The organism is Halorussus salilacus (genome assembly GCF_024138125.1).
Classification (GTDB): domain Archaea; phylum Halobacteriota; class Halobacteria; order Halobacteriales; family Haladaptataceae; genus Halorussus; species Halorussus salilacus.
Map to the genome: position 1 here is coordinate 2,544,355 of NZ_CP099993.1, position 54,450 is coordinate 2,598,804.

58 protein-coding genes, 2 tRNA genes and 2 pseudogenes (2 of these 62 cut by a window edge) are annotated in these 54,450 nt (G+C 67.3%); 38 read left to right on the forward strand and 24 right to left on the reverse strand.

Features of this window, described 5'->3' with window-relative positions; all coding sequences use genetic code 11:
* Positions 1-940, reverse strand: the 5' portion of a protein-coding gene (locus tag NGM10_RS13135; protein ID WP_253479477.1) for a CBS domain-containing protein. It extends 206 nt beyond the left edge of the window; the window shows 940 of its 1,146 coding nt (coding positions 1-940); its start codon is at positions 938-940; the stop codon falls past the left edge of the window.
* An 87-nt stretch (positions 941-1,027) separates the two neighbouring features.
* Between NGM10_RS13135 and NGM10_RS13140 the strand changes: the two genes are divergently transcribed.
* From NGM10_RS13140 to NGM10_RS13150, 3 genes are all read left to right on the forward strand, one after another.
* Complete coding sequence (locus tag NGM10_RS13140) at positions 1,028-1,321, forward strand: lycopene cyclase domain-containing protein (protein WP_253479478.1); 294 nt, start codon at positions 1,028-1,030, stop codon at positions 1,319-1,321.
* 201 nt (positions 1,322-1,522) lie between these two features.
* Positions 1,523-2,188 carry a DUF7344 domain-containing protein gene (locus NGM10_RS13145; RefSeq protein WP_253479480.1) on the forward strand — a complete coding sequence of 222 codons (666 nt, stop codon included), beginning with the start codon at positions 1,523-1,525 and terminating at the stop codon, positions 2,186-2,188.
* A gap of 4 nt (positions 2,189-2,192) precedes the next feature.
* Positions 2,193-2,840 carry a DUF7504 family protein gene (locus NGM10_RS13150; protein ID WP_253479482.1) on the forward strand — a complete coding sequence of 216 codons (648 nt, stop codon included), beginning with the start codon at positions 2,193-2,195 and terminating at the stop codon, positions 2,838-2,840.
* A gap of 106 nt (positions 2,841-2,946) precedes the next feature.
* Here NGM10_RS13150 and NGM10_RS13155 read toward each other — a convergent pair.
* Positions 2,947-3,020 (reverse strand) — tRNA-Val (locus NGM10_RS13155).
* Positions 3,021-3,262: 242 nt separating this feature from the next.
* Between NGM10_RS13155 and trpD the strand changes: the two genes are divergently transcribed.
* Genes trpD through trpG form a run of 4 tightly spaced genes read left to right on the forward strand, consistent with a single transcriptional unit; the run spans position 3,263 to position 7,114 of the window.
* The gene (trpD, locus tag NGM10_RS13160) at positions 3,263-4,267 is read left to right on the forward strand and encodes an anthranilate phosphoribosyltransferase (RefSeq protein WP_253479484.1); all 1,005 of its coding nucleotides are present in this window, start codon (positions 3,263-3,265) and stop codon (positions 4,265-4,267) included.
* A complete protein-coding gene (locus NGM10_RS13165) occupies positions 4,264-4,914 on the forward strand; it encodes a phosphoribosylanthranilate isomerase (RefSeq protein WP_253479486.1) in 651 nt (216 codons plus the stop codon). The genes trpD and NGM10_RS13165 overlap by 4 nt, the downstream gene beginning before the upstream one ends.
* Positions 4,911-6,536 carry an anthranilate synthase component I gene (trpE, locus tag NGM10_RS13170; protein ID WP_438267154.1) on the forward strand — a complete coding sequence of 542 codons (1,626 nt, stop codon included), beginning with the start codon at positions 4,911-4,913 and terminating at the stop codon, positions 6,534-6,536. Before NGM10_RS13165 ends, trpE begins: the two co-directional genes overlap by 4 nt.
* Positions 6,533-7,114, forward strand: a complete 582-nt coding sequence (trpG, locus tag NGM10_RS13175) for an anthranilate synthase component II (RefSeq protein ID WP_253479488.1) — start codon at positions 6,533-6,535, stop codon at positions 7,112-7,114. Before trpE ends, trpG begins: the two co-directional genes overlap by 4 nt.
* A gap of 358 nt (positions 7,115-7,472) precedes the next feature.
* On the opposite strand, the gene NGM10_RS13180 is transcribed toward trpG, so the two are convergent.
* Complete coding sequence (locus NGM10_RS13180) at positions 7,473-7,652, reverse strand: DUF8029 family protein (RefSeq protein ID WP_253479490.1); 180 nt, start codon at positions 7,650-7,652, stop codon at positions 7,473-7,475.
* Positions 7,653-8,059: 407 nt separating this feature from the next.
* On the opposite strand from NGM10_RS13180, the pseudogene NGM10_RS18365 reads away from it, so the two are divergent.
* The 4 genes and pseudogenes from NGM10_RS18365 to NGM10_RS18240 form a co-directional block, all read left to right on the forward strand.
* A pseudogene (locus tag NGM10_RS18365) lies at positions 8,060-8,515 on the forward strand (ribonucleotide reductase N-terminal alpha domain-containing protein); the annotation flags it as partial.
* A gap of 39 nt (positions 8,516-8,554) precedes the next feature.
* Entirely contained in the window at positions 8,555-12,280 is a 3,726-nt protein-coding gene (locus NGM10_RS13185; RefSeq protein WP_438267170.1) for a ribonucleotide reductase barrel domain-containing protein, read from the forward strand.
* A 163-nt stretch (positions 12,281-12,443) separates the two neighbouring features.
* The gene (locus NGM10_RS13190; RefSeq protein WP_253479494.1) at positions 12,444-13,709 is read left to right on the forward strand and encodes an aryl-sulfate sulfotransferase; all 1,266 of its coding nucleotides are present in this window, start codon (positions 12,444-12,446) and stop codon (positions 13,707-13,709) included.
* A 26-nt stretch (positions 13,710-13,735) separates the two neighbouring features.
* Entirely contained in the window at positions 13,736-13,855 is a 120-nt protein-coding gene (locus NGM10_RS18240; protein WP_303656276.1) for an HVO_2523 family zinc finger protein, read from the forward strand.
* A 3-nt stretch (positions 13,856-13,858) separates the two neighbouring features.
* Here the strand turns inward: NGM10_RS18240 and NGM10_RS13195 are convergent, their stop codons facing one another.
* Both NGM10_RS13195 and NGM10_RS13200 read right to left on the reverse strand, forming a co-directional pair.
* Positions 13,859-15,358: a molybdopterin-dependent oxidoreductase gene (locus tag NGM10_RS13195; RefSeq protein ID WP_253479496.1), complete on the reverse strand. Its 1,500-nt coding sequence runs from the start codon at positions 15,356-15,358 to the stop codon at positions 13,859-13,861.
* 64 nt (positions 15,359-15,422) lie between these two features.
* A complete protein-coding gene (locus NGM10_RS13200; RefSeq protein ID WP_253479498.1) occupies positions 15,423-16,067 on the reverse strand; it encodes a TVP38/TMEM64 family protein in 645 nt (214 codons plus the stop codon).
* Between the two features lie 184 nt (positions 16,068-16,251).
* Between NGM10_RS13200 and NGM10_RS13205 the strand changes: the two genes are divergently transcribed.
* Positions 16,252-16,662 carry a DUF5830 family protein gene (locus NGM10_RS13205; RefSeq protein WP_253479499.1) on the forward strand — a complete coding sequence of 137 codons (411 nt, stop codon included), beginning with the start codon at positions 16,252-16,254 and terminating at the stop codon, positions 16,660-16,662.
* Here NGM10_RS13205 and NGM10_RS13210 read toward each other — a convergent pair.
* A complete protein-coding gene (locus tag NGM10_RS13210) occupies positions 16,646-17,824 on the reverse strand; it encodes a DUF7115 domain-containing protein (protein WP_253479501.1) in 1,179 nt (392 codons plus the stop codon). The two genes, NGM10_RS13205 and NGM10_RS13210, sit on opposite strands and share 17 nt — an antisense overlap.
* A 165-nt stretch (positions 17,825-17,989) precedes the next feature.
* On the opposite strand from NGM10_RS13210, the gene NGM10_RS13215 reads away from it, so the two are divergent.
* The 3 genes from NGM10_RS13215 (at position 17,990) to NGM10_RS13225 (ending at position 19,125) form a co-directional block, all read left to right on the forward strand.
* Positions 17,990-18,140 (forward strand) — tRNA-Met (locus tag NGM10_RS13215).
* 302 nt (positions 18,141-18,442) lie between these two features.
* The gene (locus tag NGM10_RS13220; RefSeq protein ID WP_253479503.1) at positions 18,443-18,739 is read left to right on the forward strand and encodes a DUF8028 family protein; all 297 of its coding nucleotides are present in this window, start codon (positions 18,443-18,445) and stop codon (positions 18,737-18,739) included.
* A 188-nt stretch (positions 18,740-18,927) separates the two neighbouring features.
* Complete coding sequence (locus tag NGM10_RS13225) at positions 18,928-19,125, forward strand: hypothetical protein (RefSeq protein ID WP_253479504.1); 198 nt, start codon at positions 18,928-18,930, stop codon at positions 19,123-19,125.
* A 30-nt stretch (positions 19,126-19,155) separates the two neighbouring features.
* Here NGM10_RS13225 and NGM10_RS13230 read toward each other — a convergent pair whose 3' ends face one another.
* The 3 genes from NGM10_RS13230 to NGM10_RS13240 form a co-directional block, all read right to left on the reverse strand.
* Positions 19,156-20,097, reverse strand: coding sequence for a DMT family transporter (locus NGM10_RS13230; RefSeq protein ID WP_253479506.1), 942 nt, complete (start codon positions 20,095-20,097; stop codon positions 19,156-19,158).
* A 170-nt stretch (positions 20,098-20,267) separates the two neighbouring features.
* Positions 20,268-20,774: a CBS domain-containing protein gene (locus NGM10_RS13235; protein WP_368408671.1), complete on the reverse strand. Its 507-nt coding sequence runs from the start codon at positions 20,772-20,774 to the stop codon at positions 20,268-20,270.
* A 230-nt stretch (positions 20,775-21,004) separates the two neighbouring features.
* The gene (locus NGM10_RS13240; protein WP_253479509.1) at positions 21,005-21,640 is read right to left on the reverse strand and encodes a reverse transcriptase-like protein; all 636 of its coding nucleotides are present in this window, start codon (positions 21,638-21,640) and stop codon (positions 21,005-21,007) included.
* 163 nt (positions 21,641-21,803) lie between these two features.
* Between NGM10_RS13240 and NGM10_RS13245 the strand changes: the two genes are divergently transcribed.
* Both NGM10_RS13245 and NGM10_RS13250 read left to right on the forward strand, forming a co-directional pair.
* Entirely contained in the window at positions 21,804-22,202 is a 399-nt protein-coding gene (locus NGM10_RS13245; protein ID WP_253479511.1) for a DUF7344 domain-containing protein, read from the forward strand.
* Positions 22,203-22,402: 200 nt separating this feature from the next.
* Positions 22,403-23,452: a hypothetical protein gene (locus NGM10_RS13250; protein WP_253479513.1), complete on the forward strand. Its 1,050-nt coding sequence runs from the start codon at positions 22,403-22,405 to the stop codon at positions 23,450-23,452.
* Between the two features lie 289 nt (positions 23,453-23,741).
* On the opposite strand, the gene NGM10_RS13255 is transcribed toward NGM10_RS13250, so the two are convergent.
* Both NGM10_RS13255 and NGM10_RS13260 read right to left on the reverse strand, forming a co-directional pair.
* Positions 23,742-26,000, reverse strand: a complete 2,259-nt coding sequence (locus tag NGM10_RS13255; protein WP_253479515.1) for an NADP-dependent malic enzyme — start codon at positions 25,998-26,000, stop codon at positions 23,742-23,744.
* 123 nt (positions 26,001-26,123) lie between these two features.
* Positions 26,124-27,230, reverse strand: a complete 1,107-nt coding sequence (locus tag NGM10_RS13260; protein ID WP_253479517.1) for a M24 family metallopeptidase — start codon at positions 27,228-27,230, stop codon at positions 26,124-26,126.
* A 504-nt stretch (positions 27,231-27,734) separates the two neighbouring features.
* Here NGM10_RS13260 and NGM10_RS13265 point away from each other — a divergent pair.
* The 4 genes from NGM10_RS13265 to NGM10_RS13280 all read left to right on the forward strand — a co-directional run bounded on the left by NGM10_RS13265 (position 27,735) and on the right by NGM10_RS13280 (position 30,846).
* The gene (locus NGM10_RS13265) at positions 27,735-28,211 is read left to right on the forward strand and encodes a COX15/CtaA family protein (RefSeq protein WP_253479519.1); all 477 of its coding nucleotides are present in this window, start codon (positions 27,735-27,737) and stop codon (positions 28,209-28,211) included.
* Between the two features lie 98 nt (positions 28,212-28,309).
* Positions 28,310-29,230 carry a basic amino acid ABC transporter substrate-binding protein gene (locus NGM10_RS13270; protein WP_368408672.1) on the forward strand — a complete coding sequence of 307 codons (921 nt, stop codon included), beginning with the start codon at positions 28,310-28,312 and terminating at the stop codon, positions 29,228-29,230.
* 6 nt (positions 29,231-29,236) lie between these two features.
* Entirely contained in the window at positions 29,237-30,100 is an 864-nt protein-coding gene (locus NGM10_RS13275) for an amino acid ABC transporter permease (protein ID WP_253479523.1), read from the forward strand.
* On the forward strand, positions 30,097-30,846 hold the full coding sequence (locus NGM10_RS13280) for an amino acid ABC transporter ATP-binding protein (protein ID WP_253479525.1): 750 nt from the start codon (positions 30,097-30,099) through the stop codon (positions 30,844-30,846). Before NGM10_RS13275 ends, NGM10_RS13280 begins: the two co-directional genes overlap by 4 nt.
* A gap of 51 nt (positions 30,847-30,897) precedes the next feature.
* Here the strand turns inward: NGM10_RS13280 and NGM10_RS13285 are convergent, their stop codons facing one another.
* Together NGM10_RS13285 and NGM10_RS13290 are read right to left on the reverse strand one after the other, a co-directional pair.
* Positions 30,898-31,560: a DUF7096 domain-containing protein gene (locus NGM10_RS13285; RefSeq protein WP_253479527.1), complete on the reverse strand. Its 663-nt coding sequence runs from the start codon at positions 31,558-31,560 to the stop codon at positions 30,898-30,900.
* 80 nt (positions 31,561-31,640) lie between these two features.
* Positions 31,641-32,654 (reverse strand): DUF7345 domain-containing protein, encoded by a 1,014-nt coding sequence (locus tag NGM10_RS13290; RefSeq protein ID WP_253479529.1) that lies wholly within the window; start codon positions 32,652-32,654, stop codon positions 31,641-31,643.
* 242 nt (positions 32,655-32,896) lie between these two features.
* Here NGM10_RS13290 and NGM10_RS13295 point away from each other — a divergent pair, with 242 nt between their 5' ends.
* The gene (locus NGM10_RS13295; protein WP_253479531.1) at positions 32,897-33,205 is read left to right on the forward strand and encodes a HalOD1 output domain-containing protein; all 309 of its coding nucleotides are present in this window, start codon (positions 32,897-32,899) and stop codon (positions 33,203-33,205) included.
* On the opposite strand, the gene NGM10_RS13300 is transcribed toward NGM10_RS13295, so the two are convergent.
* Positions 33,202-34,689: a replication factor C large subunit gene (locus tag NGM10_RS13300; protein WP_253479533.1), complete on the reverse strand. Its 1,488-nt coding sequence runs from the start codon at positions 34,687-34,689 to the stop codon at positions 33,202-33,204. The genes NGM10_RS13295 and NGM10_RS13300 overlap by 4 nt on opposite strands.
* Positions 34,690-34,756: 67 nt before the next feature.
* Positions 34,757-34,981: pseudogene (locus tag NGM10_RS18310) on the reverse strand (AbrB/MazE/SpoVT family DNA-binding domain-containing protein); the annotation flags it as partial.
* Positions 34,982-35,091: 110 nt separating this feature from the next.
* On the opposite strand from NGM10_RS18310, the gene NGM10_RS13305 reads away from it, so the two are divergent.
* From NGM10_RS13305 to NGM10_RS13320, 4 genes are all read left to right on the forward strand, one after another.
* Positions 35,092-35,808: a PHP-associated domain-containing protein gene (locus tag NGM10_RS13305; protein WP_253479535.1), complete on the forward strand. Its 717-nt coding sequence runs from the start codon at positions 35,092-35,094 to the stop codon at positions 35,806-35,808.
* Positions 35,809-35,870: 62 nt separating this feature from the next.
* On the forward strand, positions 35,871-36,464 hold the full coding sequence (locus tag NGM10_RS13310) for a GNAT family N-acetyltransferase (RefSeq protein ID WP_253479537.1): 594 nt from the start codon (positions 35,871-35,873) through the stop codon (positions 36,462-36,464).
* Positions 36,461-36,688 carry a DUF7385 family protein gene (locus tag NGM10_RS13315; RefSeq protein ID WP_253479539.1) on the forward strand — a complete coding sequence of 76 codons (228 nt, stop codon included), beginning with the start codon at positions 36,461-36,463 and terminating at the stop codon, positions 36,686-36,688. Before NGM10_RS13310 ends, NGM10_RS13315 begins: the two co-directional genes overlap by 4 nt.
* Before the next feature lie 76 nt (positions 36,689-36,764).
* Complete coding sequence (locus tag NGM10_RS13320) at positions 36,765-37,340, forward strand: DUF7978 family protein (protein WP_253479541.1); 576 nt, start codon at positions 36,765-36,767, stop codon at positions 37,338-37,340.
* 230 nt (positions 37,341-37,570) lie between these two features.
* On the opposite strand, the gene NGM10_RS13325 is transcribed toward NGM10_RS13320, so the two are convergent.
* On the reverse strand, positions 37,571-38,146 hold the full coding sequence (locus NGM10_RS13325) for a GNAT family N-acetyltransferase (RefSeq protein ID WP_368408629.1): 576 nt from the start codon (positions 38,144-38,146) through the stop codon (positions 37,571-37,573).
* A gap of 25 nt (positions 38,147-38,171) precedes the next feature.
* Positions 38,172-38,858: a metal-dependent hydrolase gene (locus NGM10_RS13330; RefSeq protein ID WP_253479542.1), complete on the reverse strand. Its 687-nt coding sequence runs from the start codon at positions 38,856-38,858 to the stop codon at positions 38,172-38,174.
* A 106-nt stretch (positions 38,859-38,964) separates the two neighbouring features.
* Between NGM10_RS13330 and NGM10_RS13335 the strand changes: the two genes are divergently transcribed.
* On the forward strand, positions 38,965-39,678 hold the full coding sequence (locus NGM10_RS13335) for a helix-turn-helix domain-containing protein (protein WP_253479544.1): 714 nt from the start codon (positions 38,965-38,967) through the stop codon (positions 39,676-39,678).
* Positions 39,679-39,852: 174 nt separating this feature from the next.
* Positions 39,853-40,404, forward strand: a complete 552-nt coding sequence (locus NGM10_RS13340; RefSeq protein ID WP_256504287.1) for an HD domain-containing protein — start codon at positions 39,853-39,855, stop codon at positions 40,402-40,404.
* Between the two features lie 106 nt (positions 40,405-40,510).
* On the opposite strand, the gene hmgB is transcribed toward NGM10_RS13340, so the two are convergent.
* Positions 40,511-41,848: a hydroxymethylglutaryl-CoA synthase gene (hmgB, locus tag NGM10_RS13345; RefSeq protein WP_253479547.1), complete on the reverse strand. Its 1,338-nt coding sequence runs from the start codon at positions 41,846-41,848 to the stop codon at positions 40,511-40,513.
* Between the two features lie 148 nt (positions 41,849-41,996).
* Positions 41,997-43,982 carry an Ig-like domain-containing protein gene (locus NGM10_RS13350; protein WP_253479549.1) on the reverse strand — a complete coding sequence of 662 codons (1,986 nt, stop codon included), beginning with the start codon at positions 43,980-43,982 and terminating at the stop codon, positions 41,997-41,999.
* Positions 43,983-44,285: 303 nt separating this feature from the next.
* On the opposite strand from NGM10_RS13350, the gene NGM10_RS13355 reads away from it, so the two are divergent.
* The 3 genes from NGM10_RS13355 (at position 44,286) to NGM10_RS13365 (ending at position 45,636) form a co-directional block, all read left to right on the forward strand.
* Positions 44,286-44,993, forward strand: coding sequence for a methyltransferase domain-containing protein (locus NGM10_RS13355; protein WP_253479550.1), 708 nt, complete (start codon positions 44,286-44,288; stop codon positions 44,991-44,993).
* Positions 44,994-45,086: 93 nt separating this feature from the next.
* Positions 45,087-45,251: a hypothetical protein gene (locus NGM10_RS13360; protein ID WP_253479552.1), complete on the forward strand. Its 165-nt coding sequence runs from the start codon at positions 45,087-45,089 to the stop codon at positions 45,249-45,251.
* A 97-nt stretch (positions 45,252-45,348) separates the two neighbouring features.
* Positions 45,349-45,636 (forward strand): type II toxin-antitoxin system VapC family toxin, encoded by a 288-nt coding sequence (locus NGM10_RS13365; protein ID WP_253479553.1) that lies wholly within the window; start codon positions 45,349-45,351, stop codon positions 45,634-45,636.
* A gap of 1 nt (position 45,637) precedes the next feature.
* On the opposite strand, the gene NGM10_RS13370 is transcribed toward NGM10_RS13365, so the two are convergent.
* From NGM10_RS13370 to NGM10_RS13380, 3 genes are all read right to left on the reverse strand, one after another.
* Complete coding sequence (locus NGM10_RS13370; RefSeq protein ID WP_253479554.1) at positions 45,638-46,222, reverse strand: DUF2150 family protein; 585 nt, start codon at positions 46,220-46,222, stop codon at positions 45,638-45,640.
* 49 nt (positions 46,223-46,271) lie between these two features.
* On the reverse strand, positions 46,272-47,123 hold the full coding sequence (locus NGM10_RS13375; RefSeq protein WP_253479555.1) for a TatD family hydrolase: 852 nt from the start codon (positions 47,121-47,123) through the stop codon (positions 46,272-46,274).
* 69 nt (positions 47,124-47,192) lie between these two features.
* On the reverse strand, positions 47,193-48,488 hold the full coding sequence (locus NGM10_RS13380; protein ID WP_253479556.1) for an MFS transporter: 1,296 nt from the start codon (positions 48,486-48,488) through the stop codon (positions 47,193-47,195).
* A gap of 436 nt (positions 48,489-48,924) precedes the next feature.
* Here NGM10_RS13380 and NGM10_RS13385 point away from each other — a divergent pair, with 436 nt between their 5' ends.
* Positions 48,925-49,344: a DUF8009 family protein gene (locus NGM10_RS13385; protein ID WP_253479557.1), complete on the forward strand. Its 420-nt coding sequence runs from the start codon at positions 48,925-48,927 to the stop codon at positions 49,342-49,344.
* Here NGM10_RS13385 and NGM10_RS13390 read toward each other — a convergent pair whose 3' ends face one another.
* The gene (locus NGM10_RS13390; RefSeq protein ID WP_253479558.1) at positions 49,345-49,788 is read right to left on the reverse strand and encodes an NYN domain-containing protein; all 444 of its coding nucleotides are present in this window, start codon (positions 49,786-49,788) and stop codon (positions 49,345-49,347) included. It abuts the gene before it with no gap.
* Between the two features lie 194 nt (positions 49,789-49,982).
* On the opposite strand from NGM10_RS13390, the gene NGM10_RS13395 reads away from it, so the two are divergent.
* Together NGM10_RS13395 and NGM10_RS13400 are read left to right on the forward strand one after the other, a co-directional pair.
* Positions 49,983-51,584, forward strand: a complete 1,602-nt coding sequence (locus tag NGM10_RS13395; RefSeq protein WP_253479559.1) for a S8 family serine peptidase — start codon at positions 49,983-49,985, stop codon at positions 51,582-51,584.
* A 132-nt stretch (positions 51,585-51,716) separates the two neighbouring features.
* The gene (locus NGM10_RS13400) at positions 51,717-51,974 is read left to right on the forward strand and encodes a hypothetical protein (protein WP_253479560.1); all 258 of its coding nucleotides are present in this window, start codon (positions 51,717-51,719) and stop codon (positions 51,972-51,974) included.
* Here the strand turns inward: NGM10_RS13400 and NGM10_RS13405 are convergent.
* On the reverse strand, positions 51,950-52,405 hold the full coding sequence (locus NGM10_RS13405; RefSeq protein ID WP_253479562.1) for a hypothetical protein: 456 nt from the start codon (positions 52,403-52,405) through the stop codon (positions 51,950-51,952). The two genes, NGM10_RS13400 and NGM10_RS13405, sit on opposite strands and share 25 nt — an antisense overlap.
* Before the next feature lie 243 nt (positions 52,406-52,648).
* Here NGM10_RS13405 and NGM10_RS13410 point away from each other — a divergent pair, with 243 nt between their 5' ends.
* From NGM10_RS13410 to NGM10_RS13425, 4 genes are all read left to right on the forward strand, one after another.
* Complete coding sequence (locus tag NGM10_RS13410) at positions 52,649-52,825, forward strand: hypothetical protein (RefSeq protein ID WP_253479563.1); 177 nt, start codon at positions 52,649-52,651, stop codon at positions 52,823-52,825.
* Positions 52,826-52,909: 84 nt separating this feature from the next.
* Positions 52,910-54,007: a glycine cleavage system aminomethyltransferase GcvT gene (gcvT, locus tag NGM10_RS13415; RefSeq protein WP_253479564.1), complete on the forward strand. Its 1,098-nt coding sequence runs from the start codon at positions 52,910-52,912 to the stop codon at positions 54,005-54,007.
* Positions 54,004-54,381, forward strand: coding sequence for a glycine cleavage system protein GcvH (gene gcvH, locus NGM10_RS13420; RefSeq protein WP_253479565.1), 378 nt, complete (start codon positions 54,004-54,006; stop codon positions 54,379-54,381). Before gcvT ends, gcvH begins: the two co-directional genes overlap by 4 nt.
* Positions 54,382-54,439: 58 nt before the next feature.
* Positions 54,440-54,450: the 5' portion of a hypothetical protein gene (locus NGM10_RS13425; RefSeq protein ID WP_253479566.1), read on the forward strand. The gene runs 133 nt beyond the window's last position; 11 of the gene's 144 nt are visible here — the first part of the coding sequence; the start codon lies at positions 54,440-54,442; its stop codon lies off the right edge, out of view.

Genomic DNA, 54,450 nt, shown 5'->3' on the forward strand with positions numbered 1-54,450 from the left:
TCTCCTTGTGCTCCTGGAACCGGACGTGGGCGTGACGGACCTGCATCTTCTGGTACTTGTCCGATATCTCCGAGATGGACTCGCGGATGTCGGCACGGCTGATGGTATCGAGGAGTTTGATGTTGGTTATCTGCACGTCCATCACGTCCTCTTCGGTGTACGACAGCGCGCGCAACACGTCGGTCTTGGTGAGGACGCCGCCGACCACGCGGTCGTCGTCCTCGGGGGTGACGACGAGACCGGCGTAGTCGCTGTCGAGCATGCGCGAGACGGCGTCGCGGACCGACTCGCCGAGCGAGGTGGTCTCGACCGGACTCGACATCACGTCGTAGACGGGGAGGTCGAGCATCCGGTCGAGGTCGCCCGCGCGGTCGCCCTTTCCGGTGATGCGCTGTTCGTTTCGGGTCGCGAAGTCGACCACGTCGTGGGTCGTCACGACGCCGGTGAGGAAGCCGTCGTCGTCGACGACCGGGAGGCGCGAGATGCCGTGTTCGCGGAGTCGGTTGATGGCCTGCCCGAGGGTCGCGTCCTCCCCGACGGTGATGACGTTCTCGGTGAAGATGTCCTCGACGGTCAGGGTGTCGAGGTGTTCGAGGACGCCTTCGAGGATGTTGTCCTCGTCGACCACGCCCCAGAGTTCGCCGCCCTCGAAGACGGGAGCGACCTTGGTGCCGCCCTCGACCAGCGACCGGGCGACGTCCCGGACGTTGTCGGTTCGCTCGACCTTGGGTGCCGACTTGGCGAGCGTCTCGACCTTGGTGTGGTCCTCGATGTGCGAGCGGAGCAGTTGCTTCTGGGTGAGCACGCCCTCGTACTCGCCCGCTCTCATCACGATGATGCCTTTCGGATTCTCTTCCTCGAAGATCGAGCGCGCCTTCCCGAGGTTGGATTCGGCCTCGATTTCGATGTAATCGGTAGTGGCAATGTCGGAGATGTCCATCTTCGTTTGAACCGACACGCGCGACGCTCTTGAAAGTTACCGCATTCGGGCAGAGGGATTTTGACGCTTCCCGCCGTAGCGACCCGCGTGATACCCGACATCGGCGCGGCGTTCGGCGAGTACACCTACCTCGTAACCGAGGTGGTCTGGGGGACGGTCGCGGTAGGGCTCCTTTACCGTGCGGGGGCGCTGACCCGGGCCGCGCGTACCATCGCCGTTCTCTACCCCATCGCGTACGTGTGGGACTGGTACACGCTTCATATCGGCGTGTTCGCCATCGAACTTCGGACCGGGGTCGACGTTCTCGGCATCCCGATAGAGGAACATCTGTTTATGATCGTCGTTCCGGCACTCGTGCTCGGCATCCACGAAAACCTGTGACGTATTAGCACGATTCTGCAGTTCGCTGGACCCTCCGAAAACGGGGAGTAAGTGCCGGTTACCGACAGAAGGCGGCGGGGTGAAACGGACGTGCAACAGTTCGTAAGCAACGGTTTCCGATAGGTAAATGGTGAATAACAAAGGCTAATCCGGGCGATGTGTTCTATCCATGCTGGGTTACGAGCAAGGGGTGGCATATTAATGAGCACCATTGGTGACTCATCCGGAACAGGAAGCACCGAACCGGAGGAGACTCCGGGCCAAGAGGAGGCGACCGTCGCCGACGGTCGGGTCTCCGACGCGGTCGACTCCCGGGAGGAGGAGACGACCGAGGAACTCTCCCGAGACCTCGTCTTCGACGTTCTGAAGAATCGACGGCGGCGGTACGCCCTCCATTACCTGCGTCGAGCCGACGGCTCCGTCCAACTCTCGGAGCTCGCCGAGCAGGTCGCGGCGTGGGAGAACGACACGACCGTCGACGCGATCTCCGCGGCCGAGCGAAAGCGCGTGTACACCGCCCTCTACCAGTCTCACCTGCCGAAGCTGGACGACGCGAGCATCGTCGAGTACAACCAGAACCGCGGCATCGTCGAACTCTCGGACGCATCCGAGCAACTCGACGTGTATCTGGACCTCGACGCCCAGCCCGATATCCCGTGGTGCAACTGGTATCTCGGTCTCGCTGTCGCCGGACTCGGTGTGCTGACGGCGGCGTGGCTCGGCCTTCCGCCCTTCTCGCTGGTCGCCGACGTCCTGCTGGCGACGCTCATCGTGGCCGCCTACGCCGCCGTCGCGCTCGCGCACGTCTACTTCACGCGTCACGCCGCCGCGGCGAACGAAGCGCCGCCGGAGCTACAGGAGGCGTAGAGCCGTGGAGGACGCGGTCGGCTCCGGGGCCGGGTCCCGGATCGGTATCGGGTCTCAGTCCGGACTCGGGTCCGAACCCGAGTCCGAACCCGGGTCGGCTCCGCGGTCGGAGCCGACCCGGGAGGGATTCGGGGGAGCGGGGACCCAGACGCTGGTGTCGACGCCAGCGAACGCGTCCCCGCTGGCGGAGCTACCCGACTGCGCCTACGACAACCTCCTCATCATCGCCGTGCGCGACCATCCGACCAAGATCGAGGCGCGACTCGAACGCGAGGGCCACGACACCGCCACCGTCGGCGTGGTGCCGGTCGTCCCCGCCGCCGGAGACTACGACGGGGACCTCTGGACGACCGACCCCGTCAGACCGAACGACTTGACCGGCCTCGGAATGCGGTTCTCGGACGCCGTCCGCCACATCGAATCGGGGACCGGATGGGTGCTTCTCGACGCGCTCGGCGTCCTGCTCGTGTACTCGGAGGAATCGCGGGTGTGTCGGTTCTTCCAGACGCTGGCGAACCGGGTGCGAGCTCACGGCGCTCGCGGCGTCTACTGCATCGCGCCCGAGGCGGTTTCCGACGGGACCTACGAGCGGTTCCGGAGCATGTGCGACGCCGAACGCGACTCCGCATGCGCGTCGACGGACTCGACGTGAGCGCGAACGTTGGGAGTCGGCGCGGTCAGCGTACTCTGCGAAAATAGCGTCCTCGGGGACGCGACGATCAAGACGAATCTCCGATTCGGAAACGAAGGAAGTGGAGTGGGTTTGGGCAGATTTGAACTGCCGACCTCCTCCATGTCAAGGAGGTGTCATAACCAACTAGACCACAAACCCATTTCGGTGCGGTCTTCGTCGGACGCATTTCTGGGTTTGTCCGGGGTATAATTGAACCTTTCGGATTACGACGCGGTCCAGCGATTTTCCGAGAAGGATACTCGGTAGCGGTGGGAACGCGTCGCGAGCGACGCGTTCCCACCGCTACCGGTCGGCCCCGACCGGACGGACCACCCCGACACCTTTAAGTCGATGTACGGATGTGTTCATCACAAGACGAAGAAGTACATTGGTGATTCCAAATGCAGGACTCCATCGAACGCGTCACCGACGGACGGGACCTCTCGCTCGACGAAGCGCGCGAGGCGGCCGCAGCCGTCTTCGAGGACGCGACCGACGCACAGATCGGCGCACTGCTCGCCGCCCTCCGCGCGAAGGGCGAGACCGAGGACGAAATCGCGGGGTTCGCACAGGGGATGGCCGACGCCGCCCGGACCATCGACCCCGACCGCTCGCCGCTCGTCGACACCTGCGGAACCGGCGGCGACGACTACGACACCATTAACGTCTCGACCACGAGCGCCATCGTCGCCAGCGGCGCTGGCGTCCCCGTGGCCAAGCACGGCAACTACTCGGTGTCCTCCTCGTCGGGGAGCGCCGACGTGCTGGAGGAGGTCGGCGTCGAGATCGACGCCGAACCGCCAGCGGTCGAGGCCGCCATCGAGGACGACGGCATCGGGTTCATGCTCGCGCCCGTCTTCCACCCCGCGATGAAGGCGGTCATCGGCCCGCGGAAGGAACTCGGCATGCGGACCGTGTTCAACGTCCTCGGCCCCCTCACGAACCCCGCGGGTGCCGACGCCCAGATCGTCGGCGTCTACGACCCCGACCTCGTGCCCGTGCTCGCGCGCGCACTCGCCCGGATGGACGTAGAGCGCGCGCTGGTCGTCCACGGCTCTGGCATGGACGAGATAGCAGTCCACGACGAGACGACCGTCGCGGAGGTCCGCGGCGACGACATCGAGGAGTACGGCCTCGCGCCCGCCGACCTCGGACTGGACCGACGCGACGTGACCGACGTGGCAGGCGGCACCCCCGAGGAGAACGCCGCCGACCTTCGGGGCATCGTCGAGGGGGACGTGACCGGCGCGAAGCGCGACATCATCCTCGCCAACGCCGGGGCGGCGGTCTACGTCGCCGGGGAGGCCGACTCGCTCGAAGACGGCGTCGAGCGCGCGGCGAAGGCAATCGACGACGGCGGCGCGGCCGACCAGCTCGAACGGCTCCGAGGGACCGTGACGGCATGACCCGCGTGAAAGTCTGTGGCATCACCTCCCGGGAGGACCTCGACCTCGCGGTCGAGGCTGGTACCGACGCGGTCGGTCTGCTCGTGGACGTTCCGGTCGACTCGCCGCGAGAGATAGACCCGCGGCTGGCCGCCGACCTCGCCGATGCGGCCCCACCGTTCGTGACCACGGTGCTGGTGACGATGTCCGACGCGCCCGACTGCGCCGCCGACCTCGCGCGCGCCGTCGAACCCGACGCGATTCAGGTCCACGGCGAGATGACCGTCGGCGACCTCGCGTACCTCCAGTCGAACGTCGACGCTCACGTCATCAAGGCCGTCGACGCCGCTGACCCCGGGGCGGCCCGCCGATACGACGAGGTCGCCGACGCGTTGCTCGTCGATTCGGTGGACGACGACGGCGCGGGCGGCACCGGCCGGACTCACGACTGGGAGCGCACCGCGTCGGTCGCGGCCGACCTCGACTCGCCGGTCGTGCTCGCTGGCGGCCTGACGCCCGAGAACGTCGGCGACGCGGTCCGCGCGGTCGAACCGTTCGCGGTGGACGTGGCGAGCGGCGTGGAGTCGTCGGGCGGCCGGAAGGACCCCGAAGCCGTCGCCGCGTTCGTCGACGACGCCAAGTGCGCGCTGGAGACATCGACGCCATGACTTCTGACGCCACGAACGCCGACGCCATGACGCCAGAACGCGAGCGATTCGTCGAACTCGCCGAGAGCGACGACCGCACGGTCGTCCGAACCGCCGTCGAGCTCGACGCCGAGACCGCGCCGCTGTCGGCCTACGCCGCGCTCACGGGACGGTCGACCGACCGCGACCCCGCCGACTACGCCTTCCTGCTGGAGAGCGCCGAGAAGACCGCCTCCAGCGACCCCGACGGCGCGTTCTCGCCGGGGTCGTCGGGCGACCGCCACGCCCGCTACTCCTACGTGGGCTACGACCCGGACGCGGTCGTGACGGTCGAACCCGGGGAGGTGTCGGTCGAGTCGCTGGGCGGCCGCGCGGGCGAGTACGTCTCGCCCGACGCCGCGGGCGACACCCTCGACGCGCTCCGAACCGCCCTGCCGGACGCCGAGCGGCGTGGATTCCCGGGTGAGGGCGACGTGGACCGCCAGCACTTCGACGGGGGACTGGTCGGCTTTCTCGCCTACGACGCGGTGTACGACCTCTGGCTCGACGAGGTGGGAGTCGAGCGTCCCGAGTCGCGGTTTCCGGACGCCCGGTTCGTCCTCAACACCAAGACCGTCGCCTTCGACCACCTCGCCGGGACAGTCTCGCTCGTGTTCACGCCCGTGGTGGGACCCGACGACGACCCCGAGACGGTGTACGACGAATTCCGGGCCGAGGCCGACCGCGTGGCCGCCCTGCTCGACGGGACCACCCCGCCCGAGACGGACGGGTTCGTCCGGGAGGACGAAACCGCGGGACCGCGAGACGAGTACGAGGACGCGGTCCGGACCGCCAAGGAGCACGTCCTCGACGGCGACATCTATCAGGGCGTCATCTCGCGCAAGCGCGAACTCCGCGGGGACATCGACCCGCTGGGGTTCTACGAGGCGCTCCGGGACGTGAACCCCTCGCCGTACATGTATCTGTTGGGCTACGACGACCTGACCGTGGTCGGCGCGAGCCCCGAGACGCTGGTGTCGGTCCGGGGCCGCGAGGTGATGGCCAACCCCATCGCGGGCACCTGCTCGCGAGGGTCGAGTCCGGTCGAGGACCGCCGACTCGCGGGCGAGATGCTCGCCGACGGCAAGGAGCGCGCCGAGCACACCATGCTCGTCGACCTCGCGCGAAACGACGTGCGCCGGGTGAGCGAACCCGGAAGCGTCAGCGTCGACGAGTTCATGAACGTCCTCAAGTACAGCCACGTCCAGCACATCGAGAGCACCGTCACGGGGCGACTCGCCGACGACTCGAACCCGTTCGACGCGACGCGCGCGGCGTTCCCCGCCGGGACGCTGTCGGGCGCGCCCAAGATACGGGCGATGGAGATCATCGACGACCTCGAACGCTCGGCCCGCGGGCTGTACGGCGGCGGCGTGGGCTACTACTCGTGGACCGGCGACGCCGACTTCGCCATCGTCATCCGGACCGCGACGGTCGAGCACGAGGGCGGCGACCCCGACCGCATCACGGTGCAGGCGGGCGCTGGCATCGTCGCCGACAGCGACCCGGCCTCCGAGTACGAGGAGACCGAGAAGAAGATGGACGGCGTGCTGACCGCGCTCCGGGAGATAGAGGTCTCCCGCCCGCCGGAGGTGGGACGATGACCGAGGTGCTGTTCGTGGACAACTTCGACTCGTTCACGTACAACCTCGTGGAGTACACCAGCGAACACGCCGACACCGAGGTGGTTCGGAATACCGCCTCGCTGGCCGACGTGCGCGAGACCGACCCCGACGCCGTCGTCATCTCGCCCGGTCCGGGCCACCCCGAGAACGACCGAGACGTGGGCGTCACGCTCGACGTGCTCCGAGAGGTGAGTCCGGAGGTGCCGACGCTCGGGGTGTGTCTCGGCCTCGAAGCCGCGGTCTACGCCTACGGGGGGTCGGTTGGGCGCGCGCCCGAACCGATTCACGGAAAGGCCTTCCCGGTCGCCCACGACGGGCGGGGGGTCTACGCGGGGCTGGAGCAGGGGTTCCGTGCCGGTCGGTACCACTCGCTGGTCGCGACCGAGGTCCCCGACTGCTTCGAGGTGACCGCGACGACCGACCACGAGGGAACGGAACTGGTGATGGGTATCCGCCACCGGGACCACCCCATCGAGTGCGTCCAGTTCCATCCGGAGAGCGTGCTCACGGCCGTCGGTCACGACGTGATCCGGAACTTCCTCGACGGCGTGGCGTAACCCCGTTTCGACCCTGTTGGCACACCCCAATTTCGGGGGAGTCGCGACCGCGAGCGAGACGGCGACGGTCCGCCGTCTCGCTCGCGGTCACGGCGACCCGTGTGTTCGATAGCGTCCGGTCCGCTGATCGTCTTCGGTTTTGGCTCAGCCGTATTTCAGGTTAGTCGGACTGGCGGTTACGAGGTACGGCGGTTTCGCCGCCGTTCGGCGGCGAAACCGCTTTGGGACACTGCTGGCTGACTCACCAGCTATCTGCCCGCAACCGCGGGAGGACGATATACGTCCTCCGCGCGAAACGTCCAGTCCGGATTGGCCCCGGCTTCGTATTTAAAAGCTCGCGTCGAGGGGATGCGTCGCTCTACAGCAGGACGCCCGCTGTGTAGAGCGCACTAACGACCACGATGGCGACGAGGAGTAGCTTCCAGGCGACGCTCAACACGATTCGACCCACGAGGACGACGACCGCGAGGACGACCAATCCGGCCAGCAATTTTCCGAGCGGCGTCGCGAGCAGGCCGACGAACAGCGAAGGGAACATATCGGAGACACGGGAGCCGTGGACCCTAAACGTATCGGCCAGCGGACCATCGGGCGGGCCGAGGAAGTCGCCAGCTTGCGACGGGGTAAGCCGAACGTACTTAAGTACTCTCCCAGTTCGCCGACCACTTCCACTGCGGTCTACATACTCTTATTACCCTCCGGACCTAACGGACGAACGAACACCGAGAGTCGCGAATCCGTCCCGATCTGTCGGTCGGATGGACCTTCGCGACCGATTTCATTTCCGGACAGAGGCATCACAGTACAATCATAGTTGTAGTAGTCCAACTGCGACAGCAAAGGTTAAACCGGTGGCTTCAGAATGCAATCTCCGTCACGAATGAACCGCAACACTCGAACCAACGGTCCCGAAATCGACCGACAGACTCCCGAGGTGACCCGCGCATGAGCGGTGCGGGCGAACTCACCGCCGACGAGCTCACCCTCCCCATCAAGCGCACCGAAGGTGAGACGCTGGAGGACCGACTGACCGCCAACGCCTACCACAACATCCTCCCGGCGCGCTACCTCCGGAAGGACGCGAACGGCGACCTCGTCGAGGAGCAGGAGGACCTGTTCGTGCGCGTCGCGAAGAACATCGCGCTGGCCGAGGCCGTCTACGAGGCCGACAAGCGCGACGAGGAGATCACCGTCACGCCCGACCAGCTCAAACCCGACCACCCCCGACGCGACGAACTCGCCGAGGAGGTGTTCGGCGCGGGCACGACCGCCGACGACGACGCCGAGACCGAGCTGTCGGTCTACAACGTAAACAAGTTCGCCTACGAGACGGTGGTCCCCGAGCTTCCCGAGGAGGTCCGCAGCCACGTCGAGGACGTCCGCGAGGAGTTCCAGGACCTGATGGAGGACCTCTCCTTTATGCCGAACTCGCCCACGCTGATGAACGCGGGCGACGAACTCCAACAGCTGTCGGCCTGCTTCGTCGATTCGCCCGACGACGACATCGACGACATCCACCAGACCGCCAAGGAGGCCGCGCAGGTCTTCCAGTCCGGCGGCGGCATGGGCTACGCCTTCTGGCAACTCCGCCCCTACGGCGACGCCGTTGGGAGCACGGGCGGCATCGCGTCGGGTCCCATCACCTTCATGCGCACGTACGACCAGATGTGCGAGACCATCGCGCAGGGCGGTGCCCGGCGCGGTGCCCAGATGGGCGTCATGCGCGTCTCCCACCCCGACGTCATCCAGTTCATCCACGCCAAGAACAAGGACGTGAGCCTCGCGGAGACCCTCCGACTCAACGACCCCGACGACTACACCCACAACTCCTTCGGCGAGGCGCTCGAAGAGGCCCGCGAGCTCATCGACGACGAGGGCCGGGTCCCCAAGCACCTCCGGAACGCCGCCGAGGGCCACCTCTCGAACTTCAACATCTCGGTGGGCGTCACCGACGACTTCATGGAGGCCCTCCAGAACGGCGAGGAGTTCACGTTCACGAATCCCCGAACCGAGGAGCCCCACGTCGCCACCGAGCACACCAAGGAGCTCTACGAGATGTTCGGCCTCGGCGAGCACGTCGAAGTCGGCGAGGAACTGTCGATTCCCGCGGAGCTCATCTGGGACCGCATCGTCGACGGTGCTCACGAGAACGGCGAACCCGGCGTCATCTACCTCGAACGCGTCAACAAGGAGCACTCGTTCGACGTCGAGGAGCATCCCGACCACCGGATTCTGGCGACCAATCCGTGTGTGACCGGTGACACGCTACTCAGCACCGAGAACGGTCTCGTTCCGGCTGAGGAACTGTACGAAAAGGGCGTTGCAACCGATATCGTCGTGGATGGTCGACTTAGCGAGGACTCCGTAAAGGAAGCGAGCAGTGTCTACAAGACCGGAGAAAAAGACGTTTACAAACTGACTACGGCGGAAGGTTACGAACTCCGTCTGACTGCCGACCACCGCGTGATGACCGACGACGGCTGGGTCGAAGCCCGGAACCTCGACGCGGGCGATACGGTCCACATCGTGAATCAGAAGGGCGAGTTCGGCCAGCATGGGACTGCCGAAGAAGGCAAAGTGCTCGGTTGGCTCGTCGGCGACGGCCACCTCAAGCACGGTGAAGAGCGCGCCGTCCTCAATTTCTACGATGAGGACACCGAGATCTCGGAGGACTTCGCTGGCCACGTCAACGAAGTCGTTCGTGAACCGACCGGGAACGCGAACTACGAGGTCGGAGTCCAGCAGATCCAACGCGCCGACGAGTATCGTGGTGTCGACGCGCAGGAAGAGCGGGTTCGCTCTGCTCGTCTCTACGAACTCGCCGAACAGGCCGAGCTCACCGACGATAAGCTACAGGTCCCCGACAGCGTGATGCGGGGAAGTGAGGAGATGGCCCGCGGCTTCCTTCAGGCGCTGTTCACTGCCGACGGAAGCGTACAGGGGAACGTCGAGAAGGGCGTCTCGGTGCGACTCCACAGCGTCGACACCGACCTCCTCAAAGAGGTTCAGCAACTCCTGCTCAACTTCCGAATCGCGAGCAAGGTCTACGAGGAGCGCCACGAGGCAGGGACGCACGCGATGCCCGATGGCAATGGCGGCACCACGGAATACGACCGCCAAGCGGACCACGACCTCGTCATCGCGAAGGACAATCTCGTTCGTTTCCAAGAGGAGATCGGTTTCCTCCTCGACTACAAGAACGAGCAACTCCGCGAACATCTCGACTCCTACGACCGCGGTCCGTACAGCGAACGGTTCGAGGCTACGGTCGAATCTGTCGAACGAGACGGTCACGAAGTGGTCTACGACCTGACCGAGCCCGAAACTCACTCGTTCGTCGCCAATGGCCTCGTCGTTCACAACTGTGGTGAGCAGCCCTTAGAGGAGTACGAGGCCTGCAACCTCGGCCACATCAATCTCTCGACGCTGGCCGACACCGACGCCCCCGACTGGCGGGTCTGGTACGACGAGCACGGCGAGGAGTACGACGACTTCTCGGAGGCGGTCGACGCCTTCCTCGCCGAGGCGATGGCGTGGGACGAGTTCGACCACCGCATCTCCTACGGCACCCGGTTCTTGGAGAACGTCGTCACGATGTCGGACTTTCCGGTCGAGAAGATAGAGCGGAAGGTCCGAGAGATGCGCAAGATCGGGCTGGGCGTCATGGGGCTGGCCCAGCTGTACATCCAGCTCGGTGTCGAGTACGGTAGCGAGGAGGCCAACGAGATCGCGCGCCAGCTGATGCGGTACATCAACCACGAATCGAAGTGGACCTCCCACGAGCTCGCCGAGGAGCGCGGGTCGTTCGCGGAGTGGGACAACTCGAAGTACGCCGACCCGACCGAGTACCGCGAGTGGTTCGAGAAGCAGACCGGCCTCGACGCCGAGGAGTGGGCCGACGGGTTCGCGATTCGCAACCACAACACGACCACCATCGCGCCGACCGGCACCACCTCGATGGTCGGCAACACCACGGGCGGGTGCGAACCCATCTACAACGTCGCCTACTACAAGAACGTCTCCGACGACGTGCAGGGCGACGAGATGCTCGTGGAGTTCGACGACTACTTCCTCCGCGTGCTGGAGGACAACGACATCGACGTCGAGGAGGTCAAGCGCGAGGCACAGGACCAGATGGCGGAAAACGAGTTCGACGGCGTCGAGGGGCTCGAAACCGTCCCGGACGCCATCGGCGAGCTGTTCGTCGTCACCAGCGACCTCACCGGCAAGGAACACGCCGCGGTCCAGTGCGCCTGTCAGGAGGGCGTCGACTCAGCGATCTCGAAGACCTGCAACTTCCCCAACGACGCGTCCAAGGGGGACATGCGCGAGGTGTTCGAGTACATCTACGAGAACGGCGGCAAGGGCGTGACCGTCTATCGGGACGGCACCCGCTCGAAGCAGGTTCTGACGACCCGCGCCGACAACAAGGAGTTCGCCGACGAGTCCGAGGCCGCCGAGGCGCTCGTCGAGCAGATTCGCGAGGTGTTCGGCGGTATCGAGGGCTTCGTCGAGAGCGACGAGGTGCAGGCCCACCTCGACCAGCAGGTCGAGTCCATCCTCGAAGCCGCAGACGGCGAGGACTCGTCCGGAGCCTACGCCGAGAAGCGCCCGCGTCCCGACGTACTCCACGGCATCACCCAGCGCATCGACACCGGCTACGGCAAGCTCTACGTCAACATCAACGAGGACGACCGGGGCCGACCGTTCGAGCTGTTCGCCAACATCGGCAACTCCGGCGGCTTCACCGCGTCGTTCACCGAGTCGCTCGCCAAGACCATCTCGACCGCGCTCCGCTCGGGCGTGGACCCCGAGGAGATCGCAGACGAGCTTCAGGGCATCCGTAGCCCGAAGGTCGCGTGGGACAAGGGCGAGCAGATAAACTCCATCCCGGACGCCATCGGCACCGCGATGCGCCGGTACCTCGATGGCGAAGTCGAGAAGGCCTACCCCCAACAGAAGAACCTGACCGAGGTCGAAGAGGAGGTCCAGCCCGAACAGCAACCCGAGGGCGTCGAGCTCAGCGCGGCCGACAGCCACGAGGCCGACCAGCAGGACATCATCGACTCGGGCGAGAGCCCGGAGTGTCCGAGTTGCGGGTCGCTGTCGCTGTACTACTCGGAGGGCTGCAAGACCTGCGAGTCGTGTGGCTGGAGCGAGTGCTGAACGGTTCAAAGACCGCTTAACCCCGGCTATTCGTTATTTCCGTTGACCCGCGGCCGGAGAAGTTACGGTGGTTGGATACGCACCTGTCGATTATGCGTTCGAACGGGCGAAAACGGGACGGCGGGCGGGCGCGCGACGACGCGACGAGCGGAGGGTCGGTACGGTGAGCGCTCGCCACCCGCTCCGGCGCGGTCTGTTCCTCGTGGTCGCCGGTGCGTTGCTCGTCGCGGTGGCGTTCGGTGCGGGATGGGCGCTCGCACCCGACACCGACCGCGTCACCGAGGAGGCCGACCCGGACAACACGACGTATCTGGTCGGCGTGCAGGGACCCGGCCCGAACGGGAACGTGACCGCCATCGACGGCCACGGCGACGTCCGGTGGAGCATCGGCGACATCATCAGCTACCAGAACGTCCAGCGACTCGACGACGGCCGGGTGCTGGCGACGTTCGCCGCGGGCGGCTACGAGGCCTGCGGCCCCTACGACCCGCCGTGCAAGCGCACCGGCTACCGCATCATCGACTCCGAACCGGAACCCACCGTCGAGGACGAGTGGAGCTATCCGGTCAAGACCCGCAAGGACAGCGAGGTCCACGACGCCGAGATGCTCGACAACGGCGACGTCCTCGTGGCCGACATGGAGTGGGAGAGCATCTTCACCTACGACCCCGAGTCGGGCGAGCGAAACTGGACGTGGAACGCCAGCGACCACTACGAGGCCCCCGAGGACCCCCGGAGCGAGGACTGGCTCCACCTCAACGACGTCGACTACATCGGCGACGACCGCTACCTCGTCTCGATCCGCAACGAGAACCAGTTGCTAATCGTCGAGCGCGGCGAGGGCGTGGTCGAGGTCATCAACGAGGACGGCGACGAGGACGTGCTGAATCAACAGCACAACCCCCACTGGCTCGGTGACGGCGCGGTGGTGGTCGCCGACTCCGAGAACCACCGCGTGGTCGAACTCCACCGCAACGAATCGTCGGGCGAGTGGGAGGTCGCGTGGCAGGTCGCCAAGGTCGGGGGCATCGCGTTCGACTGGCCCCGCGACGCCGACCGTCTGCCCAACGGCAACACGCTGGTGACCGACAGCCGGAACAACCGCGTGGTCGAGGTCACCGAGAACGGGAGCGTCGTCGCGAGCTACGAGGTCCCGTCGCTCCCCTACGAAGCCGACAAGGTTCCGCACGGCGAACAGCCAGCCGACACCGAGGGCCTTGAACCCTACGGCACCGACAGGGAGACCGACCTCGGTCTGTTCGACCGCAAGATTCCCGTGCTGTGGCTCCTGCTCGCGGGCGCTCGGGACGTAATCGCGCTTCCCTACTGGGTGTCCGAGGTCCACGTCTTCGTCGTGCTGGTCGCCGGAGTCCTCTGGCTGCGAGGGGGCTACCTGCTGGCGCGGGCCGGACTGCGTGGGAAAGGGTGATGTCGCCCGCGGCCTCACGTTCTCCCATGAGCGAGACGGGCGGCCGACCCTGTCCCATGTGCGGGGAGCCGATGTACCACCGCCACTGCAAGTACGTCTGCCCGAACCACGGGGTCGTCATGGACTGCGCCGACACCTTCTACTGACTGTCACGCCTCGACGCGCCTCGACACCCAGCCGGTCGGCCCGCTCGGGAACGCCTCGCTCTCCTCGCGGGGTTGGACCGTCCCCTCGCCGTCGGTGGCTCGGACGACCACCTCGTGGGGGCCGCCGGGTTCGTAGGTGTACTCCCACTGTCGCCAGACGTCTCGGCCGGACCACGACCGGTCGTTCGACGCGTCTCGCCGGTCGGTGGCCCTCGGCGGGGGGTCCGAGAGCGTCGCTTCGTCCCACGACTCGCCGCCGTCGGTCGAGACCTCTACGTTCTTGATTCCGCGCGTGCCCGCGTAGGCGTGGCCGCCGACCTGCACCCGCCCCGAGTCGAGGCGGTTCACGGCGTGGAGCTTCGCCACCGTCTCGACCGGGCCGGTGCCGTGCCACCCGCGCTTCTCCCAGTAGCCCTTCCGCTCTTCGTCCAGCACCTCGATTCCGGTGACCCACTTGACGTTTATCTCGCCCCAGTGGCCCGGAACGAGCAGGCGCACGGGATAGCCGTGGCCCCGGGGGAGCGGTCGGCCGTTCATCTCGTACGCGAGGAGGGCGTCTTCGAGCGCCGCCAGCGGGAACTCCTGGAAGTAGTCGTCGGCCGCCCGGACCATCACGCAACACTCCTCGGGGAGATCGCCCATCAGGTCCGTCACGGGAACGCCGGTCCAGAGCGCGGTGTCCATCTTCTTGCCGTTGAGCGAGTCCCCGACACACCGGAGGGTGACGAACCGCCGCTCGGCGTCGCGGTCGGTCAGGTCGGCGTAGTCGAACTCTCGTTGCTCGCCGACCGCACCGGTCACCCGCAGCGACCACTCGTCGGCCTCGACGGTCGGGTCGACGCTGTTGATGTCCACCTGATAGAATCCGTCGCTGACCAGCCCTTCGAGACCCGCCACGTCGAGGGACCTCGACGCCGCCTCGTCGAGCAGGTCGGCGACCGCCGGGGGGACCTCGTCGTCGCCCTCGGCGGGGCCGCCGCTGGCCCCGCCCTCAGGGTCTCGCCCGCCGCCGAGGACCGCACCGACACCACTCACGGCGGCCGACGCCGCGACCGCGCGCAGGACGCGCCGCCGCACCGCCGACCGTTCGGTGTCGCCCCGGAAGTCGGCCGCGACGGCGGCCGCGACCACCCCCGTGGCCGCGCCCGCCGCGAGTCCGGGGACGACCGCGCCGGTCAGTCCCACCGCCAGCGCGAACGACCCCAGCGCGGCGGCGGGCGGCGTCGGAGCGCCGCCCGCCGCCGCGAGTCGGCCGCCGAGTTCGGCCGCCAGCCCGAACAGACAGACCGCGAGCGCCAGCGCCAGCGCGAAGCCGAGTCGCTGTCCGAGGTCGCCGAGGGCCTCTATCGACCACGCGAGTACGGCGTCGGGCGTGGCCGCGACCACGAGGTCGGCGACCGGCGCTGCGACGAACGCGGGAGTGAACCCGGCGACGGCGTACGACCCCGCGACCGCCGCGACCCCCGATGCGAGCGCGACCGGGAGGGTCGTCCTGAGCTCCATACCCTCCCAACGTCGACCGCACGTAAATCGGTTCGTTCGAACTCCGTTCCGAATCCCTCGCGCGCTACCGGGCGCTCGCCGCGCGGTACGCGGGCCCAGCGAGGAGCGCGAGCGCCACCGCGACTCCCGCCGTGAGGAGTTCCCAGCCGACCGCGCTCGCGCCCGCGACCGAGAGGCGTTCGAGCGAACTCCCCGCGAGCACCGCCGCCACGGTCCACGGAATCTCGCCGACCGCGGTCCCGACGACGAACGCGCCGGTCGAGACGCCCGACAGACCCGCGGTCGCCGAGACCGGGTCCGAGGGCGCGGGCAGGAGTCGGGAGACCACCATCCCGCGCAGGTCACCCGTCGCCGAGAAGAAGCGCTCGCCCGACGCGCCGAGGCGGGCCACGAGGCCCGACCCCTCGCCGACGTACCGCGCGAGGAGGAAGGGGGCGAGCGCGCTCGCGGTCGTTCCCGCGAGCGCGACCGGGAAGCCGACGACGGGACCGAAGCCGTAGCCGACGAGGACCGCGACCAGCGAGGTGGGCCACGCGAACAGCGGGCGCACGAGGTACGCACCGACGAGCAGGCCAGCGAACAGCGCGGGCCGGTCGGCCACGCGCCGGGCGGTGTCGAGGAGGGGGTCGGGGCCGACGAGGACGCTCGCGGCCACGACGGCCGCGAGCACCCCGAGGCTGGCGGCCTGTCGGCGGACGTAGCGGGGCATCTCGGCGTGGGGTTTCGACTCGCCGCGTAACTGCTTTTTGGGTCGGTCTCGGGGAGGCCGACTCACACCAGTCGTGCCGGTGAATCTGTCCACGGGAGTCGGCCCCACGATTTGTGACCACGGGACGCCCACGCTCGCACCTCTCGCGCAAGCTTTAATCCGTCTCGCGAGCGATTCGGAGTCGATGGCCGACGACGCGGAGGCGGAGGATTCGAGCGCCGAGTCGGAGGAACGGGACGCCGAAGCCGACCCGGTGGAACTCGGCGTCGAACTCCTCTCGAAGCTCGAACACCCCGAACTCACGGTCGCGGAGGCGGTCGACCGCATCGAGACGGTCACGACCCACCCGGCGACCACCCGCGAGATTCTCGACGAGGCCGAACTCCGAGGGGTCATCGACCGCGAGGACGGTATCGTCAGGCCCACGGGCGGCGGCTACGTCAGCTTCGAGAGCGAAATCGTCACCAAGGAGGGGGAGTTCTCGTGTCGGCGCTGTGGCGCGAGCATCTCGACGGGTTACTTCCTGAAGCTCGACGCCGGGGAACACGGGGCGTTCGGCCCCGAGTGCATCCGGAAGGTCACCGGCCGCGACTGAGCTCCTCGACCAACTGTTCGAGCGTGCGCTGTTGCTCGGCCAGCAGTTCGTTCTGTCGCTGGACGGCCTCGGTCAGCGCTTCGAGCTGGGCCTCGGTGTCGTCGCTTTCGAGTTCCGAACTCGCGGGTTCGAAGCCCGAGTCGGCGAAGCCGCCGGTCTCCCCTCTCTCGCCGGACCCCGTCGCCCCGACCGACTCGCTCCCGGCTATCGGGTCGGACTCGATGCCAGCCTCGGCGGTCTCGGTGAGTTCGCTCGCGTGGGTTCCGTCGTCAGTGTCGATTGGGTCGTCGGCGTCGGCGGTCTCTCCCGCGTCGCTCGCCTCGCCGAACGCGCCGTCGTCGGCGTCGCCGGGGCGCTCGCCGGTCGTCACGCTCGCGTCGTCGTCGATTATCGCGCCGTCCTCGTCGAGTTCCGGCGGATTGGCGTCGATGGGGTCGACGCCGCCCGCCAGCGGGTCGGCGGTCTCCTCGTCGGTCGAGTCGCCGTCTTCGGGGTCGGCTTCGGCCTCGGACTGCGACTCGGGGTCGGCGTGTGCGCGGGCGAACTCCTCGTAGGAGCCCATCCCGTGGTGGGCCAGGAGCGCGCGCTCGATGCGCTCGCGGACCTCGCGGGTCTGGTCGCTCGGGGTCTTGATGCGTTGGGGGCGGCCCTCGGTCTCGATGATGATCTGGGAGGAGACGTTGCCCTCCTCCACGTCGAGGGCGGTCACGTCGTCGAAGTGGAACTCCTCGTAGTCCTCGTCCCAGACCGCCGCGCCGACGTGCTTGACGACGCGCTCGCTGGTGATGACCAGCGTGAGCTCGCTGAACTGGTAGGTCTGCTTGACCGTCTCGTCGGCACCGGTCACGTCGGCGGCGTTCAGCACGCCCGCCAGCACGGGATGGAGCGCCTCGTAGAGGCGATTCGAGGGGACCTTGAACTTCTCTGCGCCCTCGATGCCGAAGTCGAGTTCGATGGCCGACTTGCGCCGTCCCTCCGATATCTCGATCCGTTCGGCGTCGTGGGGGTACTCCTCGACGGACTCGTCGCTGAGGAGTCCGTCGGCGCGGTAGATGAGGGTGCGGGTCCGAGTCACGTAGAGGGCGTCCTCGCCGCCGAGCGGGACGTGGGCCGCGACCTGTTCGCCGTCGAGCCGAGACTGTACGATACCGGGAACGCTCATGCTCAGGTATGATTAGCCGCCCGGCTTAAATCCGCCGGGTGCGTCGGCCGGTCGGAAGTGGGGCGTTCGTGCGAGCGGGCCGAGCCGAAAATCCCCGTGCGTCGCGGTGACGGACCGACCGAAGATGAGAACTTTAAAGGGTACCTCCCGCTTACGACTAATCGAGCCCGGGTGGCTTAGCTGGACATAGCGCCGCACTCATAGGGTTCTGAGATTCGGTGCTCAGGCCTTGGAAGCCTCCCCATGTCCGACGAGGACTGCCGAGCCTCGAACCTGGGACATGCGGAGATCGAGGGTTCGGAGCCCTCCCCGGGCATTTTTCGAAACCATGGTCCCTAGTCCCACGTCTCCAGTTTGGAATACGCGCTCCCTGAACCCGCGATGGAAACGCCTGATTACCGTCCGAGACCCAGTCGTATCGCGGGATTTATGAAATCCCTCACACCGCAGAAAAAACGCTCAGAACCGGTTTTAAATTTTATAACGGTTTCTCAAGCCGTTTTGAAACGTCTCCACTCCGACCGTTCACGGTGAACTGATTTGAAATCGCGCTAACGCTCGCTCCCTTATATGACCCCGGCGGTGTAACGAGCAATCGAAGTCGAGGTGACCGCCACGATGTCCGAACCCTCCATCCAAAACGAAAACAAGTCCGCCATCGGTTCCCCTGCTGACGCCGGAGAGGCGACCGCAGGGCGCCGCAAGCTCGCCGCACTCGCCCGCACCTACAGGGAGCACGCGCTCACCCAGCCCATCCAGATCGTCGGCTTCTGGTCGGCGGTCGCGCTCCCGTTCCTCTATCTCCCCCTGCTCGTCACCGGCATCTCGTCGGAGGCTGAACTGCTCACCTTCGTCGGTCTGCTCGCGCTCAATCTCGCGGCCCTCCTGGCCGGGCACGGCCACAAGCGCGAGTGAGCAACCCCCATCCGTTCGGCCCTCCCCGATTCGTCGTCCCCCTCTCTGCTCTCCCTCTTTCGCCCCCGTCTCTCGTACTCCTCGCCCTTCCGCATCCGGAACCCCTCGGCCGCCGAGTCGGGGCGGTCGGCCGACCGGCGAGCCCCGAACCCCAAGAGCTTTGCACCCCCGTCGAACACAAGACGCCGATGACCTCACCGGAGAACCGCGGGGAGTTCGCAGCGTCGGACCGCGACTCCCGGACGCCGGTGCTGTACGCCGTCGCGGCGACGGTCGTCGCGCTCAACAGCGCGCTGTACTTCTTCGGCGCGGAGGCACTCTCACACCCCGCGGTCTCGGCGCTCGGCCTCGCGTTGCTGGTCCCGCTGTACCTCCGAGACGACTGAGGAGAGCCCCACCCAGTCGGTGGAAGACGGCTATCGCTCCGACCGGACCATCCCGACCACGGCACCCCGAAGTCGCGGGAGCTCTCGCGCGAGCGCGCGGCGCTTCACCAGACAGAACCCCGCGAAGATTATCAGGAACCCGACGACGGTGGCGAGGTCGATGACCTCGCCGAGGAACCACCACCCCGACAGCGCCGCGAACATCGGCGCGACGTACGAGACGAGGTTGATCTCGATGGGGCCGAGTCTGTCGAGCAGGTCGAAGTAGATGAGGAAGCCGACCGCGCTCGCGGCTATCGAGAGGTACGCCATCGCGGCGAACGCCTCCGGGGTCCACCGAATCGCGGCGAGCGACTCGCTCGGGCGCGCGGCGCTGACACCGTGCATCAGGACCGCGCCGAGGAGCATCGACCACGCCTCCATCGTCTCGATGGGGAGCTCGGCGTCGATGCGCCGGGTCAGCACGCTCCCGAGCGCGAACGACGCGGCCGCCGCGAACACCAAGAGCTTGCCGACCACGTCGGCCGCCAGCAGGTCGTTCGGGTCGGGCTGGCTCAGGACCGCGACCCCGACCAGCCCCAGCAGCAGGCCCGCGACGCCCGCGGCGGTCAGGCGCTCGCTGGGCAGGAACAGCCGCGCGAACCCGGTCGTGAGCACCGGACTGAGGCTCACGATGACCGAGGCCGCGGCGCTCGTGGTGTGCTGTTCGCCGACGAACAGGAAGGCGTGGTACGCCGCGATGAGGAGGGTCCCGCCGACCCCGACCAGTAGCCACTCGTTTCGAGTTCGGGGCCGCCACCGCTCGGTCGCGTACACCGCGTAGCCCAGCATCAGCACGCCAGCGACGTCGTAGCGGATCGCGGCGAACAGGACGGGCGGGAAGTAGTCGAGTCCGGCCTTGATGGCCATGAACGCAGACCCCCAGACGGCGGCCAGGACGACGAACAGCGCGACGTTCCGGTATCTACTCACGGCCGAGAATCGACGCCCGCCGGGGGTCAACGTTTCGATGGGCGTCCGACTTGCCGGTTGCGGGCCGAGCGGCCTCCGGCGCGCCGGAGGCCGCTCGGTCGCGCGTGGTGGTTAGCAGTCGCTCGACCCCGCGTGGTGGTTAGCAGTCGCTCGATCCTACACGCTCGGGGTCACTCGGCCCCGCGCGCTCCGCGACGCTCGTCGCGGAGCGCGCGAAGCACGTCCTCGCGCGCCACGATGCCGACGAGGCGTCCGTCCTCGACCACCGGCAGTCGGTTGATGTCCCGGTCGTCGTCGGCCAGCAGGTCGAGGATGCGGTCGAGGTCGTCGTCGGGGGCGACCGTCACCGGGTCGTCGGTCATGATGGTCCGGACGGGCTTGCCCGCGTGCTTCAGCAGGTCGAGTTGGCCGTCGAGGTCGTCCCACGAGAGGTCGATGGCGTACTCCAGCGTTTCGAGGAACGGCGGGAAGCCGACCGGAATCCAGAGCGTCCGGTCGCTGGGCTGGAAGATGTGGACGAGGTCGTGCTGGGTGACGATGCCGACGACTCGCTCGTCGTCGTCCACGACCGGGAAGCCGTTGAAGTCCTCGCGCGCGAGTCGAGTCAGCACGTCGCCGATATCGTCGTCTGGATGGACCGTCTCCACGTCGGTCGTCATCAGGTCGCGGGCGTTCATGTCCGAGACGAGGGGGTCCCGGTCCGTATGGTTTCCGGTGGCCGGGCGCATCACTTACCTCCCTTCACCGCGTCGTCGGACCCATGGGGGAACGCGAGCGCTACGTCTGCGAGGCGTGCGGCGAGGAGTTCGAGACCGAGGCGGAACTCCGAGAACACGTCGAGTGCGTCGGACTGGTCGAGTGAGTCGCGAGCGAACGCGGACTCGGTGATTCGGCTTCCGGCCACCGCTCAGTCGCTCGCGCGCCGGTCGGCCCGGGAGGGCGGCGGAATCTGGGCTTCGCTCGACGCGGGGCTGTCGGGCAGGAGACACCGGTCGGTCTCGGCGTTGACGTGGGCGTACTCCCCGGGGGCGTTCGCCAGCGCGTGGGCGGGGTTCGAGTCGCTCTCGACGACCGCGGCCCGGACCTCGTCGAACCCGCAGATGCGGGCTCGAATCCCCCGCCAGTGGTTCGCGTTGGCGTCCGGAACCCGGAGCTTTCGGGGCGGGACGTGGTCGCTACGCCGAGTCGCCAGCGACGCGCTGTTGACGTTCGCGGCGAGGTCGTCGTGGTCCACCACGACGCCGACGCGGGCGTCCCGCGGCGCGCGCGCGGCCAGCACGTCGAGTCCGAGGTGGAGCGCCCGGTACTCGGCGGCGTTGTTGTCGGCGACCGTCGAGTCGGGGACCGCGATCCGCGCGACCCGCTCGCCGTCTCGGGTCTCGATGATGGCACCGAGTCCGCCGTCGTCGCTGTCGAGGCTGTAGGAGCCGTCGGTCGCGACGTAGAAATCGCGGTGGTGCGTTCGCGGCGGATGGGCGATGTGCGGCGTGGGCGATTCGTCGAACAGGGCCCGGAGTTGAGAGGGACGGCCGTGAACGGCCATATCTCCCGGTTCGGCCCGCGCTGACTTAAACCTGCGGCCGGGACGGGCAGTACGTTTATCTTCCTCAGCGTGTTGCCTTGCGGGACGCAACGACGCCCGGCGGGACCCCGACCGCACGGCGGTCGGGGTCCCACCGCGGCGCTCCGCAACCTCCACACGAACCATGAGACACGACCAGCAGGGGGAGGCGAACGTCTCTCCGTCGCACGTCTCCGAGCAGGATGTACTGTCAGTCACCGGCGAGAGCGAGGCGCTCGACGCGGTGTTTCGCGCCCTCGCGGACTACCGACGACGCTGTGCCTGCCACTATCTCGCCCGGAGCGACGGCCCGATGCGGGTCGAGGACCTCGCGGAACTGCTCGCCGCGTCGGTCCGCGAGAAGAGTCGCGCGCTACTCACCGCAGACGAGGTCGAGAAGACCCGGACAGAACTCCTCCGGATGCACCTGCCGAGGTTGGCCGAGGCCGGTGTCGTGAAGTACGACGGTGAGACGGTGACGCTCGCGGGGTCACCGGGCGTCCGGGTATGTCTCGGGGCAGCCTCGTCGGTTGACTTCGGGTAGGGGGTACGTCTCTGTCTTTTCGATTCGTTAGGATTGGTGAGTAGTTGCGTCTCAGTTTGCTCGTTTGCTCGAACTACAATCCCCGAGCAGGTGTCGCTACGGAATGCTAGCATCTAGAACCCCTATATGTATTAACATGTATAAATATGTAGGGAGTTAGAACACAGATTTTATCAAAGAGTGTCGTTTGATTGGATATTATGAAGCGAACCGTCGTCCTGATGCTACTTATAGTAATCAGTAGCACAGCCGTCGTCCCCCACTCTGTCGCGGCGGACGATGAGTATCCATCGCCGTGCGACGAAGCACCCCTCCTCGACGCCACGGGCGAATACGAAGGGGCCATCGATACGCCGGAAGATGTCGATACGTTTCGGGTGCAAGTCGACCGGGGCGACTATCTGCATTTCAACGTCCGCTACGCAGAGGGCTCAGTCGACCCAGAAGTTGCTGTGTACGGCATCGAGGTGACGAGAAAGAACATCACCAGTACCGACTCTAGAACGTACCGTGGGGACACGTACCTCGAACCAGACCCCGGAGTCGAAGGGACGGGCGAGCTCTGGGCCGAGGAGTCCGGGGCCGTCTGCTTCAAGATGCACGAAGACGCCCCGTCTGACGCAACTGTTCCGTACCAATGGCGATTCGCGCTGGACAAAAACAGTCCGACTGCGCCGGAGTTCACCCCGGCCTCCGACGAACTCCAGACTCGCGCCGAGTCGCTGGAGTCCGAGGTTGAAGAGCAGAACGAAACGATAACCGAACTCGAATCGCAGCTCTCGGAGCGTCAGGACCGAATCGCAGAACTGGAGTCCGAACTCGAAGAAGCCGAATCAAACGAGGAGTCCGGTGGCGACGTAACTATCAACGTGGAAGTCACACCGGCGGGAGACCAGCAGAACTTCGTCACTGGCGGCAAGGCGCAACTTTCAGTCCAGAGCGACGACGTTGACCCGAGTGAGGTGGACATCGAGTACGGCAGTGCGACCTACGGTGTCGGTGCGGACGGGCAAGCCGAAGTGGCGCTTGCGGATGCCGGAACGCAGAATTTGAACGTCGTCTACGGAGACACCAGCGAGTCGGTCAGTTTCGACGTTCAAGCATCGGACGAGGAGACTGACGGCGAATCAGCGGGCCAAGACGACGGTGATAGCGACGAGCAATCGTCCGGTGGTGTTCCCGGCTTCGGGTTCGTCACAGTCCTCGGCGCAGTGGCACTGCTGGTGGCTGTCGGCCTCCGACGCGATTGAGCGAATTCGGGGGTCGGCGGATTCGGTTTGGGGATGTGAGTGGGCTTTTATCATCGGTTGAGGACGACCGAGAGCCGTTCTTTTCGGCACGAGTAGCTGACCACGTCCGAAACAGAGGCAAAACCGCCACCGCGACCGCAGACCTCACGCCTCCCCAACCTCCTCTTTCGCTCCCTCCGGTCGCTCAGTCGTCCCTCGCGCGATAGGCGCGACCACGAGGGTCGCGCCCCGCGCGCCGACTGTTAGTTAATGGTTCGCTCGCAGAGAGGTGATTGTTCGCTCCCGGCGACTACTCGTTCTGCTGGGCGTCCACGACCGCGACGCCCGCCAGATTCACGATGTCCTTGACCTCGTCGCCGCGCTGGATGACGTGGACCGGTTTGTCCATCCCGACCAGCATCGGGCCGATGGCCTCCGCGCCGCCGAGGCGCTGGAGGAGCTTGTAGCCGATGTTCCCGGCTTCGAGGTTGGGGAACACGAGGACGTTCGCGGGGTCGTCGAGGTCGGAGAACTCGTAGGTCCCGTTCAGAATCTCCTCGACCACCGCGGTGTCGGCCTGCATCTCGCCGTCGACGGGGAAGTCGGCGGTCGGGTCCTCCCGGAGTATCTCGGCGGCCTGCCGAGGCTTGCGGGTGCCCTCGTTGTCGACGCTCCCGAAGTTCGAGTACGACAGCATCGCCGCGCGGGGTTCGACGTTGAACCGGCGGGCGAGTTCCGCCGTGTGTTTGGTGATCTCCGCGAGCACCTCCTCGTCGGGGTCCTGATTGACCGTGGTGTCGGCACAGAAGATGACCCGGTTCTTGAACGTCAGGAGGTAGACGCCCGCGGCGTAGTCTGCGTCCTCGGCCGTGCCGACGACCTGCAGGGGCGGCCGGAGCGCCGAGGGGTAGTGGTGGCTCAGGCCGGTGAGCATCGCGTCGGCGTCGCCCTGCTCGACCATCACGCTCCCGAAGTAGTTGCCGTCCTTCTCGACCAAGTCCTCGGCCTCGCTACGGGTGATGCCCTTGCGTCGCCGGAGCTCGTAGAGGCGGTCGGCGTACGCCTCGTGGTCGCCGCTGGTCGGGTCGGCGACCTCGGGGTCGAAGTCGAGGCCGAGGTCGTCGGCGGTGGCCTCGATCTCCTCGCGGTCGCCGATGAGGACGGGGTTGGCGATGCCCTCTTCTGCCATCTGGTAGGCCGCCCGGACCATCTTCTCGTCGTCGCCCTCCGCCAGCGCGACCCGCTTGGGGTCGGACTTGGCCTTGTTGAGCACGACCCGCATCATCTCGCGGGACTTGCCCAGACGGGCCTCCAGCGTCTCGACGTACGCCTCGGTGTCGAGTTCGCTACGGGCGACCCCCGACTCCATCGCGGCGTCGGCGACCGCGGGCGCGACCTCGAAGAGGACCCGCGGGTCCAGCGGCTTGGGGATGATGTAGTCGGGTCCGAACTGGAGGGGCTGGTCGCCGTAGGCCTTCACCACGGCGTCGGGCACGTCCTGCTTGGCGAGGTCGGCCAGCGCCTCGGCGGCCGCGATCTTCATGTCCTCGTTGATTTCGGTCGCGCGCACGTCGAGCGCGCCCCGGAAGATGAACGGGAATCCGAGGACGTTGTTGACCATGTTGGGGTAGTCCGAGCGCCCGGTCGCCATGATGACGGTGTCCTCGCGGGCCGCCTTGGCCTCCTCGTAGCCGATCTCGGGGTCGGGGTTCGCCATCGCGAAGATGACGGGGTCGTCGGCCATCGACCGCACCATCTCCTGGGAGACGATGCCCGCGACCGACAGGCCGACGAACACGTCGGCCCCCTCCATGGCGTCTTCGAGGTCGCCCTCCGGCACGTCGCGGGCGAACTGCGCCTTGTACTCGTTGACGTCGCCGCGCTCGGCCCGCTCCTCGGTGATGATGCCCGAGGAGTCACACATCAGGATGTTCTCCTTGCGCGCGCCGAGCGAGACGTAGAACCGCGCGGTCGCGATGGCCGAGGCCCCCGCGCCCGAGAAGACGATTTTGAGGTCTTCGAGGTCCTTGCCGTTGATCTCGGTGGCGTTCAACAGCGCGGCACCAGAGATGATGGCGGTGCCGTGCTGGTCGTCGTGGAAGACGGGGATGTCCATCTCCTCGCGGAGTCGCTCCTCTATCTCGAAGCACTCGGGGGCCTTGATGTCCTCGAGATTGACGCCCCCGAAGGTGGGTTCCATCGCCTTGACGCTGCGGACGATGTCGCCGGGGTCGGCCTGATCGAGTTCGATGTCGAACACGTCGATGTCGGCGAACCGCTTGAACAGCACGCCCTTGCCCTCCATCACCGGCTTGGACGCCTGCGCGCCGATGTCGCCCAGGCCCAGCACCGCCGACCCGTTCGAGACGACTCCCACGAGGTTGCCCTTCGCGGTGTACTGGTAGGCGTCGTCGGGGTTCTCCGCAATCTTCCGGCACGGTTCGGCCACGCCCGGCGAGTAGGCGAGGCTGAGGTCGCGCTGGGTGTTGGTCGGCTTGGTCGTCGAGATCTCTATCTTGCCCGGCGGGTCCGAGCGGTGATAATCGAGTGAGTCCTCGTCTAGTCCCATGGCGCGACAAATCGCACCCGCCCCTAAAAAACTATGCGAAGCCGTCGAACCGTGGTTCGACGGCCGTCGAAATCCCGCCGCGCCCACGTCGCCGTCACAGCGGCGTCGACGCCGCGCCGTCGACTACGCCGAGTTCACCAGCACGTCCGGACACTCCAGTTCGACGCCGCCGTCCTCGGACTCGACGGCCGTCGTCGGCCACCGGCCGGTGTCGGTCAGCACCCCGAACTCCTCCTCGGCCACCAGCACGGTGTCCTCGCTCTTGGCACCCTGCACGGTCGGGTTCCACGCGTAGGCCATCGGCGCGGTCACGGGGGCCGCCGAGTCGGGTGTCGCCACCCACTCGCGCCCGGCGTACCCGGCCGCCCCGCCCTGATGGTGGAGTCGCCACTCGTCGGGGTGGCCGACCCGGTCGTAGGCGTTCCGGACCGCGGCGAACACCTCGCCCGCGGTCCCGCCCCGTCCTGCGGCCTCGCGGGTCGCGGCGAGCGCGGCCACCTCGACCGTGCGGGCCGCGCGGTGACGTTCGCGGAGTTCCGCCAGCGCCTCGTCGGACAGTTCGGACTCGAACGCGACCGTCCGGGTCGCGCTGGCGTGGAGACCGCCGCGCTCGGCCGTGACCGACACCAGCGCGTACCCGCCGAGTTCGGCGTCGGTCGGCGTGTAGTGTCGGTACTTCCGGGCGCGCTCCGCGCCGCCCACGAGCGCGACCGGGGCCTCGATACCCCGCGCCGAGAGCGCGACCCGGAGGGCGGAGGCGACCTCCGACTCGGTGTCGCCGGGCCGGAGCTCCCGGCAGACCGCCTCGACCGCCTCGGCGGTCTCCCCGCCGAGGTCGCGGTAGGCCTCGATGTCCTCCGGCGTGAGTGGGTGGCGCAACGGCGAGGCGTCCACCGACGCCAGCCCCGGTGCGTCGAAGTCGGCCCCCGCGGGGCCGGGCGCGCGCTCGGCGACCGCCTCCGCGAGCGACTTCTCGTGCCACGGGAACTCGACGACGTGCGCGCGCACGTCGTCGAGTTCCTCCTCGCGAAGGCGGTCGGCCTCGACGTTGTTCGTCACGACCTCCAGCGCCTCGCCGTCGTAGCCCACCGCGGCGACCCCCACGTCGGTCTCGCGGTCCACGACGTTGCTCGCGCCGGTCAGCCACGCGAAGGAGTTCGGGCGCGCGAACCAGACGGACCCGAGGTCGCGCTCGGCGAGCAGGGCGTCGAGGCGGTCCTGCTTGGTCATACGTGGCGGGTGGGGAGCGACCGCCTTGAATGAGGCGACTTCGGCGAATCTTCGCGGTCCGGACCCGACCGCGAATTTCGCGACCTGCCGCGAACCACGAGTGTCGTGACGTGCGCCAGACCACGGGACGCGCCGCGCTTGCGGCCTCGACGAGGCCGCAAGCGCACGCGGGGAGGCACGGGGCGCGGTGCGGGTGCAGTGCGGTCGCGATGCGGGTGCAGTGCGGTCGCGATACGGGTGCAGTGCGGTCGCGATGCGGGTGCAGTGCGGTGCAGTGCGGTCGCGATGCGGTGCGGTCGCGGTCTCATCGGTACCGAGAGTAGCTAGCTTCTCGGTTCCGACAGCAACCGCACGACCGAACCACACCACCACGGGTCGCGTATCCACCACCTCGCAATCGCAGTCGGACAGGTCTAAGTACGACCGGCCGAAAACCCCGATACGGGGAGTTCAAACCGTGCAAACACACACGATACGAGTCTCGTCGAGGGGAGGGTCGCGCTGATGGTCCGGTTTCGCCACCTCGCCGCCGTCACCACTGGCCTCACCTTCGTGCTCATCCTGCTCGGGGTCTACACCGCCGCGGTGGGCGCGGGGCTGTCGTGTTCGGCCCAGTGGCCGTTCTGCGACGGCGGCCTGATTCCGCAGTCGTTCCCGAGCTTCGTCGAGTGGTTCCACCGCCTCGTCGCGATGGTGACCGGGTTCTTCATCCTCGGCACCGCGGTCGGCGCGTGGAAGTACCACTCCCAGCGGCGGATTCGGGGCGCAGCCACCCTCGCGCTCGCGGTCACGCCGGTTCAGGTCGTGCTGGGCGGCGCGACCGTCTTCGTCTACACGCCGGTGGTGCAGGTCGCCCACCACGCCGCCGCGCTGATAATCTTCGGCGCGCTCGTGGCGACCACGCTGTGGTCCTACGAGACCGCGCGAGCGCCTGAGAGTCGGGCGGCCGACGCGACCGCCGGGTATCCGACCGACGACTGACCCTCATTTTAGCGTCTCTCCCGTCCGATTCTGGAACTTTCGCGCCAACGGTTATATGGTATCGGGTAGATGGAATATCGGGGGAGAAACACATGGACATCGACAGGCGGACGTTCGTCACGGGGAGTGCGGGAATCGTCGGCGGGTTCGCGCTGGGGGGCGTGGCCGCCGGACAGGACGACGAAGAAGTCATCCGGGTCGGTTCGGACATCCCGTACAATCCGTTCGAGTACCGGACCGAGGAGGGCGAACTGGTCGGCTTCGACGTCGACATGGCCGAGGCCATCTTCGTCGACCAACTGGACCGGGAGTACGAGTTCGTCCAGACCGGGTTCGACACCATCATCCCGAGCCTGAACAACGGCAACTTCCGGGTCATCATGTCGGCGATGACCATCAACGAGGAGCGCGCCGAGCAGGTCGACTTCTCGGACCCGTACTTCGTCGCGTTCCAGACCGTCGCGGTGCTGGAGGGTAGCGACATCGAGAGCTTGGAGGACCTCCGGGGCCAGACCGTCGCGGTCCAGAAGGGCACGACCGGCGAGGCCGCCGCCCAGGAGCTACAGGAGGAGTTCGACGGCGACCTCACCATCGACAGCTACGACCAGATTCCGGGGGCGTTCAGCGCCCTGCGCAACGCCCAGGCCGTCGGGGTCATCAACGACAACGCGGTCAACCTCCAGTACGTCGAGGACCGCGAGAACGTCGTGATGCTCGAAGGGGAGGGCGAGGCCGCCGAGGAGTTCGAGGAGGCCCCGCCGTATCTCACGCTCACGGTCGAGCGCTACGGCATCGCGTTCCGGCAGGACGACGACGAGTTCCGCGAGCAGGTCAACGAGGCGCTCGGGGAAGTCATCGAGAGCGGAGCCTACGAGGAGATATACGCCGAGTACTTCCCCGGCGAGCCGCCGACCGCCATCCTCGAAGCCGGGCGGGAGACCACGACCGCCGACGGCGAGACCGAGACCGACGAGGACGAGACCACCGCGGAGGACGGAACCACCGCGAACGGCGGGTAGCCCGCGATGGGGGAGACGTACGCCGACGAGGTGACCGCCGACGAGGCGACGGGCGGCGGCCCGCTGACCGACGAGCGCGTCAAACGGGCCGGAGTCGCGGTCTCGCTGGTGTTCGCCGCGGTCGTCCTCGGGTTCATCGCGCTCGTCCTGCTGGAGTACGTCGACTACGACCTGCTGTTCGCGGTGGTGCCGCGGTTCGTCGTGGCGTTCGTCCGGGTGCTGGCGGTGGTCGTGGTATCGAGCGTCCTCGCGGTCTCGGCCGGTCTCCTCGTCGGCCTCGGCCGCGTGTCCCGGACCTCGCTCACCCACTCCATCGCCACGGCGTACGTCCAGTTCTTCCGCGGGACGCCACTGCTCTTTCAGCTGTTCATCATCTATCTGGGCATCCCGTCGCTATGGCCGCCGGGCGAGTTCCCGATAAACCAGAACTGGACGGTCGTTCCGGGCGTCCTCTGGATAGACTGGAGCTTCATCACGGCCGTCGTCGCCCTGACGCTCAACCACGCCGCGTACGTGGGCGAGGCCGTGAAGGGCGGCATCAACGCGGTCCCCGACGGACAGATGGAGGCCGCCCGGTCGCTCGGCATGTCGTACGTCGATTCGATGCGGGAGGTCGTGCTCCCGCAGGCGTGGCGCAACGCGCTGGCGGCCATCGGCAACGACCAGGTCATCCTCGTCAAGGACACCTCGTTGCTGACCGTCATCGCGTTCCCCGAGATACTCACCGTCTTCCGGGAGATAAACTCGAACCAGTTCGACGCGTGGACGCCCATCGTGCTGGTCGCGGTGACGTATCTGGCCATCACGCTCCCGCTGATGCGGCTGGTCCAGCACCTCGAAACCCGCGGCGAGTGGAGGGGAGAGCGATGAGCGACGACCCCGCAAGCGTACCCGCGGTCGAATTCGAGAAGGTGAACAAGTACTTCGGCGAGGCCCACGTCCTCAAGGACGTCGACCTCGCGGTCGCCGACCGCGAGGTCGTGGTCGTCGTCGGGCCGAGCGGGTCGGGGAAGTCCACGCTACTCCGCTGCGTGAACCGTTTAGAGGAGGTCCAGTCGGGCGACATCCGCATCGAGGGCGAGTCGATCGCCGACCCCGACGTGGACGTGAACCGCCTCCGCCAGCGGGTCGGCATGGTGTTCCAGCACTTCAACCTCTTTCCGCACAAGACCGCGCTAGAGAACGTCACGCTCGCGCCGGTCCGGGTCCGGGGGCTCCCCGAGGAGGAGGCCCGCCGGACCGGCGAGGAACTGCTCGAAGAGGTGGGACTGGGCGACCAGCTCGACTCGTATCCGGGACAGCTCTCGGGCGGCCAGCAACAGCGGGTCGCCATCGCCCGCGCGCTGGCGATGGACCCCAGCGTGATGCTGTTCGACGAGGTGACCTCCGCGCTCGACCCCGAACTCGTCGGCGAGGTGCTGGCGGTGATGCGACGACTCGCCGAGGAGGGGATGACAATGCTCGTGGTGACCCACGAGATGGGGTTCGCCCGCGAGGTGGGCGACCGGGTCGTGCTGATGTCGGAGGGCCGAATCGTGGAGACGGGCCCGCCCGAGGAGCTGTTCGACCACCCAGAGACCGACCGCGCGAGGCAGTTCCTCGCGCGGGTGAAGTGAGACCGACCGGTGCCGTCGACGCTACTCCGTCTCACCGACGCGTTCCCGGTCTCACCGGCGCTCGCGGTCGCCCGCCCACGGCGTCTCGCTCTCGGCGCTCTCGTTGTCCAGCGTCTCGTTCGCGGCGTCCCGACCGACCTCGTCCTCGAAGCGGTAGAGGTCGACCGACCGATTTTCGAGGGTCCGGGCGTGGGTCACGTTCACGTCGTAGGTGGCTCGCATCCCGGGCGAGAGCTCCTCGGCCGCTCCGATGGTCCGGTTCGCCCGCATCTCGACGACCCGCGCCCTCACGACCAGCTCCGAGACCGACGCGCGGTACTCGCCCTCAGACAGCTCGCCCTCGTCCCACGCGACCGTGACGTTCGCCCGGACGCCTTCGAGCGCTTCGACGTACAGTTCGACGGCCGCGATCTCCTCGGCGAGGACCTCCGCGCGTTCGGCGCGGGTCGTCGCGTTCTCGAGTCGGTCCGAGAGGGTCCGGTTCCAGAGTTCGCCCTCGACGCTCGCACCCTGCGTGCCGACCGCGCCCGCGAGCTGTTGGCCCGGCGAGACGGTGGTGTTGTTCGCGACCACCGTCTCGTCGTCCGGCCACGTCGGGGTCGGTTCGTCGGCTTCCGGCGGCGTCTCGGGATTCGACGGACCGGTCGCGGCCGCGACCGGTCCGGTCACGACGACCGCGAGGAGGCCCACCACCAGGACGACTGTGGGTTTCATCGGCCGTTTCTACGGATTCTGTCGGCAATAAGCCGCCGTTACTGAACCCGGATTAATCCGGATTAACCGGGGTTCACGCCTCAAGGCTCCTCCTGAGCCAGTGCGAGCACGTTCTCGCGGCCGAGTCGGAAGCTCTCTATCTTCCCCTGCTCGCGGAGGCTGCCGACCACCTGACTCGTCTTGGCCTCGGTCCACCCGAGTTCGTCGACGATGGCCTTCTGCTTGACGCGGCCGCCCCGGCGTTCGAGGAGTCGGAGGACCCGCTCCTCGTTGCTCAGCAGGTCCTCGGGCGGTTCGTCGGTCTCCTCGCCGGGTTCCGAGTCGCGACGGCGGTAGAGCCACCACCCTCCGGCGACCCCCGCGCCGACGACCGCGAGACCACCGACCGCCGCGAGGACGACGCCCCACGGCAGGTCGGGGGTTCCGGTACCCGGCGGCGAGAGGACGATTCGCGGCTCGTTGGCGGCGAACTCCATCGGGCCGTTCCAGACCGCCGCGGTCTCGCGCTCCTCGTCGGGGGTCGGCCGGACCTCGGTCGTCTCGTAGTCCCCGGGCCACGTTATCAACAGCCGGGTCTTCTCGTCGAGCGGGAGCCCCGAAAGGGCGTCGCCGACCCGGACCTCGTCGTCCGACACCGCGGCGAACCCCTTCCACTGGAAGGTGTAGGCCACGATGCCGTACCGCTGGGGGAACTCCCGGACCTCGGCGTCGACGGTGAAGTTCTCGCCCGCCATCTCCCTGCCCGTGGCGTCCTCGGCGCTGTCTATCGTCCCCGACATCCGGCGGACGAACTGCTGGCTGTACTCGGTGGAGTTGGTCTCGATGTCGCTCTGCAGGCTCTCGAACGCATCGGTGGTCTCGCCGTCGTCGAGTCGCGTCCGGTAGGCGACCTCCCACGTCGCGGTCCCGTTCCCGTGGACCTGAACCCGCATGACGATGGTGTCGGGCGTGACGTCCCGGGACTGGCGGTCGAGGCTCTCGACCCGTTCGGGGTGGCCCGCCGCGCCGTCGACGGCCACGCCGCTGGTCGCACCGACGACGGCCGCCGCGCAGAGGGCTACCGCGAGGACCGCTCCGAACTGTCGCGCCCCCATTCGCTCGGTTCTCCGACGCCAAGGGAAAAATGGGTTGCGCCGCTTTGGGGCGTCTTACCCCCGCCCGTATAGTTCCACGAGCCGTTTCTCGGCGGTAGGTACGGCCTACCCTCGGTATCGGGTCGTTGCTTCGCTGAATCCGGGTGAAATCGGGCCAAAGCCGCCCGCAGGCTTCCCAATCGGCTTTCAGGGTTTAGGGGGTTGAAACGCCTGTCCGTACAACCCGCAATCGGCGAGACACCATGTCGAAGACGGAAACGCACACGGCGAACCCGGTCGAACGCGAGGAACGAGAGACACCGCTGCGGGTCCAGGCCGACTGGTCCGGCTGTGAGACCCTCGACGCCGCGGTGACGAGCGCGATTTCCCGGGCGACCGGGGCCGCGGTGACCGACCTCGCGCCCCTGTACGAGTACATGGACCCCGACGCGCTCCACGCGTTCGTCGCGTCCATGCGCGACCGCGAGCGGGAGACGAGCATCACCTTCGAGTACGAGGGCCACGACGTGACGGTCCGCTCGGACGGCGAGATACTGGTCTGGCCGACCTAGAAGAAGTCGCCGAGCCCCGACTGGCCGTCGTCTGCGTCCTCGCTGTCGTCGGCCTCCGAGTCGCCGGACGCCCCCTCACCGGTCGCGTCGGTGCCGGACGCCCCCTCACCGGTCGCGTCGGCGTCGTCCGACGCCGACGCGACCGAACCGTCGCTTTCACCCGATGCGACGCTCCCCTCGAACGCGCCGCCCGAGTGCTCGACGGCCCGCTCCTCTCGGAGTTCCTCTGCCTCCTCGACGATGTTCTGGACCTTGTTGGTGGTCTTGCCGCTGCCGGTGACGAACGAGACGTGCTCGGCGTCCAGCTCGTACTTGGCGGTCATCGCGACCGTCAGCTCGCGGTTCTTGCAGTGGTGGGTCATCGCCGCGAGGAACGGGAGCATCTCCCGACGGGCGGTCGACATGCTCACCCCGTCGGCCTGCGCGATCTTCCGGGCGACGTAGTCGCGCCTGTTGCGGTTGCCCTTCGAACTCCCGAGCTTCCGCCAGTAGCTCGGCGGGCCGTAGCGGGTCCACCCGCCCTTCTCGCCCCGCCGGGCCGCCGCGACCCCGCCAGCGATGTTGTCGCCCGCGTAGCGCCAGTAGGAGTAGTTCTGGGAGGCCCGGACCCGGCCGAGCCACCTGTCGGCGTTCGAGAGGAAGTCGTAGGCGACCGCGAGTTCCTCGCCCTCGTAGTCCTTGGGGACGTTGTCCTCGACCCAGTTGAGCATGTCGTCGGGCGTCTCGTCCACGTCGTAGGACTGCTGGAGCGCACCCTGCGCGTCGGCCTCCTTGAACAGCACGTCGAGGAAGTCGAAGATGCCGCTCGTCTCGTCGCGCTCGCCCGTGACTTCCACGTCCTCGGCGGTGAGTCGCTCGCTCTCCTCCGCGATGGCCTGGAGGTCGTTGACCGCCGACCGGAGGTCGCCGCTGTTCTTCTCGGCGAGCGCCTGCAGGGCGTCGTCGTCGAACTCGACGCCCTCCTGTCGGCAGATGTCCCGCAGGACCGGGACGATGGAGCGCGCCGAGACGTCCCGGAACTCGATGGTCTCGCAGGCGTTGCGCAGTGAGTTCGACATATCGTAGAACTCGTTGGCGATGAGGACCATCGGCTGTCCGGCCTCCTTGACCACGTCGGTGATGGCCCGCGAGCCGCCCCGGTCGACGTTGCCGTGGAGGTTGTCGGCCTCGTCCATGATGATGAGCCGACGGCCCGCCTCGCCGCCGGTCAGGGTGCCGCTCTTTGCGGCCTCGCCCGCGATGCGCTCGACGACCGAGGAGGTGCGCTGGTCGCTGGCGTTCAGCTCGATGGTGGGCCAGCCGAGGTCGCTCGCCAGCGCGTGGGCCGCCGAGGTCTTGCCGACGCCGGGGCTGCCGTGGACGATGACGGCGTCGCCGTGGTCGTCCCACGTCTCGGCCCACTGCTTCAGCTTGTCGCGGGCCTTGTCGTTTCCGCGGACCTCCGAGAGGGTGGAGGGGCGGTACTTCTCCGTCCAGTCTGCCATTGGGCCGAGGTAGGGACGGACCGCGTTTAGTGGTTGCGGAGAGACCCGCGACTACGAGTCGTCGAACTCGACCGCCTCGTCGAGCGCCGCTTCGCGCCTCCTCGCGGAGTTCGTCGGCGGTCTTCTCGACGTTCGCGAACTCGTCGCCGAGCGCGTCGAGTGGGTCCTCGGCGACCGGGATCAGCTTGATTCGGTCGTGCAGTTCGACGATGTGGTAGCGGTCGCCGTATCGCTCTCGCAGGTCCTTCGGGAGCGTCAGACGCCCGGAATCGCCCAAGGTAGCTTCGGGCACGGCCGAACGTGAGAATCTCCCGCACGACTGGCGAGCGACTGGAGTCGAATACCGACCCGATGTTCTCCCCGCAAGCCTTTACTTCCCGAGGCCCAACACCGACCGATTACATGACCGACGAGGTTTCGGTCGCCATCGACCCCCACGTCCACTCCGAGGACTCCTACGACGGCCACGAACCGGTCGAACTCCTGCTGGAGCAGGCCAGCGACATCGGCCTCGACGGCGTCGTGGTCACCGACCACGACGCCATCGAGGAGTCGCTCCGGGCGGCCGACCTCGCGCCCGAGTACGGCCTGCTCGGGATTCCGGGCGTCGAGGTCTCGACCGCCGCGGGCCACCTGCTCGCCATCGGCGTCGAGCAGCGCCCCGAGCCGTATCGCCCGCTGGGCGAGACCGTCGAGACGGTCCGCGACATGGGCGGGGTCGCGGTCATCCCCCACCCGTTCCAGCGCACCCGCCACGGCGTCCGGAAGCGCCGAATCCGGGACTGCGACGCCATCGAGGTGTTCAACTCCTGGCTGTTCACCGGCTACCGGAACCGACGCGCGAGGCGGTTCGCCGCCGAGCGCGACTATCCGGGCGTCGCCGCCAGCGACGCCCACTCGGCGACGTACCTCGGTCGGGCGTACACCGAACTCGCCATCGACGGCGTCGAATCGCGGGCGGACCTCGACGGCGAGGACGTGGTCGAGGCCTTCCGCGAGGGCGACGCCGAGATTCACGGCCGCAGACAGCCCCTCTACCGCAGCACGAAACACTACCTGAAGGGGGCCGGGCGACGGGTCGGGTGGGCGGTCCGGCCGGTCGTCTCGTCGTTGCTGTGAACCTTGCCACCTCGTGTCGAGGTCGGCCAACGCTTTTGACCCGTGGCTCCGACGCCTCTGACATGTTCCCCGAGCGCGTCGAGACCGAACGGCTCGTCCTCGAACCCCTCACGACCGAGAACGTGGACGTGCTGGCGTTCTATCGCCACTGCTCGCGCCACGACCCCCACATCGAGGAGGTGACCGAATACCTCTCGTGGGAACCCCACGAGACGCCAAAGGAGACCCTAGAGTTCCTCGAAACGTGCGAGGAGAGATGGGAGAAAAGCGAGGACGCGAGCTACGTCGTCCGACCCAAGGAGGGCGAGGACGGCGCGGGCGAGATAGCGGGCGCGACCGGTCTCCACCCCGACTGGGACCGCCGGAGCGCGACGCTGGGCGCGTGGTTGCGCAAGCCGTTCTGGGGTCGGGGCTACTCGGGCGAACGCGCCGAGGCCCTGCTGGCGGTCGCGTTCGACCGCCTCGACCTCGAAGTCGTGGCGGTGACCCACCACGCTGGCAACGAGAAGTCCCGGCGGGCCATCGAGAAGTACGTCGAGGCCCACGGCGGCCGCCACGAGGGCCTGCTCCGGAACTTCCACCCGGGGCCGGACGGTCCCGTCGACGCTCGTCGGTACACCGTGACCCGAGAGGAGTGGCGGGAGGCGACCGCATGACCGAGGAGTTCGACGTGCACGAGGTGCGCCACGCGCTGAAGCTCCACCGGGACACCGGCGACACCCAGCTGTGGGAGAACCGGAAGGACGCGACCTGTCCGGCCTGCGACGAGCCGTTCGCCGACCTGCTGGTCTCCGAGCGGCGGCACAACAGCTTCAATCCGCCCGACGGGCGGTTCTGCGTCGTCCGGGAGCCAGACCGGATTCTGGTGTTCACCCACTGACTCGTCCGAGCTAGAGGGCGGGTCTCGCGCGGGGCGAGCCACAAGGTATTCGACCCGGCGGTCGGATGCCCTCACCATGTCGGTGACTGACGACTTCCCGGTCGCCCGCGGCGCGCTCGCGGGCACAGCTGCGTGGCTCGCTGGCTACCTCGTCGCGTACGTCTGGAAGGCTGGCGAGGTCGCCGAGGCCGTCGAGGGAATCGGGTTCGTCTCCCAACTCTTCGGCGGCGAGGGCGTCCCGGCGTGGAAGGGCGTCGGCTGGCTGTTCATGAACGCCCACCTCGTGGACATCCGGTTCCCGACCATCGCGGGCGGGACCCGGATGCTCAACTTCGTCACCGCCGAGGACGGCGTCTCGATGGCGTTCCTCCTCATCCCGCCGGTGGTCCTGCTGGCCGCCGGGTTCGCGGTCGCGTACGCCGAGCGCGAGAGCGCCGAGACGGGACCTCTCGCGGGAGCCAAAGCGGGAACCACGCTCGCGCTGGGCTACCTCCCGCTGTCGGTCGCGGCCGGATTCCTGACCGAACACGCCATCGGGAGCACCGAGGCCGCCATCGCGCCCGACCCCGTGACCGCGGTCCTGCTCGCCGGACTCGTCTACCCCCTCGCGTTCGGCGCGCTCGGCGGGGCCGCCAGCGGCGCGCTCGACTGACCGACCCCTCATATCTGGCGATTGTTCTTTCACTCTCGCGGAGGATGCGCCGCGAATTCGCTCGCACCGCGAGCGAATTCGCACGCGGGGAGGAACGGGGCGCGGTGCGGGTGCTGGGCGGTGCTGGGCGGTGCGGTCTTCATCGGTGACGGAGGTAGCTAGCCTCTCGTCTGTCTTCACCCCGAATCTGCGAATGCAATCAGCAAACGCAATCGAACGAATCGCGACTGCTACTCCAACTTCCGGGCGACCATCTCGCCCCAGTGTTCGAAGCCGTGGCGGTCGTAGAATCCCTTCGCGCGGTCGTTCTCGCGGTCCACGTCGAGGACCAACCGATTCAGCGGCAGGTCCTGATCCTCGGCGAACTCGACGGCCGACTCCATCAGGTCGTCGGCGACCCCCGACCCGCGGAACTCCGGCCGGACGAATATCTCGTTGAGCACCGCGGCGTCCCAGATCATCGCGAGCTGCTGGGGGAGGACGAAGACGTAGCCCGCGAGGTCGGGCGTTCGGGGGTCCCCCTCGCCGGGCTCGGAGTCGGTCCCGGTTCCCTCGCTCTCGCCCTCGACCTCCGCGACCGTCACGCAACGCGGGTCGTGCTTCGTACACCAGAACACCCAGTCGAGGTATCGCTCGCCGTACTCGGTCGTCAGCTTCCCCTCGTAGACCTCCCGTTTGTCGTCGCCGCCGGTCCCGGACCCGAGGCCGAGTTCGAACTCTCGCTTGAGCGCCCACAGCGCCTCGGGGTCGCGGTCGGGGTCGTACGGCCGTATGGCGATATCGGTCGTTTCGTCGGTCTCGCTCATACGGGGTCGTTCGCGGACCGCGACGTTAATCCCGGCGTTCCTCCCAGAGGCGCAGGCCGACCACCGCGTAGCCCGTCAGCGCGACCAGGAGACGCTCGCCCGACGTGACGATGTAGAAGACGCGCTCTACGTCCTCCGGACCCTCGTCCCTGCTCGGGTCGACGCCGGTCTTGTAGTGGGTGTTCTCGGTCGTCCGCACGGTCTCGCCGCTCGACTGGGCGGCCTCTCCGGTCCGTTCGGCCGACTCCTCGGTCAGGAACTCGAAGCTCACGTCGACGAACGTCTGGACGAATCCGCGCTGGTCGGAGTAGATGAGGTGGCCCGAGAGCTCGTAGAAGCGGTCGTGGAGCGGATAGAAGAGGTTCGCGCCGTTGAAGAACAGGTCGGGACCGATGCCCGCGACCGTCACCGCGAACACCGAGACCCACGCGATTCGGACGCCGCGGTCGCCCCACCGGGCGCGTATCCACGACCGCGAGCGCTCGCGGACGCGGAGGTCGTAGGCCAACAGCGCCCCGACCGCGAGGGGCAGGAGGAGGGTGTGGAACGCCGCGCGATGGGTCCCCGGGAAGACGAGGCCGACGAACACGTCGAAGTCGATGAACGCCACGGCCCCCATCACCACCAGCACGGACTTCGAATCGAAGTGGTCGGAGAGCAGTGCGGTCCCGACGAGTCCCGCGAGCGCGACGTGGACCAGCGTCGATGGCATGCGTGAGGGTTGAGACCGAGGGACGTTATCAGTTTCCCGACCCCTTCGGCGAACGTCGAACCCCGATTTCGATACGCTTTTCCGGGTCACGCCCAGATTCGCCAGCATGACCGAACCGGACGACCCCCGCGAACAGCTCGCAGAGCGCATCGCGGGCGAGATAACCCTCAGCGACGACCCCGGCGCGACCCTCCGGAAGTGGCGGACCGACTTCGGGGTCTCACAGACCGACCTCGCCGACCACCTCGACGTGTCGTCGTCGGTCGTCAGCGACTACGAGAGCGGCCGCCGGGCGAGTCCGGGCATCGGCGTGGTCGCGCGCATCGTCTCGGGCCTGCTCGACATCGACGAGCGCCGCGGGGGCGACCGCATCCGCCAGTACGCCCGCGTCCTCTCTGCCGGATTCGAGAGCGACATCGTCAACGACCTCCGGGAGTACCCCACCAGAGTCGCGCTCGACCGCTTCTACGACGCGGTCGGCGCGACCGAACTCGCCGCTGGCGACCACGACCACGTCACCGGCCACACCGTCATCGACAGCATCGAGGCCATCACCCGCCTCTCCAGCGAGGAGTTCTACCGGCTCTACGGCCAGTCCACGAGCAGGGCGCTGATGTTCACCAACGTCACCCGCGGGGAGTCGCCCCTCGTGGCGATGCGCGTGGTGAATCCGACGCCGAACGCCGTTGTTCTGCACGGTCTGGACCGCGGAGATTTGTGGGAGCACGCGCCGAAGCTGGCGCAGTTGGACGGCTTCTCGCTGGCGGTGACGAACGAGCCGATTGGCGACGTGCTGGAGGCGCTTCGGGAGTTTCCGTGAGTCGAGTGTGTCTCGGCTTCCATCGGGCGCGAAAGAGGAGGTCGGCTTCGGTACGTACGCGTGCGAATCTCGCAAGACAACGATTTAGACCGCGGTCTTCGGGGTAATTAGCAGGGTCGTTTCGTCAGTTCGTGCAAGGAAGTTTTAATAACATATGCCGTTCCACTCAGATAGATGAGGGATTTAGAAACGGACCAAGACATCGAGCGAGCCATTCAATATCTGGTTCATTCGTTCGAATCCTCCGGAGACAACCCAAAGCCTGTAATCCTCCATAGCATCAGAGTGGGAATGAATCTGTACGACAGGGATTACGAAAAGCGTATTGTAATTTCTGGCCTTCTCCACGATTTAGTAGAGGACACGGACGTGACCCCAGACGAGATTCGTTCGGAGTTCGGAACCGAGGTCGCAGATACCGTAGAAGCCACTACCTTCGACAGGAGTATCGAGGACTATTTGGAACGGCACTACGACATTTATAGAAGGTGTTTCAAACGGGGGAGAGATGCGGTAGTTGTTAAAGCCGCAGATATCTTAGATAACAGTGATTACTACGGGGTAGCAGGGTCGGAAGAGTTGCAAAAGAACCTGCTAGAGAAGATGAGGTACTTCATTGACGAATCCGAACCGTATATCGGAAACGAAGACATATATTCCGAACTCGATGACGCGTTCCCGATTGTGAAGGCAAGGGTGGAAGAAAACAGCGGTACCGATAGCTGATTCATATTCGGAGTCCATTCTAGCTCTCTACCGAACAGGAATCGTCGAGTCACTGTCCCACCCAACTGTTCGCCCTCTCGGAAAACGAACCCCTCGCTACTGGCCCTTACTCCACGTACTCGTAGGTCCGCTCGTTCATCCGCCCCCACCCCGTGAAGACGAACTCCTCTTCCGGAAGCGTGAAGTCCTCGATTTCGATGGTCTTGTCGTGGTTGTGGCGGTCGTGGACCTTCTCGTACTCCGCAAAGGAGAGGTCGTAGCGCTCGTCTATCTGCTCGTCGATGTTGAGTTGCTCGATCTCGTCTTTCCACCCGTCACGCACGGTCTCGGCGTGGATTTCGGCCTGCGCGCCCGAGCCGTAGGAGCCGACCAGCAGGTCCTTCCCGGCGAGGTCGATTCCGGCCTCGGCCGCGGCCTTGAGCGCCGAGGCGCGCGCGATGTGGACCGACCCGGTGTACCAGTTGCCGACCTCCCGGGAGATCGAGAGGGTCGGCTCGATGACCTCGCCGTACCACTCGCGGTAGGCGTCGGTCGACTTGAGGTCGTCCATGTGCTCGCGGATGGCCTCCTCGTAGGTCTCGCGGTCCTCGAAGTCGTCCTCGCGGGGCTGGAGGCCGATGTCCTCGGCGAGCTCCTCCTCGACGGGCGTGTCCCGGATCATGTGACGGTACCCGAGCAGGCCCGCCTTCCGGACCATGCCGGGGAACGGCGTGTGGAACGGGATGTACGCGAAGTCGTCGGGGTGGGAGTCGCCCGCCACCGACTCGTAATCTTCGAGCGCCTCGCGCATCCGGGCCAGATACACCTGCATCGAGCGCTTGCCGTCGACGCTCGGGAACTGCTGGTTCGGCTTGAGGAAGTCGGTCTCGTCGGCGCTCCCGTAGCCCTGGTGGGTCGACAGCTCCACGAGGCTCGGGTCCTCGTCGATGAGCATCGCGACCGCGCCCGCGCCCTGCGTGGCCTCGCCGGGGTCCCCGCGAGCGTAGAGTGCGGTGTCGGTCGCCACCACGAGCGCGGCGCGGCCCCGATTGCGTCCGGCCTTGATCCAGTTGTACGCGTCGTCCAAGCTCTGGGTGCCCGCGATGCAGGCGAACTTGCGCTCGCCCTTGTTGGCGTGGTGGAAGTCCTCGCCGTACACCTGTTCGAGACACCCCGCGATGTAGGTCGAGACCGGCTTGGAGTTGTCGAACGCCGACTCGGTCGCCACGTCGATGCGGCCGATGTCGTCGGGGGTCAGCCCCTTGCGCTCCATCAGGCGCTTGGCGGCGTTCGCGCCCATCGTCACGATGTCCTCGTGGGCGTCCGGGAACGAACTCGCGTTGAGTCCGAGTCCCTTGGTGTACTTCTCGGGGTCCTCGCCCTTCTGGGGCGCGAACGTGTTCGGCAGGTCGAGCGTGAGCTTCCCCGTCCAGATCTCGATGGCGTCGATGCCGACGGCTGTCATGTCCCCACCTCCGACGACGCGACGTATTATTTTGTCGATAGCCGATTCGACGCGCGTCGAACTATCGCCACGGCGCGACCACCCCCCGAACCTCGGCTACCCCCCGAGCCTCGGCCACCCCCCGAAGCGCGACCACGCCCGCGCGGAGTCACGACTGGCGGAAGTGGATCGCCCGCTCGGTGCCGTCGTCGAGCGTGAGCGTGACCGTCACGTCGGCGTCGGCCGCCGAATCCGCGAATTCGAGGTCGCCGAGGTCGGCGTCGAACCCGCGGAAGTCGACGGTCACGTCGTCGTCGCTCGGTTCGAGCACCGCCTCCGAGCCCTCCGCCGCGAGCGCGTACGTCGTGCCGTCGGCGTCGAACCGCGACGTCGGGCTGTTGCCCGGCCCGTCGCGGTTCGCGAAGCCGGGCTGGGTCGCCCGGAGGATGCCCAGTTCGTCGCTGTCGCCGTTGTTCAGCCGACTCGCGTCGACGCCTCCGGCGTCGACCGCGAAGTCGGTCACGGTCACCGACTCGCTCCCGGTGTTCTCGACCGTGAACGTCAGTTGCGTTCCGCTGGTCACGCCCGCCGATTCGACCGGTCTGAGGCCCTGCTCGGAGGGGCCGCCGCCCGACCGCTCGACGTGAATCGTGATGGGGTCGACGTCGTCGCCGCTGGCGGCGTACGCCTTCACCGTTCCGTTCTCGGCAGGCACGTCGAGGGTGGTCCCGTTTTCGCCCGCGTCGGTGACTCCCTCGGTCGGCGAGAGGTCGCCGAAGTCGCTACGGTTCAGCGCGTAATCGACGGTCGAATTCGAGACCGGGTCGCCGTCCTCGGTCACGTTCGCCGTGAGGTCCACCGTCGTCCCCTCGTCGGCGTCGAGCGTACACCGGTCGTGCCCGTCGTCGCAGTCGAGTCCGTCGCCGACAGCGTCGGTCCACTCCACGTCGTAGGTCCGGTCCGCTCCGTCGTCGCCGTCCCCATCGTCCCCGTCGACGAACAGGTCGACGGTCGCCTCCTCGCGGGGTTCGGGGTCGTCGCTGATGTTGAACGCGACCGTCTTCGGTCCGGGGTCGTCCGGAGCGCGATAGACGAACGTCGCGCGGCCCTCGGCGTCGGTCTCGGTCCGCTCGGGCGTCACCGGGTCGTCGGGGTCGCTCACGTTCACGCGCGCGCCCGAGACGGGGTTGTTGTACCTGTCGCGGACCTCCACCACGACCCGCTGTTCGCCCCCGGCTCGAACCGTCTCGCTGTCGCCCCGGACGGTGGTGACGTAGTGGGCGTCGACGCCCGAGACGTCCGAACCCACACCGACCTTCGCGAGTTCGAGTTCGTAGGTGCCCGGTTCCAGCACGAGTCGGACCGCGTTCGCGCCGTCGGTGGTCGTCGCGTCCTCGACCGCCGTGACGCGGCGCTCGGGGTCGTCCTCGTCCTCGTCGAGTTCCTCGGCCAGCAGGTCGGTCCACTCCTCGGCGCCGCGGTTCGTCGGCACGACCACGGTGACGTTCTCGTCGGCGCTCTCGTTTTCGACGGTCACGGTCCGGGTGGCCGCGCTGACCGGCCGCACGTCCACGCTCTCGGTCGCGCTGCCCGACTCGGCGAGGCTGCCGTTGAGCGCCACGAGCGAGATTCGGTTACCACGGACGAGTCTCTGGCCCGCGAGCGTTCGGTTCGCGCTCTCGAATCGGTTGTAGAGGGCGCCGTTCTCGTAGACCGTGGTCGGCGCGCGCCGGTACTCGTGGTAGACCGGGGCGTAGGTCACCCCGCGCGTCGAGAAGTTCCGGTCGCTCCCGTTCCAGTAGTCGCCGGTCTCGCCGACCGCGGTGGCGTTCCCGACGGTGGCGTTCGACGGCGGCGTGGTCCGGAGCGTCCCCGAGGGCGGCGCGGGGTTGACGAACAGCGCGCGCTCGGGGTAGCGGGTGCCCAGCGCGACCGAGGCGCTCCCGCCGCTGTCGGTGGCCGCGGTCCGGAGGAGTTCGTCCCGGAGGTCCTGGAGTTCGCCCTGGACCTGCTGGTTGTGGTTGAACTCCACCTCCTCGTTCTGTTGGGGGACGACCGTGGCCTGATAGGTCGAGAGCAGGACGATGAGCACGCCGAACAGCAACACCGTCCCGATCTGGACCGTCACCGCACGGTCGTCCGTTCGAAATCGCACTATCCGGACGTTTCAGCCGAGACAGTTAAAAATAGCGTCTGTGGTGGCCGACGATTTCGCCGCTCGATGAGTCGAGCCGCGAAGAATCGCGGTCGGGTCGATTCGACTGGCGCTACGATGTCGGACAGTCGAACCCTCCGTGGGCGGTCGAGACGGGGTCGGTCAGCCGAAGCGACGGCGAGCGGCCGGTCGCTCGACAGAGCGACCGGCCGCCCGCGTTGGCGTCGCTCCACTCGACGGGATGTGAATGCCACGCATTGTCGTTACGGATTTATTACAATTGAGGTGTGATAGCACGAGTGTATGCCCGACCCATTCGGTCGCGCCATCCGCGACCACCACCTCGGCGACCGCGACGAACCGCTCGTCGACCGCGACGGCGACGAGACCCGCGACCACGCCATCGAGCGGTGGTACTTCGGCGAGTTCGACGGCGACGACTGGCTCGAATCGTATCTGGACGGCCCCCTGCTCGACATGGGCGCTGGCGTGGGCAGGGACGCGCTGTACTTCCAAGAACTGTTCGAGACCGTCGCCATCGAGGTCAGCGACCACCTCGTGACCACCATGCGCGAGCGCGGGGTCGAGGACGCCCGTCGGGCCGACATGTTCGCGCTCCCCGAGTCCTTCGAGCGCGACCGCTTCCGGTCGGCGTACGCGAGGGGCACGCAGGTCCAGCTGGCGGGGTCGATGGCGGGCGTCCGAGAGTTCCTGAGCGACCTCGCGCGCGTGACGACGCCCGACGCGACCGCGGTGTTCGACGGCTACGCGCCCGAACTCGACGCGACGGAGGAGGTGTTCGCCTACCGCGAGGACCCCGCGCCGGGGCTGGCGTGGCGGGTGTACCACGAGGTCTACGAGGGCGAGGTGGGCGAGACCCTCGTCTTCCGGCTGTTCAGCGGCGACCGACTCCGGGAGGCGACGGTCGGCACGCCGTGGGAAGTCGTCGAGGTTCGGTATCCGGGGTCCGACGAACCGACCCAGTGGGTCGCGGCGCTGGAGAAGGCGTGAGACCTGCCTGCTCCGGAGCAGGAACCCGAATTCCCGGCGACAAGCGACCACCCCCGGCTACAGTTTAAATATCATGACGGGCAACGTTCAGGTATGAGTAACGCGACGGACCTGTTCGACGTTCTCGGGAACCGATACCGTGATGCAAACCGCATCTCCGACGCCATCCGGAAACAGGACGACCTCCGAGCGAAATCTCTTGGGTGGTCCGGCGAACGCGAGGTGGAGCGATGGCGGAACGAGCGATACTCGTACTAGATACGTCGGTCGTCATCAAGTGGTTCTCCGAGGAGGAACTGACCGACGCGGCGCTTCGAGTCCGTCAGTCGTACGCCGAAACGAGATCGACAGCTTCGTGCCGGACCTCCTGCTCTACGAACTCTCGAACGCGCTCCGCAACAAACCGCGTTTCGACGCGAATGACGTACGGGAGGCAATCGAGAGCGTCCTCGCTATGAACTTCGAAATCGTCACTCCGGCACCGGAACTGCTCGCCGACGCGATAGACCTCGCTCACGAGACCGAACTCACGGTGTACGACGCGACGTACGTGGCGTTAGCAGAAGCGCTCGACGCTCGGGTCGTGACTGCCGACGAGGAAATCGGAACGTTCGAACACGCCGTCGGTCTGTCGGAGTTTTAGGCTACTCGTCGTCTTCCTCTTCGACCACTTCGGGGTCGCTCATCGCGCTCTGGAGGCTGTCGAGGCCGTTGACCCACTCGGTCACGAGTCCGTACTCCAGTTCCTCGGTCACCGTCATGTCGAGTTCCTCGCCGTCGATGATGCGCGTCCCCCCGGCCGCCACGAGGCCGAGCGCCGAGTCGATGTCCTCGGCCTCCTCGGCCTTCCCGGCTTCGAGGACGTACTCCTCGACGCTCCCGTCCTCGGCCGGACCGTCGGCGACGTACTGCTCGGCGGCGTAGAAGACGCAGACCAGACTGGTCTGGACGCCGTCGATGAGCATCGCCTTCTCGTCGTTCTCGAACGCGACCTCGTCGAGGACGACCTCGCGGATGTCGGCCAGCTCTTCGAGGGCCTCCTCGTCGTCGATTCCCCCGTCGTCGTACGCGGTCACTATCTTGGCGACCGCGATGGCCACGTCGTCCTGGAGGTTGAGGAGCAGGCGCGCGGAGTCCTCGTCCTCGGGGTCGATCTCCTCTTCTCTGATGCGGTCCAACCAGTTCTGCCAGCGTTCGTCGGAGTAGAACTCCTCGGGAGGTGCGCTCATGTCTCTTCGGAGTGTTGCGCGCCCCATATGCCTTTCTCCTTTGGCTTCGCTATCGGTCGAGCGTCGCCTCGGTATCGACGCCGTACACCAGTTTCGGGGTCTCTACGTGGGCGTTTCGGACCGCGTCGTCGCGGCCCTCCTCCAGCAACCACCGGACCCGCCGGGGGACCGTCTTGGGTCCCATCACCGCGCCGGGCCGGTCGGGGTCGTCCACGAAGTCGGTCTCCATCAGGAAGGGCTCGCCTCGGTCGGCCGCCAGTTCGAGGCGGTCTTTCTCGCTCATCACGCTCGGGGTCGGGCCCGCGAGTCGGCCGCCCGCGTAGTGTTTGACCACCTTCTCGGGCGCGAGTCCGACCGCCTCGGCCCACTCGGCGATCTCGGTCAGGTCCTCGCTGGCCTCGGTGTGGAGCTGGACCGCGCAGTCGTGCTCCGCGGCGAGTTCGAGCCCGTGGCGCAGGACCGCGTTCGACGCCTCCCACACCGCGTCGGCGACCTCGTAGTGCGGGCGGCCGGTCTTGAGCGCGAGCGCCCGGCCCTCCGCGACGTACTCGGCCGCGAGGTCGAGTCCCGCCCGCATCAGGTCGCGGGCCTCCTCGGGCGCGAAGCCGCGGTCGTCGACCAGCTTCGAGGCGAGCCCCGGATGGACGCCCAGCACGGGCCACGCTCGACCATCTAGTATTTTGTTCGCACGCGAGAGCCCGTCGACGGTGGTCTCGAAGACCGGCCGGAACCCTTCGCCGGTCTCGGGTTCGACGCCGAGGAGCCACGAGGGCTTGTTGACCACCAGCAGGTGGGTACCGCCGCTGCGCGCGAAGTCCTTCACGGCCTCGATGCCCCGCCCGTGGTCGGGGTCGAGGTGGAGGTGGTCGTCGAGCACCGGGGTTCCGAGGTCGTCGCTCATGGACGAACTTCGGGGTGCGAGGCGGAAAAACGGCGGTGGTTCGAAACGCAATGGGACTCCGGCGGCCCTCTATTCTTCGGGTCGCTCGGTCTCGGTCTGCAGGTCGAAGTCCTCCGGCTCTGCGACCTCGACCGCCGGGAGTCGTCGTAGTCGCGGGCGCAGGAGGACGTAGACGGCCGTGAAGCCGAAACCGCCAGCGGCCAGCGCCATCGTCGTCGTCGTTCCCAGCGCCTCGGCGACGAGACCGCCGACGAGCGAACCCAGCGGGAGCGTCGCCCCCGAGGCGGTGCCCTTCGTCGCCGAGACCCGGCCGAGCAGGTGGGTCGGGAACACTCGCTGGTTCAGCGTCGACGTGAGCACCCCAGAGACGCCGATGGGCACCCACGCGAGGCCGAACAGCACGACCGTGAGCGACGGCGAGGGCGCGAACACCGCCGCGACCCAGCAGCCCGCGCCGATTCCGTGGGAGACCAGCACCGTCCCGTAGGGGACACCCTCCGCGTACGGACCCACGACGGACCCGACGAGTCGGCCGATGCCGAGAGCTCCCAACAGCAGGCCGTAGACCGCAGGCCCGCCGATGGCGTCGCCGAACGCTGGGAGGATCGCGAGCGCGACCCCGGTCGTGAAGTTCGCCACCGCGGTCGTCAGTATCAGTTCGACGAAGAGGCTCCCGCGGAGGACCTCCACACCGGCCCGGAGGTCGGCTCGGTACGACCCGAGAACCGACCCGAGGGTCGGTTCGGAGTCGTCGGTCGCTTCGGTCGCTTCCGGACGTTGAGAGGGCCCCAGCGAGATACCCGCGAACAGCAACGCGGCGACGGCGAAGGTGACCGTGTCCGCGAGGAACAGCGTCGTCGCTCCGAAGACGGCGATGAAACCGCCCCCGACCGCATCGAACACCATGTCGAGTCCGAGGGTCACCGTCGCCAGCGCGGAGTTGGCCTCGGGGAGTCGCTCGTCGTCGACGATTCGAGGGAGTAGCGCGGTCTCCATCGGTGCCATCACCAGCGTCGCGAGCATCAGGACCGGGGCGACGACGAACAGGACGCCGACGCTCAGGTGGCCGGTCGCCGCTGCGAGCGGCAGGACGAGCACGACGACGCCCTGGACCACCTGTGACCCGACGAGGACGGGCCCGAGCGGCAGACGGTCGACGAGCGGCCCGGCGACGACCTGTAGTAGCCACGGGAGCAGGAGTATCGCGTTCAGCGCGCCGGTGACGAGGGTCGAACCGCTGAGTTCGAACGCGAGCCAGAGCACGGCGACCGTATAGAGGCTGTCCCCCGCGTTCGTCGTGAACTGGCCCGCCAAGAAGCGCCGGAAGTCACGGTTCCGCCACACCAATCGCTTGGCGGCGATCATCGCCCACCACCCCTGCGGGCCGTCGGCCCAGCGCCAGATGGTTCGAGTGGGCGGGTGAACTCCGGTTCGCGAGTCGGTTCGCGGTCGTTCGAGTCCCGGCGATTGGCCGGTGACTCGGTGGATGTCTGCATATCTGTGTCTGGTCGAGAGGAAGTGCGACTACCGGGGAGGTAGCGAAACGGACCCGAGTCCTGCAGCTATCGGGCCCGCCGCGCGGCGGGGGGTGAGAGGGGGTCGAACACCGGACGAATCGCGGGCCGGTGGGTCATAGAACGAATCGTCCCATAGATTCGCAGGCCCGCCCAAAAGTGTATCGGTTCCGTACAATCTGGGTGGCTTTCACTACGCCCGTACGTCCAGCGCTACTCGCCGTGTCATCACACCCCCGAACTCGCTCGGCGCGAATTCCAAGTACCTCCGGCCCGCACACCCCCACATGAGTACCGACGCGCGGGTCGTCCGGTCGGTCGCGGTCACGACCGCCGACGTGGTCGCGGCCTACGAGGCGCGCGAGCGGAGTTCGCGCCCGGCCGTCCTCCGGGTCACGCCGCCCTTCTCGGGGCGGATGCGCGCGCGGCTCCACGTCGCCGACGGCGACGTGGAGACCGACGCGATTCACATCGACCCCGCAACGCTGGTCGCCGAGGGCGAGGTCCCGGCGTACCCCTCGCCCGACGACACCGAGGACGAACTCCGCGCCGACCCCGACGCCCCGTTTTCGGTCGAGCGCCACCGCGAGCGCCACGTCGAGGCGGTCGAGGCGTGGCGCGAGGCGGTCGCCGAGGGCGTGGTCGACCGGGTCGAGCTCCCGACAGACGAGGGGACCCACGCGGTCGAGGTCAAGCGACTCGGGTAGCTACTCCTCCAGCACGCGGGCGTCGTGGGCGGCGTTCCGGAGGGCGTCCGACCGGCCGTGTTCGCCGGGCGCGATGGCGACCGTTCGCACCCCGGTCCGGGCGGCCTTCTCGATGACCGGCTTGAAGTCGGTGTCCCGGGACGCGACCGCGAGCACGTCGAGGCCCTCGGTGAGCGCGAACTCGGTGGCGTCGACCGCGAGTTTCACGTCCACGTCGCCGCTGGTGACGACGACCTCGAAGCCGCGTGCCTCGGCCGCCTGAATCAACCCCGGGGTCGCGTGCTCGTCGAGGTAGAGGCGGGCGGTCACCAGGTGGCCCAGTTCGTCGGCGGCCGCGCGCACGTCGTCTAAGTCCACGTCGAACTCCTCGCGGAGGACGTTCGGACCGTCGACGAACAGCGCGACGGTCGGCTCCTCCGAGAAGAGCGAGCGCAACGGTTGCATACCCGCCGATAGCCCATCTCGGGGTATAGCGGTGGCGGTCCGGGGACGACGTTGATTGTGCTCGCGAGCTACCTTGGGGTTTCTCTCGTGAGAGGTAATTACCCACATATGCTACGAGTAATCATAGCTATCTAACAATTTATTCCGAGAAGATTAAAGCTTAAATAACACCGTCCCTATGTAGGATTCGTAGCATGACAGACAACAGCAATCCACGGTTCAACCGCCGTGACTTCATGAAGGCGACGGGTGTGGCCGGTGCGACGGCCGCGCTCGGTGGAATCACTGCAGCGACTCCCGGGCGCGAACCCGGTGCGAAGGAGAACGAGGTCCTCGTCGGTGTCTCCGCCGGTCAGGGTGACATCGAGAAGAAGGTCGCCCAGCACGTCCCCGGCGACGCCGAGGTCGTTCACAAGAACGAGAACCTCCGCTACGTCGCGGTCCGGTTCCCCGAGCAGGCCGCCGACGTGGCCCAGAAGAACTTCATCGAGGCCGTCACGAAGAAGGACGGCATCAAGTACGCCGAGGTCAACGAGACGCTCGAAGCCCAGTACGAGCCGAGCGACCCCGATTTCGGCGACCAGTACGCGCCCCAGCAGGTCGAGTCCGACGCCGCGTGGGACACCACGCTCGGTGACTCCAACGTCACCATCGCCGTGGTCGACACCGGTGCGCAGTACGACCACCCCGACCTCGAAGCCAACTTCAAGTCCGACCCCGGCCGCGACTTCGTCGACAGCGACGACGACCCGGCCCCGGACGCGCCCAACGACGAGTACCACGGTACCCACGTCGCTGGCTGTGCCGCGGCGGTCGTCGACAACGACACCGGCGTCGCGGGCCAGGGTAACTCCTCGCTCATCAACGGCCGCGCGCTCGACGAGGACGGTGGCGGTTCCACGGCCGACATCGCCGACGCCGTCGAGTGGGCCGCAGACGAGGGCGCAGACGTCATCAACCTCTCGCTCGGTGGCGGCGGTTACACCGACACGATGAAGAACGCGGTCAGCTACGCGACCGACAACGGCGCGCTCGTCATCGCGGCCGCGGGCAACGACGGTCAGAACTCCGTCTCCTACCCCGCTGCCTACGATGAGGTTGTCGCCGTCTCCGCAGTCGACGACAGCGAGAGCCTCGCCAGCTTCTCGAACTACGGTAGCGAGATCGAACTCGCCGCACCCGGCGTCGACGTGCTCTCGACCACGACCGAGGAGCGCGGTAGCTACGAAGAGCTGTCGGGCACCTCGATGGCATGCCCGGTCGCGTCCGGCGTCGCCGGTCTGACGCTCGCCCAGCACGACATCTCGAACTCCGAGCTCCGCACCCACCTCAAGGACACCGCCACGGACATCGGCCTGTCCGAGGACGAGCAGGGTGCCGGTCAGGTCAACGCCTACAACGCGGTCACCACCGAGCCCGGTGACGGCGGCGGCGACGACCCCGACGACCCCGACGACCCCGACGACCCCGACGACGACGAGACTTCGGAGACCGTCAGCGACTCGCTCAGTAGCTACTACGACTCCGACTGCTGGAACTGGACGTGGGAGTACGACTCCCCGAGCAGCATCGAGGTCGTCCTCGACGGTCCGTCGGACGCCGACTTCGACCTCTACGTCAACGAGGGTAGCGGCTCGTGCCCGACCACGAGCGACTACGACTACCGGTCGTACAGTCCCGACAGCCAGGAGACCATCACCATCGAGGACCCCGACACCTCGGAGGACCTCGAGATCCTCGTGGACTCCTACAGCGGCTCGGGCGACTACGACCTGACGATGACCGAGACCAACTAAGCCGACCGCTTCATCCGTCTTTTCTTTCGCGTTCGTTCGACCAGCCGCGGCGCTCGCGGTGAAGGTTCAAGTACGAAAGCGACCCCAACTCGGGACGACCGGCGCGCCGAACGCACCTGCCGGTCCGATACCATGAGTACCTGTCACAACTGCGGTCACGCCGGTACGTTCGTACTGCTCGTCGAGTTCGCCCTCGCGGTTCGAGACGGCTCGCCGAATCCCGACTCGACCGACTCCGACCGCCCGGACCGCGGCGATTCCACTCATGCGGGTCGCTCGACCCGCCGGGAGTGGTCGCTTTCGGTTCAGTGTCCGGCCTGCGACAGCACCGACGTGGGCGTCGCGGCCACCGACCTACTGGCGGGTCAGGGGTCGAGCACTACGTCGTAGCGGTCGTCGACCGCCCCGTCACTCTCGGCCGACCAGACGACCAGCGGCGCGTCGGCCTCGCGCGCGGCGGCCGACAGCCGACGTTCCAGCAGGTCGACCACGCCGACCGACCACCACGAGGTAATCTGCTCGCGCGCGCACAGCCACACCGCCGACGGTCGTCGTTCGTCTATCAGCCCCGCCGCGCAGTCGGCCGCCGCGCGAGCGTCGGCCCCGTCGTATCGCCGGACCGCCCTGCCGCCCTCGGTCGCGGCGGTGACGTACAGCGACCCCTCGGGACGGTCGACGCCCAGCGACGCGACGACGCCGGGTTCGACCGTGACGGTGTCGGGCGGTTTCGGCGGTGCCGTCGCGCCGCGGACGAGCGCGGTCTGCCCGCCGGTTCCGTGCAATCGCCTCGACAGTTGTTTCAGGGCGAGTCCGGACTTCATTGACTAAATAGTCGAAGTAGTCGAAAGTACATAACGGTGTCGGTGACCGCATCGGTCACCACTCGACTTCGGGGCGTGACCGGCCCGACGTTCGGCGACCGGTGACTATCTGTGGTTCGCGCCAAATAACCATCATAAAACTGAGAATTATACCGGCAAATCTTAGTCTATTTAGGATTTAAACGCTATATAGTCGAAATAGCTAAGAGTCCCTAATAGTACCGTTACCCAAGACGCCAGTAGATGAGCGACGATACCGAAGAGAAGATACTCGGCACGACGACAGTGACCCAGCGATGGCGAATCAGCCTCATCAAAGCCGTCCGCGAGGAGTTCGCCGACGACGGCATGGACGTAGAGGAGGGCGACCGCCTGGTCTACAAGCTGCGCGACGGCGAGATCGTCGTCGAGCCCGCCTGAGAAGGGGCCGACGACCGCGACCGCCACTCGCCTCTCGCCTCCGGAAGACAAACCATTACGTGCCGGGCGTCCGAACGTGGCGGTATGAGCCTTCGGAAGCCGCCACTGCGCGACGTCCACGACGCGCGCGGTGCGACGTTCACGGAGTTCGGCGGGTGGGAGATGCCCGTCGAGTTCGACTCGATTCAGGACGAACACCGCGCGGTCCGCGAGGAGGCGGGCGTCTTCGACGTCTCCCACATGGGCGAGATCGAGGTTGGCGGCTCGGACGCCGAGACCCTGATGCAACGGCTCACCACCAACGACGTGACGAACCTCGACGCCGGGGACTCCCAGTACGCGATGATAACCGACGACGAGGGGACGATTCTGGACGACACGGTCGTCTACCGACTCCCCGAGAGCGAGGACTCGGCGTTCCTCTTCGTCCCGAACGCGGGCCACGACGAGCAGATGTACGACCGGTGGGTCGACCACCGCGACGAGTGGGACCTCGACGCAACCGTCTCGAACGTCACGGACGACTACGCCATGTTCGCGGTTCAGGGGCCCGACGCCGTCGACCTCGTCGCCGACGCGACCGAGGAGTCGCTCGGTGACCTCTCGAAGTTCGAGGCCAAGTACGCCACGGTCGCGGGCGTCCGTTGCTGGGTCGCGCGCACCGGATACACCGGCGAGGACGGCTTCGAACTCCTGCTCGACGCCGACGAGGCCGAGACGGTCTGGGAGGCGCTCGACTGCCAGCCCTGCGGGCTCGGCTCCCGGGACACCCTCCGGATGGAGATGGGGTTTCTGCTCTCCGGGCAGGACTTCGACCCCGAGGAGGACCCCCGGGACCCCTACGAGGCGGGCGTCGGGTTCACCGTGAAGCTCGACACCGAGTTCGTCGGCCGGGACGCCCTCGAACGCGTCAAGGAGGAGGGCGTCGAGGAGGAGTTCGTCGGCATCAAGCTCGTGGACCGCGGCATCGCGCGCCACGGCTACGAGGTGACCGACCGCGAGGGCGAGGTCATCGGCGAGGTCACCAGCGGGACGATGAGCCCCACCCTGAACGAACCCATCGCGCTGGGGTACGTCCCGACCGAGTTCGCCGACGCCGACACCCGGGTCGGCGTCCGGGTTCGCGGCGAGTCCAAAAAGGCAAAGATAGCGACCGTCCCATTCCTGAGTGAGAAACGATGAGTTTCGATGTACCCGACGACCGGAAGTACCTGGAATCGCACGAGTGGGTCGAGGACGGCGACGGGCCCGTCAAGATCGGCATCTCCGACTTCGCGCAGGACGAACTCGGCGACGTGGTGTTCGTCGAACTCCCCGGCGAGGGCGACGACCTCGCGGCGGGCGAGGAGTTCGGCGTGGTCGAGTCGATTAAGGCGGTCTCGGACCTCTACTCGCCGGTGAGCGGCGAGGTGGTCGCGGTCAACGACGCGCTCGAATCCCAGCCCGAACTCGTCAACGACGACCCGTTCGGCGACGGGTGGATGATAGAGGTCGAAGTGTCCGAGGAGAACGGCGACCTCCTGTCGGCCGACGACTACCGCGAGCAGATAGAGTAGCGTCTCCGAACGCCAGCAATTTCGAAACGTTCAGCCTTCTCCGGTAGTCGCATCCGTCATGGTCCTCAG

Bases quoted from the DNA above. Each gene is read 5' to 3' on its own strand.
- NGM10_RS13145 (WP_253479480.1), top strand. From the start codon at position 1,523: ATGAGCACCATTGGTGACTCATCCGGAACAGGAAGCACCGAACCGGAG.
- trpD (WP_253479484.1), top strand. From the start codon at position 3,263: ATGCAGGACTCCATCGAACGCGTCACCGACGGACGGGACCTCTCGCTC.
- NGM10_RS13165 (WP_253479486.1), top strand. From the start codon at position 4,264: ATGACCCGCGTGAAAGTCTGTGGCATCACCTCCCGGGAGGACCTCGAC.
- trpE (WP_438267154.1), top strand. From the start codon at position 4,911: ATGACTTCTGACGCCACGAACGCCGACGCCATGACGCCAGAACGCGAG.
- trpG (WP_253479488.1), top strand. From the start codon at position 6,533: ATGACCGAGGTGCTGTTCGTGGACAACTTCGACTCGTTCACGTACAAC.
- NGM10_RS13180 (WP_253479490.1), bottom strand. From the start codon at position 7,652: ATGTTCCCTTCGCTGTTCGTCGGCCTGCTCGCGACGCCGCTCGGAAAA.
- NGM10_RS13185 (WP_438267170.1), top strand. From the start codon at position 8,555: ATGAACGCGGGCGACGAACTCCAACAGCTGTCGGCCTGCTTCGTCGAT.
- NGM10_RS18240 (WP_303656276.1), top strand. From the start codon at position 13,736: ATGAGCGAGACGGGCGGCCGACCCTGTCCCATGTGCGGGGAGCCGATG.
- NGM10_RS13195 (WP_253479496.1), bottom strand. From the start codon at position 15,358: ATGGAGCTCAGGACGACCCTCCCGGTCGCGCTCGCATCGGGGGTCGCG.
- NGM10_RS13200 (WP_253479498.1), bottom strand. From the start codon at position 16,067: ATGCCCCGCTACGTCCGCCGACAGGCCGCCAGCCTCGGGGTGCTCGCG.
- NGM10_RS13205 (WP_253479499.1), top strand. From the start codon at position 16,252: ATGGCCGACGACGCGGAGGCGGAGGATTCGAGCGCCGAGTCGGAGGAA.
- NGM10_RS13210 (WP_253479501.1), bottom strand. From the start codon at position 17,824: ATGAGCGTTCCCGGTATCGTACAGTCTCGGCTCGACGGCGAACAGGTC.
- NGM10_RS13220 (WP_253479503.1), top strand. From the start codon at position 18,443: ATGTCCGAACCCTCCATCCAAAACGAAAACAAGTCCGCCATCGGTTCC.
- NGM10_RS13225 (WP_253479504.1), top strand. From the start codon at position 18,928: ATGACCTCACCGGAGAACCGCGGGGAGTTCGCAGCGTCGGACCGCGAC.
- NGM10_RS13235 (WP_368408671.1), bottom strand. From the start codon at position 20,774: ATGAACGCCCGCGACCTGATGACGACCGACGTGGAGACGGTCCATCCA.
- NGM10_RS13240 (WP_253479509.1), bottom strand. From the start codon at position 21,640: ATGGCCGTTCACGGCCGTCCCTCTCAACTCCGGGCCCTGTTCGACGAA.
- NGM10_RS13245 (WP_253479511.1), top strand. From the start codon at position 21,804: ATGAGACACGACCAGCAGGGGGAGGCGAACGTCTCTCCGTCGCACGTC.
- NGM10_RS13250 (WP_253479513.1), top strand. From the start codon at position 22,403: ATGAAGCGAACCGTCGTCCTGATGCTACTTATAGTAATCAGTAGCACA.
- NGM10_RS13255 (WP_253479515.1), bottom strand. From the start codon at position 26,000: ATGGGACTAGACGAGGACTCACTCGATTATCACCGCTCGGACCCGCCG.
- NGM10_RS13260 (WP_253479517.1), bottom strand. From the start codon at position 27,230: ATGACCAAGCAGGACCGCCTCGACGCCCTGCTCGCCGAGCGCGACCTC.
- NGM10_RS13265 (WP_253479519.1), top strand. From the start codon at position 27,735: ATGGTCCGGTTTCGCCACCTCGCCGCCGTCACCACTGGCCTCACCTTC.
- NGM10_RS13275 (WP_253479523.1), top strand. From the start codon at position 29,237: ATGGGGGAGACGTACGCCGACGAGGTGACCGCCGACGAGGCGACGGGC.
- NGM10_RS13280 (WP_253479525.1), top strand. From the start codon at position 30,097: ATGAGCGACGACCCCGCAAGCGTACCCGCGGTCGAATTCGAGAAGGTG.
- NGM10_RS13285 (WP_253479527.1), bottom strand. From the start codon at position 31,560: ATGAAACCCACAGTCGTCCTGGTGGTGGGCCTCCTCGCGGTCGTCGTG.
- NGM10_RS13290 (WP_253479529.1), bottom strand. From the start codon at position 32,654: ATGGGGGCGCGACAGTTCGGAGCGGTCCTCGCGGTAGCCCTCTGCGCG.
- NGM10_RS13295 (WP_253479531.1), top strand. From the start codon at position 32,897: ATGTCGAAGACGGAAACGCACACGGCGAACCCGGTCGAACGCGAGGAA.
- NGM10_RS13300 (WP_253479533.1), bottom strand. From the start codon at position 34,689: ATGGCAGACTGGACGGAGAAGTACCGCCCCTCCACCCTCTCGGAGGTC.
- NGM10_RS13305 (WP_253479535.1), top strand. From the start codon at position 35,092: ATGACCGACGAGGTTTCGGTCGCCATCGACCCCCACGTCCACTCCGAG.
- NGM10_RS13310 (WP_253479537.1), top strand. From the start codon at position 35,871: ATGTTCCCCGAGCGCGTCGAGACCGAACGGCTCGTCCTCGAACCCCTC.
- NGM10_RS13315 (WP_253479539.1), top strand. From the start codon at position 36,461: ATGACCGAGGAGTTCGACGTGCACGAGGTGCGCCACGCGCTGAAGCTC.
- NGM10_RS13320 (WP_253479541.1), top strand. From the start codon at position 36,765: ATGTCGGTGACTGACGACTTCCCGGTCGCCCGCGGCGCGCTCGCGGGC.
- NGM10_RS13325 (WP_368408629.1), bottom strand. From the start codon at position 38,146: ATGAGCGAGACCGACGAAACGACCGATATCGCCATACGGCCGTACGAC.
- NGM10_RS13330 (WP_253479542.1), bottom strand. From the start codon at position 38,858: ATGCCATCGACGCTGGTCCACGTCGCGCTCGCGGGACTCGTCGGGACC.
- NGM10_RS13335 (WP_253479544.1), top strand. From the start codon at position 38,965: ATGACCGAACCGGACGACCCCCGCGAACAGCTCGCAGAGCGCATCGCG.
- NGM10_RS13340 (WP_256504287.1), top strand. From the start codon at position 39,853: ATGAGGGATTTAGAAACGGACCAAGACATCGAGCGAGCCATTCAATAT.
- hmgB (WP_253479547.1), bottom strand. From the start codon at position 41,848: ATGACAGCCGTCGGCATCGACGCCATCGAGATCTGGACGGGGAAGCTC.
- NGM10_RS13355 (WP_253479550.1), top strand. From the start codon at position 44,286: ATGCCCGACCCATTCGGTCGCGCCATCCGCGACCACCACCTCGGCGAC.
- NGM10_RS13360 (WP_253479552.1), top strand. From the start codon at position 45,087: ATGAGTAACGCGACGGACCTGTTCGACGTTCTCGGGAACCGATACCGT.
- NGM10_RS13370 (WP_253479554.1), bottom strand. From the start codon at position 46,222: ATGAGCGCACCTCCCGAGGAGTTCTACTCCGACGAACGCTGGCAGAAC.
- NGM10_RS13375 (WP_253479555.1), bottom strand. From the start codon at position 47,123: ATGAGCGACGACCTCGGAACCCCGGTGCTCGACGACCACCTCCACCTC.
- NGM10_RS13380 (WP_253479556.1), bottom strand. From the start codon at position 48,488: ATGATCGCCGCCAAGCGATTGGTGTGGCGGAACCGTGACTTCCGGCGC.
- NGM10_RS13385 (WP_253479557.1), top strand. From the start codon at position 48,925: ATGAGTACCGACGCGCGGGTCGTCCGGTCGGTCGCGGTCACGACCGCC.
- NGM10_RS13390 (WP_253479558.1), bottom strand. From the start codon at position 49,788: ATGCAACCGTTGCGCTCGCTCTTCTCGGAGGAGCCGACCGTCGCGCTG.
- NGM10_RS13395 (WP_253479559.1), top strand. From the start codon at position 49,983: ATGACAGACAACAGCAATCCACGGTTCAACCGCCGTGACTTCATGAAG.
- NGM10_RS13400 (WP_253479560.1), top strand. From the start codon at position 51,717: ATGAGTACCTGTCACAACTGCGGTCACGCCGGTACGTTCGTACTGCTC.
- NGM10_RS13405 (WP_253479562.1), bottom strand. From the start codon at position 52,405: ATGAAGTCCGGACTCGCCCTGAAACAACTGTCGAGGCGATTGCACGGA.
- NGM10_RS13410 (WP_253479563.1), top strand. From the start codon at position 52,649: ATGAGCGACGATACCGAAGAGAAGATACTCGGCACGACGACAGTGACC.
- gcvT (WP_253479564.1), top strand. From the start codon at position 52,910: ATGAGCCTTCGGAAGCCGCCACTGCGCGACGTCCACGACGCGCGCGGT.
- gcvH (WP_253479565.1), top strand. From the start codon at position 54,004: ATGAGTTTCGATGTACCCGACGACCGGAAGTACCTGGAATCGCACGAG.